Origin of the sequence: Pararhizobium antarcticum (genome assembly GCF_001885585.1) — a bacterium.
GTDB classification, from domain to species: domain Bacteria; phylum Pseudomonadota; class Alphaproteobacteria; order Rhizobiales; family Rhizobiaceae; genus Pararhizobium; species Pararhizobium antarcticum.
This window is the reverse complement of the sequence record NZ_LSRP01000079.1, coordinates 1-55,011: the sequence shown is the minus strand read 5'-3', so window position 1 is coordinate 55,011 and position 55,011 is coordinate 1. Positions and strand designations below refer to the sequence as shown.

Genomic DNA, 55,011 nt, shown 5'->3' with positions numbered 1-55,011 from the left:
GGCAGGCCGATGCGCCAGCCGATTGCCAGAATCACCAGCGTAACGACGAAGCTGCCGACCATCCGGCCGTTGCCGGAGCGGAATACCTGACGCAAAACCTGGCCACCGTCGAAGCGGTTCATCGGCAGCAGGTTCAAAAGGTTGAAGGCGCCGAGAATCAGCAGAAAGACGAGGATCGACGCCGCCGGGACAAATCCCAGCACCCCCTCACCTCCAGCGTCATGCAGCGCGATGGCGACAGGCACCAGGAAGGCCGACATGCCGGCGCCCATCAACGCACAGGTTGAAACTTCAAACAGCGAGTTGTAGGGCCTGCCACCGATGGCAACCCCGCCCAGCAGCGGCACGAAGATCATCCGGACCGTCTTGTGCCCGAAGGCACGATAGGCGGCCATATGGCCGAACTCGTGCAGGACGATGACGACGGTCAAAAGGACCGACATCATCAGACCCTGGCTGTTCAGCCCGAAGAACGGCCATAGGAGAAGCGTCGACAGGACGGCAAGCCCGACCTGGACCAGCGGATGTTCGAAGCCGGCGCGCACGGGCAGGCTTTCACCGGTCTCAACCCATTCATGAAGGGCCTTCATCTCGCGGCGCATGGCAAAGAAGCGGAACGCCAGGAAGGCAAGGCCGCGATAGCGATCGGTCTGCTCGATTGTCACGGAGACATCGCCATCTTGCGTGGCAACCAGGCGTCGTCGCTCGCGAAAATCCTTCCAGAAAGCGCCGTCCAGCGCGCTGTCATCGAGAACGCGCAACTCGCAGTGCCGTTCCCTGACATCGCCGGCCCGGTGTTCTGTCACCGAAAATCGACGCACAATCGGCAGACCATGTCTGTCGAGATGGCTAAATGTCTGTTCGACGCTGAGATCGCCACCGCTCAGCACACGGCTTGAGAGCACGGCATGGTGCCAGTCGGCAAATCGACCCGTCGGCGAAAGCGCCTGCCACATCTTTTCGAAATCGGCCTTATACGTCTGGCTGACGCGAAGGGTCCGGCGGCCGACGGGGGCGGCCATCAACAGCCAGAGAAGGCCCATATTGACGACAAGCAGGATGATCGCCGGCAGATGTTCAGTCATGGAAGGCTCCGGGTTCCGTTGCGTGAAGCCTAGAGGCAACGCATGAACAAACGGTATGCGGGAGCAGCCGACATGCGGCCATCTGCAGCTGCAGCATGGCCGCATGGTGCGTGTCAGGCAAAGGCGGCCATCCGAGGATGCAGCATGACCGCATGCGTCGGGTCAGGCGGCGGCAGCCCCGGGCAAAACGCCGATGGACACGAGAATCTCGTTTTCGCGCGGCGTCGGCTTGCCCCCCCGTGAGCGGGCGATCGCACTCATGACGCGGCAGGCCATGTGGACGTCATCTGGATCGAGGATCGGTCGCCGCGAATGGCGCATCGTACCCCACGCACCCACCCCGTCGCGGATCCCGGTTCGCAATTGCTGCAAAGCGAAGAACGTCAGACTGTCCGGAACGAAGGGCGAGACGTCGATGACATGGAACAAAAGCTCGAGTTCGATCGGGGAATTGACCGTCCCGCCGGTCGAAATCATTCCGATCAGCCAGTCCGCATTGCGTTCATCCAGCGATCCATGCGGCTCACAATGGTGAAGAACGAAGCCGCTGATCGAATCGAGGAAATAGTGATGCCATTCGGGACATTTTTCCGCGCAGGCGGTGTTGATTGCGAAAAGCGTCACAGCCTCCTGTGAGGAGGTTATGCCCTGCGAAAAGACATGTTCGCGCAGGATATCGATATCCGCCGGTGTGAGTCGTGATTTTCCTGCGATGCCGTATGCCGGATGAGAAAGACGAAGTTCACCCATCTTAACCTCCTGTTTCGTCGTGAAACCGAGATTCAGAATGAGCCCGAAGTCATTTCCAATCCGCAAAGATTCTGGATTAGCAAACACTTGCCGGATTCGCTCAATCTTTAACCTTCGCCTGGCTCTGGCCGTTCGGCTGCCTTTCGCTCCCGCCAGATGATGAACAGGCCGGACGAAACGATGATGGCGATGCCAAGCCATTTCGAAGGTGTCGGAAAATCGCCGAAGATGACAAAACCGAGCGCGGTGGCCGAGATGATCTCGAAATAATGAAAAGGCGCCAGGATCGACACAGGCGCCGCCTGGAACGCCTTGACCACCAGGAGATGCCCATAACCGGAAATCGTCCCGAGGAGGATGACCAGAAGCCAGCCGAGACCGCTGCCTGGCAGGGAGGGCTCGAAATCCGCCACGCCGAACCCGTCGCCGACGAGTATTGCGACGATCATGAAAAGCGACCCGCCGACACCGGCAGTCGTCTGCATGACCAGCGGTGTATCGGCGTTGCCGACGGCCCGGTTCATCAACAGGTAACATGCAAAGAAAAAGGCGCAAAAGATCGGCATCAGCGACTTCAGGCCGAAGAGCTCGAAGCTCGGCTGAATAACGATCATGGCGCCACCGAACCCGATGACGATCGCAAGCCAGCGGCGCCAACCGACCTTTTCACCGAGCACCAGAGCTGAAAGGCAGGTCAGGATGAAGGGCTCGACGAAGTAGATGGCGAACACGTCAGCCAGCGGCATGTATTTCACGGAAATGAAGAACAAGAGCGCGGCGGCGGCGAGAAGCACACCCCGCAAGAGGTTGAGCCAGAGCCGTTTTGGACGGAGCGCCCTGAGCCCGCCCATGGACAGCAGGAGAGGCAGTGTCGACACCAGCTGGAAGAAGAATCGGTAGAACGTCACCTGCCCCGGAGACATGCCCTGGTAAAGCGCCATGTACTTGGCGATGGCATCCATGCAGGGCAGGATGACCATGGCAACCAGCATGATCGCCAGTCCGTGCATGACGGCATCGGCGGGCGGCTGCACGGGCGGGCGGGTATTGTCCAAGGCACTGTATCCTGCTGGAAAAGCCGGACCTTATCGGCTTTTGCAACGGTTGCAACCGAAACGGCTGCGCCTTGAAAACTGGGTGATTCAGAGGGGCGAGAGGCAGGATATGCGGCGTTTCCTGAAGGTTATTTGACGTGACGGGTGGCCCCCGGCGTCCGTCCCCCCTATAAACTGCGTCCTCAAGGCCTAGTCCGGGCCGGATCCACATCGGAGGAACCGGCGCGAAATTCCAATGCTCGCATGCCAGCCAAAAAGGAGAAAACCATGCGTTTTTCCACCGAAGCCGCCATCACGAAGCTCCGCCCGACAACTGACAACGACACGCTGGGTGGCCGCATCTGGCGCGCACGAGACGCCCTCAACCTTTCCGCAAAAGATCTCGCCAACCAGCTCGGTGTCAAGGTCGATACCATTGCCGCCTGGGAACGCGACCGTTCCGAACCGCGCACCAATCGGCTTTTCATGCTGGCCGGAATTCTGGGCGTGCCGCCCGTCTGGCTGATTGCCGGCATCGGCGATGCACCGAAGGACGACCTTGCCGAACCGGCAACAATGCGCCTGCGTGATCAACTGGCTGCGGTCAGGAAAGCGCATGACGAGACCGGAAAGGCCATTTCCGCACTTGAGCTGGCGCTTACCCGTGTCCTACAGGACATAGAGTCATAATCACCAGGCGATTCCGCCTTGAGCACCGTCGAAAGCTCTGCAATTGTGGCGCCTGCAATTGATAATTCTGGGAGAAAGACACCATGGACGTTCGCGCCGCCGTTGCCGTTCAGGCTGGCAAGCCGCTGGAAATCATGACCGTGCAACTCGAGGGCCCGCGGGCCGGCGAAGTGCTGGTCGAGGTCAAGGCAACCGGCATCTGCCATACCGACGAGTTCACACTCTCGGGTGCCGATCCGGAGGGCCTGTTTCCGGCCATTCTCGGCCATGAGGGCGCCGGCATCGTCGTCGATGTCGGCCCTGGCGTCACCTCGCTGAAGAAGGGCGACCATGTCATTCCGCTCTACACGCCGGAATGCCGCGAATGTTATTCCTGCCTGTCGCGCAAGACCAATCTCTGCACCTCGATCCGCTCGACCCAGGGCCAGGGCCTGATGCCGGATGGCACCTCGCGCTTCTCGATCGGCAAGGACAAGATCTTCCACTATATGGGTTGCTCGACCTTCGCGAACTTCACGGTGCTGCCGGAGATCGCGCTGGCAAAGGTCAACCCGGACGCGCCCTTCGACAAGATCTGCTATATCGGCTGCGGCGTGACGACCGGCATCGGCGCGGTCATCAACACCGCCAAGGTCGAGATCGGCGCAACAGCCATTGTCTTCGGTCTCGGCGGCATCGGCCTCAACGTGCTGCAGGGACTGCGCCTTGCCGGGGCCGACATGATCATCGGCGTCGACATCAACAATGATCGCAAATCCTGGGGCGAAAAATTCGGCATGACGCATTTCGTCAATCCGAAAGAGGTCGGCGACGACATCGTGCCCCATCTCGTCAACATGACCAAGCGCAATGGCGACCTGATCGGCGGCGCCGACTATACGTTCGACTGCACCGGCAACACAAAGGTGATGCGTCAGGCGCTGGAAAGCTCGCATCGCGGCTGGGGCAAGTCGGTGATCATCGGCGTCGCCGGTGCCGGCCAGGAAATCTCGACCCGTCCGTTCCAGCTGGTCACCGGCCGCAACTGGATGGGCACGGCCTTTGGCGGCGCGCGTGGCCGCACAGACGTGCCGAAGATCGTCGACTGGTACATGCAGGGCAAGATCCAGATTGACCCGATGATCACCCACACCATGCCGCTCGAGGACATCAACAAGGGCTTCGACCTGATGAAGAAGGGTGAGAGCATCCGCGGCGTCGTGGTGTATTAGGTCACCCCGAATCGGATACGCCTTGCCGGACGCCGCATGGCATCCGGCAAGCGCCAAGCGGGAACCGTCGACGCCTCGGGCGGATTGACTATCGCGGGCGGGATGGCGCATTTGCAGCTCAATCCCGCCTCACAGGAACAGCACTCAGGAAGCGAGCGGACATGTCCGACACCGTCCCGCCACGCGGCACAATCATCTATGTCGATGCCGATGCCTGCCCAGTCAAAGCCGAGATCCTCAAGGTCGCGGAACGGCATGGTTTTCCGGTGACCTTCGTCGCCAATTCCGGATTGCGGCCGTCGCGCGATCCGATGATCACCAATGTCATCGTCTCCGCCGGTTTCGATGCTGCCGACGACTGGATTGCCGAGCGCGCCACGGATGGCGACATCGTGGTGACGGCGGACGTGCCGCTCGCAGGCCGTTGTGTTGCCGCCGGCGCGCAGGTCACAGGTCCGTCCGGCCGCGTGTTCGACAAGAGCAATATCGGCATGGCAACGGCGATGCGCGATCTCGGCGCGCATCTGCGCGAAACCGGCGAAAGCAAGGGCTATAATGCGGCTTTTTCGGCGCGGGATCGATCCGCCTTTCTGGAAACCCTCGACCGGCTTTGCCGCCGTGCCAAAAACGTGACGGCGACGGGCTGATCCAGCAGGGCATGGGACCGGCATCGGTGCTTGACGGCGCGGCGTGCCGCGTGGCACCAGCATTCCAGTGGAATGGCAGGGGGATCCGAAGGTGCGTGATTTCTATCCCCGCGGCGGAACGGAGACATCGAGGAAATGATCCGGCCATGAATGTGTCTCGACGCCGCCATGCCCCCTTCTACTGGGGCCTGCTCTGTGCCGCGCTTGCTTTCCCCGCCAGTGTGATGGTCAAGCCGTCGCTTGCTGTCGAACTGGCTGCGGTCGTGTTCTTTCTTGTCTATCTCGCGCTCGTCGCCTTGCGGATCCCTGTGTTGACCGGCGCCTATCTGAAAAACAATTCCGCCACCGACGACGCCCCCGCTGCCATCTTCTTTGCCGTCACCTTTGCTGCCGTCGTGATTTCCATTGTCTCGCTGTTTTCCGCGCTGAATGGCAGGCAGACGGCCTCATTTGCGGAGCTCGGACTGGCCTTTGCCTCGGTCGCGCTCGGCTGGTTTACCATCCACACCATGGCGGCGCTGCATTATGCGCATCTCTACTGGGCCGGACATCGGAAAGCGAAACCGGATGCTGCAGAACGCGGCCTCGCCTTTCCTGAAACGAAGGAACCCGGCGCCTTCGATTTTCTCTATTTTTCCTTCGTCATCGGCATGACGGCACAAACCTCCGATGTCACGATCACGACGACCCGCATGCGCAGGATCAATCTGCTGCACGCCGTCGTCTCGTTTTTCTTCAACACTGTCCTGGTGGCTGCTGCGGTCAATACCGCCGTGTCGCTGGCACAGTGACCCACACTTTTCAGAAGGAGCACACGCATGAAGGTCATTTCCCAGAACACCGCATTCGGCGGCATGCAGGGGGTGTACACGCATCCATCTCAGGCTTGCGCCGGCGAGATGACATTTGCCGTTTTCGTGCCGCCACAGGCAATCACGCGGCCCTGCCCCGTCGTCTGGTATCTCTCCGGCCTGACCTGCACCCATGCCAATGTCATGGACAAGGGCGAGTACCGCCGCATGGCCGCAGAGCTCGGCCTGATCATCATCTGCCCCGACACCAGCCCGCGCGGTGAAAACGTTGCGGACGAACTGACGAACTGGCAGATGGGCAAGGGTGCGGGCTTCTACCTGGATGCGACGCAGACGCCCTGGGCCGAGCACTACCAGATGTATACCTATGTGACCGAGGAACTGCCGGCCTTCATCAGCCAGCATTTCAAGGTCGACATGAACCGGCAGGCGATCTTCGGCCATTCGATGGGCGGACACGGGGCGATGACGATCGCGCTGAAAAACCCCGACCGGTTCAAGAGCTGCTCGGCCTTCGCACCGATCGTCGCGCCCTCGAGTGCCGACTGGTCGGTCGGCGCTTTCGAGAAATATCTGGGAACCGACACGGCAGCCTGGCGCCGGTACGATGCCTGCGCGCTGGTCGAAGACGGGGCGCGCTTCCCGGAATTCCTGATCGACCAGGGCGCTGCGGACGGTTTTCTCGAAAAGGGATTGCGGCCCTGGCTGTTCGAAGAGGCCATCCGGGATACGGGCATCGGCCTGACGCTGCGCATGCAGGAGCGCTACGATCATTCCTACTACTTCATCTCGACCTTCATGGACGATCATCTGCGCTGGCACGCCGAACGGCTGGCCTGAACGGGCTGCGCGTTGCCCATCGACAGGAAGAGACGCGGGTGCTGGCCGGCACCCGCCCTGTCGAGGGTTCAGCTACGAGATAAGGGCAGGACGGAAAAAAGGATATGGCTCAGGACGCGGACTGGAACCGTGGCGCGCCGACGGCTTCGACAAGCTTGATGCTGGACTGGGCAAGACCATTATGGCCCTCCATGTCGACAATCAGGTGCCAGTGGCCATTTTGCGGAACGGACAGGCGGATCGGTGATTTCTTGGCCACGCCGCCGACGAACTGGTGCTTCTGAACCTGTTTGTAGAGGCTGAAATTGCTGTCGGTCATCAGACGGACATTGGCCACGGCCGAAAGAGTGATCTCGATCGTGACGCCGGCGCGCTGCTGCTTCAGATCGTAATGGGTAAAATTGACTGCCTGTTTTGCCATACTCTTTCCGCCAGATCGACGCCGTTCTCCGGTCATTCAACATAGAGCGGATGCGTTAAGGAAAGGTTGTCCAAGCAGTGCCGGCGATCGGCAAATCGCGGTCGGACGCGCCTGTTTCGGCATCAGGATGAGACAGGTATCGCCTATCCGGGCTGGCCAATCGACTTTTCACGAACGGCTTTTTCCGCTATGCGATTGGCCATGAAACACCTTCTTCTCGTCGCCGCAGGCGGGGCTTTCGGCTCCGTCACCCGTTACCTGGTCGGGCTCTGGACGCTGCGGACATTTGGTCCCGCATTCCCCTGGGGCACGCTGACCGTCAACATCACCGGTTCATTCCTGATCGGGATGATGGCTGAACTCATCGCCCGGAAATTCGGGGCCTCGGCCGAGCTGCGGGTGCTGCTCGTAACGGGCGTGCTGGGCGGCTATACGACGTTTTCGGCGTTTTCGCTGGATGCCATATCGCTGTTCGAGCGCGGCGAACCGGTGACGGCGGCGCTTTATGTCGGCGCGAGCGTTGTTCTTTCGATCGTCGCGGTCTTTGCCGGGCTGGCCCTTATGCGCGCAATGGTCTAAAGGGTCCGCTTGAGGTAGAGTTGGACAGGATAAAATGGCGGGCATCGAACACAAGCAGGTTGAGAGCGACGAGGCGGGCATGCGGCTTGACCGGTGGTTCAAGGTGCATTTTCCAGGCCTCGGCTTCGGCCCGCTGCAGAAGCTTCTGCGCTCCGGCCAGATCCGCGTCGATGGCGGCCGCGTTAAGTCGGACGCGCGAGTCCAGCCGGGTCAGGTTGTTCGCATTCCGCCGATGGATGTCGACGCCAAGACGAAAACCGGCCCGATCCCCGGCCATGACCTGCGCCATGCCTCCGATCACGAGCTTCTGTCGCGCATGCTGCTGCACGAGGACGCCAAGGTGATCGTGCTCAACAAGCCGCCGGGCATCGCCGTTCAGGGCGGATCCGGCATCAACCGCCATATCGACCAGATGCTCGAGGCCTGGACCAGCCCGCGCGGCGAAAAGCCCCGGCTGGTGCACCGTCTTGACCGCGATACGTCGGGCGTGCTGGTCGTTGCCCGCACCCGCGGCGCCGCCCAGAAACTGACGGCGGCGTTTCGCGAGCGCGACACCAAGAAAACCTATTGGGCGCTGGTCAAGGGCATGCCGCGCAAGAAGGAAGACAAGATCTCCACCTGGCTGGTCAAGGAGCAGACGGAAGACGGCGACCGGATGCGCATTGCCCGGCACGGCGAGGACGGCGCGGACCACGCGATCTCCTACTACAAGATCCTCGAGACGGCTGGGCCGAACCTCAGCTGGCTCGAGATGGAACCCTATACCGGCCGCACCCACCAGTTGCGTGTCCATGCCGCCCATATCGGCCATCCAATCATCGGCGACCCGAAATATTTCGAAGCCGAGCACAACTGGGCTTTCCCGGGCGGCGTCCAGAACAAGCTGCACCTGCATGCGCGGCGCATCGACGTGCCACATCCGGACGGCGGACGCCTGCGGATCACCGCCCCCATGCCGCAGCACATGGTGCAAACGTGGAACCTGATTGGTTTCGACATGGAAAGCGCGCAGGAAGTCGACGACTGATGAAACTGGTCCTGTTTGACTGCGACGGCACACTGGTCGACAGCGCGGCACTCATTCATGAGGTGATGGCACGCACCTTCGTGGCCTTCGGGCTGGAGCGGCCGCTGCTGGCATCGACCAAGAGCATCATCGGCCTGACGCTCGATATCGCCATTGCCCGGATGATGGGCCAACCCCATGTCGACGACAGGGCGCTGGCCATGACGGCGCATTACAAGTCGATTTTCAGCGATGTGCGCGCCGAGGAGGGTTTCCAGGAGCCGCTTTTCCCCGGCATCGCGGATCTCGTGGCGACGCTTTCTGCCCGCGACGACCTGGTTCTGGGTGCCGTTACGGGAAAGTCACGCCGCGGACTGAAACTGATCTCTGCAACACACGGTTTCGACAGTGTTTTTTCGGTTTCTCGCACGGCGGACGACTGCCCGTCGAAGCCGCATCCGGCGATGGTCACGGAGTGCTGCTCAGAGGCCGGTATCACCGCGTCCCGGACGATCGTGATTGGCGATGCGATCTATGACATGCAGATGGCAAAGAGTGCCGGTGCCGCGGCCATCGGGGTTGCCTGGGGCTACGCCTCCGTGCCGGAGTTGGTCGAGGCCGGCGCCGACCACATCGCCCGCATTCCCGACGACATCATCGACTGGATGGAGAGAAACCATGGCTGACATGCGCGATGACCTCACCCAGGCACTGAGCGATCCAGATCCGGTGCGCCGGGCGCAGATCCAGATGCACAAGCCCCTGCCGAAACGCTTCTACAAGGATGTGACCGTGGGGGCCGCTGATGGCGAGCACTCCGTGCTCCTTGATGGCCGCCCGGTGCGCACACCCGCCAGAAACACACTCTCGGTTCCGACCGTTGCGCTAGCGCACCTCTTGAGCGCGGAGTGGACTGCACAGGTCGACGTCATCGATCCGGCGAAAATGCCCGTCACGCGGCTGGTCAACACCGCCATTGACGGCGTGAAGCCGGACATCCGCGCGGTGTTCGACGATATCCTGAATTTTTCCGGTACGGATCTTCTCTGCTATCGCGTCGAGCAGCCGGAAGGTCTGGTCGAACGGCAGAGCCTGCATTGGGACCCGATCCTGGCCTGGGCTGCGGATACGTTTGGGGCGCGCTTCATCCTCGCTGAAGGGATCATGCACCAGACGCAGCCGCGTGCCGCGCTGACAGCCTTTGCCGAAGCGCTGCGGCCCTATGCGACACCCTTTGGCCTTGCCAGCCTGCACACGGTCACGACGCTGACCGGCTCGGCGCTGCTCGCGCTTGCCTTTGCCGAACAGCACCTGAGTGCGGCGGAAACCTGGACGCTCGCCCATCTCGACGAAGACTGGCAGATCGAGCACTGGGGCACGGACGATGAAGCCTTCCAGCGGCGGGAAAACCGCTGGACCGAGATGCAGGCTGCGACCAACGCCTTCGACGCCTTGCGGTCTTGATCGGCGCGATCAGGGTTGTGAATTTCAGGCCGTCAGCTTCAGGCCGGCAATACCAGCGATAATCAGCAGGATACAGCCGATCCGGATCGCCGTTGCCGGCTCGGAAAACAGCACGATGCCGAGAATGACCGTGCCGACCGTGCCGATCCCGGTCCAGACGGCATAGGCGGTTCCGAGCGGCAATGTCCGCACGGCAAGCCCCAGAAGAACGACGCTCGCGACCATCGAACCGGCGGTGAGAACAGTCGGCACCAATTTGGTGAAGCCTTCGGTGTATTTGAGACCGATCGCCCAGCCGATTTCGAGAAGTCCGGCGATAAACAACAATATCCAGGCCATTTTATAACTCCGTCACAAGGAGCGAGGCCGTCCCCGCGGTTGTTTGGGCAAGAGCAATACGCCCCCGCCTGCAGCCGTCTGCTTGCCCCTCTATGCCATCTGCCGCGTTATCGGGCAAGCGCGCGCGCTCATGGCTGATAGAGCGACCTGTAGCAAACAGGGTGATTATCCGCGTTCCTTCCGAAGCTTCGACCACCAGTCGAGCCGCTTGCGGATATCGCGTTCAAAACCGCGTTCGGGCGGATCGTAAAAGGTCTTGCGGCCCATTTTTTCGGGAAAATAGTCCTGGCCGGAGAAGGCATCCGGTTCATCATGGTCGTAGCGATAGCCCTCGCCATACCCTTCGCCCTTCATCAGCTTGGTCGGTGCATTGAGGATATGCTTGGGCGGCAACAGTGAGCCATGCTCCTTTGCCGCCCGCATCGCAGCCTTGTAGGCGGTATAGACGGCATTCGACTTCGGCGCCGTCGCCAGATAGACGCAGGCCTGCGCCAGCGCCAGTTCGCCCTCCGGCGAACCGAGATAGTCATAGGCGTCCTTGGCGGCATTGCAGACGACAAGCGCCTGCGGATCGGCAAGGCCGATATCCTCGACCGCCATGCGCACCAGCCTGCGGCCAAGATAGAGCGGATCCTCGCCGGCATCGAACATCCGGCAGAGGTAATACAGGGCAGCATCTGGATCGGAACCGCGTACCGCCTTGTGCAGCGCCGAAATCAGATTGTAGTGTCCGTCCTGACCCTTGTCATAGACGGGCGCACGCCGCTGGACGATGTCCTGAACGGCCGTTGCATCGAACACTTCGCCCTTGCGAGCCGCACGCCAGACTTCCTCGGCCAAAGTCAGCACGGCCCGGCCATCGCCATCGGCCATGCGCAGCAGGCTCGCACGGGCATCCGCGTCAAGCGGCAGAGCCCTGCCCTCCGCCGCCTCCGCACGGACAAGAAGTTCGGCAAGGCTTGCCTCGTCATGCGGCTTGAAGGTCAATACGCGGGCCCGCGACAAAAGCGCGGCGTTAAGCTCGAAGGACGGGTTTTCGGTGGTCGCACCCACGAGAATGACAGTTCCGTCTTCCATGACGGGCAGGAAACTGTCCTGCTGGGCGCGGTTGAAGCGATGGATCTCGTCGACGAACAGAAGCGTCTGGCGGCCGGACATGCGCCGCGCCCGCGCGCCCTCAAAAACGCGTTTCAGATCGGCGACGCCGGAAAAGATCGCGGAGATCTGTTCAAAGGCGAGCCCCGCCTCCCCGGACAGCAAGCGCGCCACGGTGGTCTTTCCGGTTCCCGGCGGGCCCCAGAAGATCATCGACCCCAGAGAACCGGAAGCGATCATGCGCGCGAGAACACCGTCCTCGCCCGTCAGATGCGCCTGCCCCGACACCTGCGCCAGCGTCTGCGGTCGCAGCCGATCGGCCAGCGGACGCTTGGCGCCCATGCCCGGTGGCTCGCTGGCTGCGAAAAGATCGCTCATCGGAAGAATTGCCGGATGCGTTGTCCGTTGCGCTCGATTTCGACGCGCCACAGCGAGGGATCGGCGCCTGCGACCGTCTCCAGCGTCGCCGACGTGTCGATCGCGGTACCGTTGATGGCGATGATGATGTCCTTGGGCTGGAAGCCGACGCGCGCCGCCGGCGAACCACGATTGACCTCGGTAATAACCACGCCCTGCGAAGCCGTCGACATGCGCAACTCATCGGCCAGTCGTGGTGACAGATTGGCCACAACAGCACCCGCAAACGGCGTGCGTCCCTCGATCAGCCGTTCGTCGCGCGGCGATGTCTCGGGCGCCCGGGCGAGTGTCATCGTCACATCATGCTGCTTGCCGTTGTCGCTGACGCTCAGCTTTGCCTCCTGGCCAATGCCGACCGTCGTCAGGCGATAGCCCAGCGCATCCGGATGCTCGACAGAAATGCCGTTGACAGCCACGATCACCTGCCCCGGCTTGAGGCCGGCCTTGTCAGCTGGTCCATCCTCGACTACGGCACTCACCAGTGCGCCGCGGGCCCGATCCAGTCCCAGCGCTTCGGCGACTTCGGATGTGACTGGCTCGAAGCTGGCGCCGATATAGGGGCGCACGAAGCTGCCATTGCCGCCTTCCGCCGAAGCGACGAAAACCTTGACCAGATTGGCCGGAATGGCAAAGCCGACACCATTCGAGCCGCCACCACGCGAAAAGATCGCCGTGTTGATGCCGATCAATTCGCCGTTCATGTTAATCAATCCGCCACCGGAATTGCCGGGATTGATGGCCGCATCGGTCTGGATGAAGAAACCGAAATCGCCACTGCTCACCTGGTTGCGGGCCAGCGCCGAAACGATACCGCTGGTCACTGTCTGGCCGACCCCGAACGGATTGCCGATCGCCAAAACCAGATCACCGACCTCGACCGCATCCGAATCGCCGAGCGGAACGGTTTCGAAGGGCGCATCGGACTGGATTTTCAGTACGGCCAGATCGAGGCGCTCGTCCTTCAGGATAACCTTGCTCTCGAACTCGCGGCCATCCGCCAGAGCCACCTTGATATCGTCGGCGCCTTCAATGACGTGATTGTTGGTGACGACAATGCCGTTGCCGCCGACGATTACGCCGGAGCCGAGCGAGGACTGCTTTTCCGAGCGGTTCGGCATGCGCTGGCCAAAGAACTGCTGGAAGAACGGATCATCGGCAAACGGCGACCGGCTCTGCACCGTCTTTTCGGCATAGACGTTGACGACGGCATTGGCCGTCTGCTTGACCAGCGGCGAAAAGGACAGCTGCATTTCCGTGCGGCTCTGCGGCACGGTCTTGGCCGCAACCGGTGTCGTCACCGCGCCCGTGGTTATCGGCTCGATCTGATTTTCTGCGGCGTCAGCCGGGACGCCGAAGTGAACAATGCCGGCCGCAAGCCCGAGGGCGGCAAGGCTGGAGAGAACGAGAAGACGGGGTGAACGAAACAAGCGTGTCATACTGGTAAATCCTGCGGCGGAAGGAAACAGATAGGACGTCAGGCTTAAAAAGCAAAGACGGCGGAAGCGTGAAACTGCAAACGCGGCCCCCGACAGCCCTTCGCATTGCGATAAAGACCGACCATTGCCAAAACGCAAAACAGCCGGGCTTGCGGCCCGGCTGTTTTGTTGTCCCGGCAAACCGGAATGGCTTAAGCGGCTTCGGCAGCTTCTGCTTCGGCAGCAACGCGTGCGATGTCCTTCGAGCCCTTGGCCGAAGTGTCGCGGTCAACGAATTCGATGACAGCGAGTGCTGCGTTGTCGCCGTGACGGAAGCCGGCCTTCATGATGCGAAGGTAGCCGCCGTTGCGGGTTGCGTAGCGTGTCGCGATGGCATCGAACAGCTTGCCGACGACAGCAACGTCACGGATCTGCGAGATGGCCTGGCGGCGGGCATGAAGATCGCCCTTCTTGCCGAGCGTGACGAGCTTTTCGACGATCGGACGAATTTCCTTTGCCTTCGGCAAGGTCGTGACGATCTGCTCATGTTCGATGAGCGAAGCAGCCATGTTGGCAAACATTGCCTTACGGTGGCTGGCGGTCCGGTTCAGCTTGCGGCCGGCTTTCTTGTGGCGCATGGCTATTCTCCTTTAGTGCAGGTTCCCTTGATCTGTGGGCCTGCCGTTTCCTGGCACATACAGGCATCCCTATTTTCTAGGGGCCTGCTGTTTGACGGGGAAAGGCAGAGGGTTAACCTGCCTTTGCTGTTTTCAATACTGGTCTTCGTAGCGCTTTGCGAGATCTTCGATGTTCTCGGGCGGCCATGCGGGCACTTCCATGCCGAGGTGCAGGCCCATGGAAGCGAGAACTTCCTTGATTTCGTTCAGCGACTTGCGGCCAAAGTTCGGAGTGCGAAGCATTTCCGCTTCGGTCTTCTGAATGAGGTCGCCGATATAGACGATGTTGTCGTTCTTCAGGCAGTTCGCCGAACGGACAGACAGTTCCAGTTCGTCGACCTTCTTGAGAAGGGCCGGGTTGAACGCCAGTTCGGTAACGGCTTCTTCTTCGGCTTCCTTCTGCGGTTCGTCGAAGTTGACGAAAACGCCGAGCTGGTCCTGAAGGATGCGGGCCGCGAAAGCGACTGCATCTTCACCGGTGACCGAACCATCGGTCTCGATCTGCATCGACAGCTTGTCGTAGTCGAGAACCTGGCCTTCACGGGTGTTTTCCACCTTGTAGGACACTTTCTTGACCGGCGAATACAGGCTGTCGACCGGGATGAGGCCGATCGGTGCATCTTCCGAGCGGTTGCGATCGGCAGGAACATAGCCCTTGCCGTTGCTGACCGTGAATTCCATGCGGATCTCGGCGCCCTCGTCGAGGGTGCAGATCACATGGTTCGGATTGAGGATCTCGATGTCGCCAACCGTCTGGATGTCACCAGCCGTCACAACACCTGGGCCCTGCTTGCGAACGACCATGCGCTTGGAATCGTCGCCGTCCATCTTGATGGCGATTTCCTTGATGTTCAGCACGATGTCGGTGACATCTTCGCGAACACCCGGGATCGACGAGAACTCATGCAGAACGCCGTCGATCTGCACCGCCGTCACGGCAGCACCGCGCAGCGACGACAGAAGCACGCGACGCAGCGCGTTGCCCAGCGTCAGGCCGAAACCACGCTCGAGCGGCTCGGCAACAAGGCTGACCTTGGTGCGGCCGGTCGAGGTGAACTCGACCTTGTTCGGCTTGATCAGTTCCTGCCAGTTTTTCTGAATCATATGTTTTGCCTTCCGTTCGTTGCCACTATCCAATCGTGGCAACCGAGCCTTGAAGCGCCGGAGGAGGATGAGCCCCTGCCGGCTTGACGAATAAAGCGATTAAACGCGACGCTTCTTGCGCGGGCGGCAACCATTGTGCGGGATCGGGGTCACGTCACGGATCGAGGTGATCATGAAGCCGGCAGCCTGCAGGGCGCGCAGAGCCGATTCGCGACCGGAACCCGGGCCGCAGACTTCGACTTCAAGCGTCTTCATGCCGTGTTCCTGGGCCTTCTTGGCCGCATCTTCAGCAGCCATCTGGGCTGCGAACGGAGTCGACTTACGCGAGCCCTTGAAGCCCTTGGCGCCGGCCGACGACCAGGCAATCGCGTTGCCCTGTGCGTCCGTGATGGTGATCATCGTGTTGTTGAACGACGAATTGACGTGGGCAACGCCCGTAGAAATGTTTTTCCGCTCGCGACGGCGAACGCGTGTGGCTTCCTTGGCCATGGTATACCTTTCGTTGATCTCTGCACCGCCGTAGTTCCAGCGGCTCCACCGGGAAAGACTGACGCCCTTCCCTAGATGTCAAAAAGCGCAGCAGGCCAAAGGCCCGTTGCGCGGCGATATCGTCACTGCCGTTATTCCAGCAGCTCCACCGGACGGGCACGCATGGCGCCTGTCCGAAACTACAAAAGAGGCCGGCGACGGGCGCCAGCCTCGAGTACTTCCCTTGCAGGAAATTACTTCTTCTTGCCGGCGATCGCCTTTGCCGGACCCTTGCGGGTGCGGGCATTGGTGTGCGTGCGCTGGCCACGAACCGGAAGCGAACGACGGTGACGCAGACCGCGGTAGCAGCCCAGGTCCATCAGACGCTTGATGTTCATCGAGGTCTCGCGGCGAAGATCGCCTTCAACCTGGTAATCACGGTCGATTGCCTCGCGGATCTGAAGAACTTCAGCATCCGTCAGTTGGTGCACACGACGTTCAGCCGGGATACCGACCTTCTCGACGATTTCCTGTGCGAATTTCGCTCCAATCCCGTGAATGTAGCGAAGCGCAATTACTACGCGCTTGCTCGTCGGGATGTTGACGCCAGCGATACGTGCCACGCCTATTCTCCTTGCGTTCCAGTTGCCATCCGGCAATAGGTGCTTCGTTGTGCCGCTCCGAAAAGCGACCTGTGAAAGTAAAGTTCGGGACACGTCGAGAACGACCGCACCCGGACTTCGTTTTTTCGAAATCCGCGCCGATCGCTTGCATATCGCGAGTTAGCGCGGTCTTTAGCGGAATCGGAGGCCAAAAGTCAACCTTTGCCGCTGGTTTATTTTCCGGGCTCAGAGCCCGGAAAGAATAGCCTTGATATCGGCGGTCACCTTGTCGATGTCCGCCATCCCGTCAACCGTCTTCAACTTGCCCTTGGCATAGTAGTAGCCGATCAGCGGCGAGGTGTCCTTGTAGTAGGACTGGAGCCGCGTCCGCACCGTTTCCGGATTGTCATCGGCCCGACGCTTGAACTGCGTCGACCCGCATTTGTCACACACCCCTTCAACCTTCGGCTTCAGGTTCGTGTCATGATAGCCCGCACCACAGTTTGCGCAGGTATAGCGGCCGGCGACACGATCGACGAGAACGTCGTCGTTCACCCGCAGCTCGATCACCACGGACAGATCCATGCCCTTAGCAGAAAGAATCGATTCGGTCGCATCAGCCTGGATTAAAGTCCGGGGAAAACCATCAAGAATAAATCCCTCAGCACAATCCGGCTGATCGATCCGCTCCGAGACGATCGCATTGACGATCTCGTCGGACACGAGTTTGCCGGCATCCATCACAGCCTTCGCGCGCTTGCCGACTTCCGTCTGCTGGACGACCGCTGCACGCAGCATGTCGCCCGTGGAAAGCTGCGGAATACCATAGGTTTCCACGATCCGCTGGGCTTGGGTTCCCTTGCCCGCCCCCGGCGGCCCCAAAAGTATCAGTCTCATCGTCCCCTCTTCCCTCCACGCAGCTTTGATTTCTTGATCAACCCCTCATACTGCTGGGCAATCAGGTGACCCTGTATCTGTGCTACAGTATCAAGGGTGACGCTGACAACAATCAAAAGCGACGTACCACCAAGGTAGAACGGCACACCGGTCTGCGCGATCATCACTTCGGGAAGAATACAAACGAACATCAGGTAGATTGCGCCGACGACCGTGACGCGGGTCAGGACGTAATCGATATATTCAGCGGTGCGCTCACCTGGCCGGATGCCGAGGATGAAGCCGCCATGCTTCTTCAGATTGTCGGCCGTGTCCTTCGGGTTGAAGACGATGGCTGTGTAGAAGAAGGCAAAGAAGGCGATCATGGCGCCATAGAGGACCATGTAGAGAGGCTGGCCGTGGCCGAGGGCGGCGACGATGGTCGTTGCCCAGCCCGGCATGTTGCTCGTATTGGCAAAGCCAGCGATGGTTGCCGGCAGCAGCAGTAGCGACGAGGCAAAGATCGCCGGAATAACGCCGGCCGTGTTCAGCTTCAAAGGCAGGTGCGAGGTGTCGCCCTGGAACATCTTGTTGCCGACCTGGCGTTTTGGATACTGGATCAACAGGCGCCGCTGGGCGCGCTCCACGAAGACGATCAGCGCAATGACGCCGATGACCATGACGATGATCGCCAGGATGATCGGGGTGGACAGAGCGCCTGTGCGGCCGAGTTCGAGCGTGCTGGCCAGCGCTGTCGGCAGATGCGCGACGATACCGGCGAAAATGATCAGCGAAATGCCGTTGCCGATGCCGCGCGAGGTGATCTGCTCGCCAAGCCACATCAGGAACATCGTGCCGCCCAGAAGCGAGATCACCGTTGAAATGCGGAAGAACCAGCCCGGATCGACAACCAGGCCACTGCCGCTCTCAAGCCCTACGGCGATGCCATAGGCCTGCATCGTGCCAAGCAGCACCGTGCCGTAGCGCGTGTACTGGTTGATGACCTTGCGGCCCTGCTCGCCTTCCTTCTTCAGCTGCTCCAGCGAGGGAACAACGGACGTCATGAGCTGGACGATGATCGAGGCCGAGATATAGGGCATGATGCCGAGGGCGAAGATCGCCATGCGCTCGACGGCGCCGCCCGAAAACATGTTGAAAAGGCCGAGAATGCCGCCACTCTGGCCCTGGAAGGCCTGTGCAAAGGCTTCCGGGTTGAGACCGGGAAGCGGAATATAGGTGCCGAGACGGTAAACCAGAAGCGCGCCGAGGGTGAACCAGAGGCGCTTTTTCAGATCTTCCGCCTTGGCGAAAGTTGAAAAATTCAGGTTTGAGGCGAGCTGTTCCGCTGCAGAAGCCATGCAATTCTCCGCGTAACCCATGTTGGAACCCGCGGGAAAACCCGGTCAGTTCCGGTAGAGGTTATGTTCTTTGTGTGAAGACCGGCTCGGAAAAAGACTGCAGCAGCAATCATTGGCCTCACCCGGCTCCCGTTTAATGTCTGCGACCGGCTCTGGCCAGCCACGAATCCGTGAGGCTCTCATATGGGAGCAAAACCGCCCGGTGTGAAGCACTCCGGGCGGCCTATCCGTAAACTATTATTCAGCAGCGCCCGAAAGCAGCTTGATCGAGCTGCCGGACTTTTCGATCTTTTCGATCGCAGGCTTGGACGCGCCGGCAACTTCGATCGTTACCTTCGTCGTCAGTTCGCCGTCAGCGAGAACGCGGACGCCGTCCTTGGCACGACGGATGACGCCGGCAGCCTTGAGCGACGCGGCATCGACAGTCTTGGAAGCGTCAAGCTTCTTGGCGTCGATGGCAATCTGGATGCGGCCGAGCGACACGACAACAAAATCCGAACGGAAGATGTTGTTGAAGCCGCGCTTTGGCAGACGACGGTAGATGGGCATCTGGCCGCCTTCGAAGCCATTGATGGCGACGCCGGAACGGGCCTTCTGGCCCTTGACGCCGCGACCAGCAGTCTTGCCGGAGCCCGAGCCGATACCGCGACCGAGACGCTTGCGGTTCTTGGTAGAACCTTCATTGTCCTTGATTTCATTCAGTTTCATGACTGTATCCCCCTCACTTCTCGTCGACGACGCGGACGAGATGCTGGACGGCACGGATCATGCCACGGACGGAAGGTGTATCTTCCAGCGTGCGAACCCGGTGCATCTTGTTCAGTCCGAGACCGATCAGCGTTGCGCGCTGGACGGCCGGACGGCGGATGGGGCTACCGATCTGTTCGACGGTAACCGTTGCCTTTTCAGACACTGTGGTTGCTTTCTTGGCCATTGTTCAGGCTCCCTTATTCTTCGGAAGCAACGCCGGCGGACGTACGACGGGCCTGCAGAGTGGCGAACTTCATGCCACGCTGTGCCGCGATGTCCTTCGGGTGCATCTGGTTCTTGAGGGCGTCGAACGTGGCGCGAATCATGTTGTACGGGTTGGAAGAACCCGTCGACTTCGCAACAACGTCGTGCATGCCGAGCGTTTCGAAAACAGCGCGCATCGGACCACCGGCGATGATGCCGGTACCAGCCTTGGCAGCACGCAGCAAAACCTTGCCGGCGCCGTGACGGCCGTGGACGTCGTGATGAAGCGTGCGGCCCGAGCGCAGCGGAACGAAGATCAGTTCGCGCTTGGCAGCTTCGGTGGCCTTGCGGATGGCTTCCGGCACTTCACGTGCCTTGCCGTGACCGAAGCCAACGCGGCCCTTCTGGTCGCCGACGACGACGAGAGCAGCAAAGCCGAAACGACGGCCGCCCTTGACGACTTTTGCGACGCGGTTGATTGCGACGAGCTTATCGACGAATTCGCTGTCGCGCTCCTCGCGGTTCTGGCGATCGTCGCGAGAACCTCTTTTTTCTTGTGCCATTGTCCTTTTCCTTTTTCTTTTCCGGTGCAATCGGCAGATTGACAAAAAGTCGCCCCGCTCGTGCGAAGGAGCGGTAGCGACGCGCTTTTATGAAAAGCGGTTCGATGATCCGCCCAGGCAGGCCCGGACGGATATCATCTTGAAGACCAGTGCGGCCCGGACGCGTTCACGCGAACGCACGGCGCACTAGAAGTTCAGGCCACCCTCGCGGGCTGCCTCGGCGAGCGCCTTGACGCGGCCGTGATAGATGAAGGCGCCACGATCAAAGACAACGTCCTTGATGCCGGCCTTCGAAGCGCGCTCTGCGAGGAGCTTGCCAACGGCGGCAGCTGCCGCCGTGTCGGCGCCGGTCTTCAAAGACGGGCGCAGATCGGTGTCGAGTGTCGAGGCGGACGCGATGGTCTTGCCTGCAACATCGTCGATAACCTGTGCGTAGATGTTCTTCGACGAGCGATGAACCGACAGGCGAAGACGGCCATTGGCCACCTTCTTGATTTGACGGCGCACGCGGCTGGCGCGGCGCACAAGAGTCTCTTTCCTTGTAGCCATTTCGCGTGATCCTTACTTCTTCTTGCCTTCTTTGCGGATGATCCGCTCGCCGGCATACTTGACACCCTTGCCCTTGTAGGGCTCGGGGCCACGGTACTCGCGGATTTCCGCGGCGACCTGGCCGACCTGCTGCTTGTTGATGCCGGTGACGACGATTTCCGTCGGCTTCGGCACAGCAATGGAGATGCCTTCCGGCGGCTGGTAGACGACGTCATGGCTGAAGCCGAGCGCCAGCTGAAGGTTCTTGCCCTGCAGCGATGCACGATAGCCGACGCCGTTGATTTCGAGCTTGCGCTCGTAACCATCCTTGACGCCCTTGAAGATGTTTTCGATCATCGTGCGGGACATGCCCCACTTTGAGCGAGCATTCTTGGACTGGTCAACCGGGGTCACCGACACCGCATTGTTGTCTTCCAGCTTAACGAGCACTTCGTCATTTGCGACAAAGAAGAGTTCACCCTTCGGGCCCTTGGCAGTCACTTTTTGGCCATCAATCGTGGCCGTGACACCTGCAGGAACCGGAACGGGTTTTTTACCGATACGAGACATTGTTCAACCTGTCTGTCCGTTATGGAGATCACTGAACCGTATTAGAATACGGAGCAGAGAACCTCACCGCCAACGTTCTGTTCACGTGCCTGGTGATCAGCCATCACACCCTTCGGAGTCGAAAGGATAGTGATGCCGAGACCGTTCGCGACCTGCGGAATGGACTTCACCGAGACATAAACTCGGCGGCCCGGCTTCGATACGCGGCCGATCTCACGGATCACCGACGCACCTTCGTAGTATTTCAATTCGATGTTGATCTCGGCCTTGCCGTTACCAAATTCGACTTCGGAGTATCCACGGATGTAGCCTTCAGCCTGAAGGACATCCAGAACGCGGGCGCGCAGCTTGGAAGCCGGGGTCGAAACCACCGACTTGCGGCGTGCAGCACCGTTGCGGATACGTGTGAGCATATCGCCCAGCGGATCTGTCATTGCCATGTGCCCGTCTCCTTACCAGCTCGACTTGACAATACCCGGCACCTTGCCGAAATTGCCGAGTTCGCGAAGCGCAATACGCGACATCTTGAGTTTGCGATAATATGCGCGCGGGCGGCCGGTCACTTCGCAGCGATTGCGAACCCGGGTCTTGGATCCGTCACGCGGCAGGCTGGCCAGCTTCAGGGTTGCCTTGAACCGCTCTTCGATCGGAAGAGACTGGTTCATGATCGTTGCCTTGAGGGCTGCCCGTTTCGAGGCTTCCTGGGCAACCGACTTACGGCGGCGGTTGTTCTTTTCAACTGCGCTCGTTTTCGCCATTAAACTTTATCCTTCTGCTTGTCGTTACGGCTTACTGGCGGAACGGGAAGTTGAACTCTGTGAGCAGAGCGCGTGCTTCGTCGTCGTTCGTTGCCGTCGTGCAAACGATGATGTCCATGCCCCACATCTGATCAACCTTGTCGTAGTTGATCTCCGGGAACACAATGTGCTCCTTGATGCCCATGGCGAAGTTGCCACGGCCGTCAAAGCTTTTCGGATTCAGGCCGCGAAAGTCGCGAACGCGCGGAAGCGCGATGTTGATCAGACGGTCCAGGAATTCGTACATGCGAACGCCGCGAAGGGTTACCTTGGCGCCGATCGGCATTTCTTCGCGCAGCTTGAAGCCGGCGATCGATGTGCGTGCGCGTGTGATGACCGGCTTCTGGCCAGCGATCATCGCGAGGTCGGCAGCAGCGACCGTGGGCTTCTTGCTGTCGGCGGTCGATTCGCCAACACCCATGTTGATGACGATCTTGTCGAGACGCGGGATCTGCATGACGTTTGCATAGGAGAACTTCTCCTGCATCGCCTGCGAGATACGCTCGACATAGGCCGTTTTCAGACGGGGCTCATACTTCTTGGTGTCAGCCATCGATCACTTCTCCCGAACGCTTGGCCACGCGGACCTTCTTGCCGTCCTCAAGAACCTTGAAGCCGACGCGGGTCGGCTTGCCGTCCTTGTCTGCAACCCCGAGGTTGGACAGGTGAATGGAGGCTTCCTTGTTGATGATGCCAGCTTCCTGAGCCTGGGTCTGGCGCTGGTGACGCTTCACCATGTTCACGCCACGCACAACGGCACGGTCTTCTTTTGGCAACACTTGAATGACTTCACCGGAACGACCCTTGTCCTTGCCAGTGAGTACGACGACCTTGTCGCCCTTACGAATCTTTTGCATCTCTATCGCTCCTTACAGCACTTCTGGAGCCAGCGAGATGATCTTCATGTGGTTCTTGGCGCGAAGTTCGCGCGGAACCGGTCCGAAGATACGGGTGCCGATCGGCTCTTTCTTGTTGTCGATAAGAACAGCTGCGTTGTTATCGAAACGGATGACGCTGCCATCCGGACGACGGATGTCCTTGGCGGTGCGTACAACAACCGCCTTCATCACGTCACCCTTCTTGACGCGGCCCCGCGGGATCGCTTCCTTGATCGAAACGACGATAATGTCGCCGACCGAAGCGTACTTGCGCTTGGAGCCGCCCAGCACCTTGATGCACATGACACGACGTGCGCCGGAATTATCCGCCACGTCGAGGTTTGTTTGCATCTGAATCATGTCAGGTCGCCTTCTTGTTGTGACCGGACCGGTTGGGCCCACTCCTTCAGATGGAGGGCCCCCTGTTCCAGCTTCTGAAATTTCTGTCTTCGCGCGGGATCGATCGTGCCAGGGTGGTTTCCTGAAAACAGGACCTTCCGTGCGCTAAAGCAAAAGAACGCCCGAGGTGCGAGCGTTCTTGTGCTGCTTCATACAGAATTTCGCGCCTGGCGCAAGGGCCAGACGCGGTTCTTCCGTAAATTAAGCCTGGGCGACCACCACCGTCCAGGTCTTGTCCTTGGAAATCGGGGCGCATTCCTGAATGGAAACGGCGTCGCCGACCTTGTACTGATTGTTTTCGTCATGCGCCTTGTACTTCTTGGACCGACGAACGGTCTTCTGGAAGATCGGGTGCGCGAATCGACGCTCGACGAGAACCACTACGGTCTTGTCGTTCTTGTCGCTGACGACGGTGCCCTGCAGAATGCGTTTTGGCATATTCTTAGATCCTTAAGCCTTGGCTTCTGCCGCCTTCTGGCGGGCAATGGTTTTGACGCGCGCAATGTCCTTACGGACTTCATTGATGCGCGACGACTTTTCGAGCTGGCCGGTGGCCTTCTGGAAGCGCAGGTTGAACTGCTCCTTCTTCAGGCTGGCGAGCTGTTCGTTGAGCTGATCGGCGCTAAGCGCCCGAACGTCTGTGGCTTTCATGGGGCTTTACTCCTTACTCTGCAATGCGCTGAACGAAGCGCGTCTTGACAGAGAGTTTCGCAGCACCAAGGCGAAGAGCCTCACGGGCGAGTTCTTCGCTGACGCCGTCGATTTCGAACATCATTCGGCCGGGCTTGACCTTGCAAGCCCAATATTCAACCGAACCCTTACCTTTACCCATACGCACTTCGGTCGGCTTAGCCGTGACCGGAACGTCTGGGAATACGCGGATCCAAACACGGCCCGCGCGCTTCATGTGACGCGTGATCGCGCGGCGGGCCGCTTCGATCTCGCGTGCATTCACACGATTCGGTTCCTGAGACTTCAGGCCGAACTCGCCGAATGCGAGGTCGGAACCGCCCTTGGCGACGCCCTTGATGCGTCCCTTGAACTGCTTGCGGTATTTCGTACGCTTTGGCTGCAACATTTTTTTAATTCTCCGATATCGGCTGCCAGATGCGCCTGTTACGCGTTTTCACGACGGCGGTTGTTGGAAGCAGCACCCTGTGCATCGTTTTCGGACGCGCGGCGTTCGGAAGCCATCGGATCATGCTCAAGGATTTCGCCCTTGAAGATCCAGACCTTGATACCGCAGATGCCGAAAGCCGTCTTGGCTTCAGCAACACCGTAGTCGATGTCGGCGCGCAGCGTGTGCAACGGCACCCGACCTTCGCGGTACCATTCGGTACGGGCGATTTCAGCACCGCCGAGACGGCCGCCGCAGGTGATCTTGATGCCTTCTGCGCCGAGACGCATAGCTGACTGAACCGCACGCTTCATGGCACGACGGAAAGCCACGCGGCGTTCGAGCTGCTGGGCAATGCCCTGGGCAACGAGCGTCGAGTCGAGTTCCGGCTTGCGCACTTCAACGATGTTGAGGTGCGTTTCCGACTTGGTCATCTCGGCGATCTTCTTGCGCAGCTTTTCGATGTCTGCGCCCTTCTTGCCGATGATGAGACCCGGGCGAGCCGAGTGGATCGTGACGCGGCACTTCTTGTGCGGACGCTCGATAACCACCTTGGCGATGCCGGCCTGCTTCAGCTCTTCCATGATGAAAGCGCGGATCTTCAGGTCTTCGTGCAGCAGCTGACCGTATTCGGCATTGTCCGCGAACCAGCGGCTATCCCAGGTACGGTTGATGCCGAGGCGGAAACCGATTGGATTGATCTTCTGACCCATTATGCGGCCTCCCCTTTGGCTTCGACTTCACGAACAACGATCGTCAAGTGCGAGAACGGCTTTTCGATGCGCGATGCGCGACCGCGGCCACGGGCGTGGAAACGCTTCATGGTGATCGACTTGCCAACGTAGGCTTCGGCGACAATCAAGCTGTCGACGTCGAGATCGTGGTTGTTCTCGGCATTTGCAATGGCGGACTGAAGGGTCTTCTTGACCGTGTCCGAGATGCGCTTGCGGGAGAATTCCAGTTCGGCCAGAGCGCGTTCAACCTTCTTGCCGCGGATCATCGCAGCGACCAGGTTGAGCTTCTGGGGGCTGACACGGATCGTGCGCGCGATCGCCTGCGCTTCATTATCCTTCAGCCGGCGTTCGGCTTTTGCCTTACCCATGATTACTTCCTCTTTGCCTTCTTGTCCGCACCGTGACCGTAATAGGTCCGGGTCGGAGAGAATTCACCGAACTTGTGACCGACCATGTCTTCGTTGACACTGACCGGAATGTGCTTGCTGCCGTTGTAGACGCCGAACGTGAGACCGACGAACTGCGGCAGGATGGTGGAGCGACGGCTCCACATCTTGATCACTTCGTTACGACCGCCTTCACGAACCTTCTCAGCCTTCTTGAGAAGATAGCCGTCAACAAACGGACCTTTCCATACTGAACGAGCCATTGGAGACTTCCTCTCTTACTTCTTACGCTGATGACGCGAGCGCATGATGAACTTGTCTGTCGACTTGTTCGAACGCGTCCGCTTGCCCTTGGTGGGCTTGCCCCAAGGCGAAACCGGATGACGACCACCCGAGGTGCGGCCTTCACCACCGCCGTGCGGATGGTCAACAGGGTTCATGACGACACCGCGAACATGCGGCATCTTGCCGCGCCAACGTGAACGACCGGCCTTGCCGTCGTTGATGTTGCCGTGATCGGGGTTCGAGACAGCACCGATCGTTGCAAGGCAGGAGCCGTGCACCAGGCGCTGTTCGCCGGAGTTGAGACGAAGGATCGCCATGCCCTGGTCACGACCGACCAGCTGGACATAGGCGCCGGCCGAACGGGCGATCTGCCCACCCTTGCCCGGCTTCATCTCGACGTTGTGAACGATCGAACCAACCGGCATGAACTGCAGCGGCATGGTGTTGCCCGGCTTGACGTCGACGGCCTTGTCGGAAGCGATGACCTTGTCGCCGGCAGCAAGACGCTGCGGAGCGATGATGTAGGCCTGTTCGCCGTCGGCATAGGTGATCAGCGCAATGAAGGCTGTACGGTTCGGGTCGTATTCAAGGCGCTGGACTGTGCCTTCAATGTCGAACTTGCGACGCTTGAAGTCGACCAGACGGTAGGTCCGCTTGTGACCGCCGCCCTGGAAGCGCACCGTGATGCGACCCAGGTTGTTACGGCCGCCCTTGGAGGACAGGCCTTCCGTCAGCGACTTGACCGGCTTGCCCTTATGCAGGCCGGACCGATCGACGATAACCAGCTGACGCTGGCTTGGTGTCGTCGGATTGAAACTTTTCAATGCCATTTTCTTGTTCCCTTTTGGGTCTGTACCCGGGGTTTGTAACCGCGCTGGGTCTAACCTTTAGAGGCCGGTGGAGATGTCGATCGACTGACCGTCCGCGAGCGTGACGATTGCCTTCTTGACATCCTTCTGCTTGCCGACAAAGCCGCGGAAACGCTTGGTCTTGCCCTTGCGAAGCAGCGTGTTCACAGCCGTCACCTTGACGCCGAACAGAGCTTCGATGGCAGCCTTGATTTCCGGCTTCGAGGCGCCCTTGGCGACGTTGAAGACCATCTGGTTCTGCTCGGACAAGAGCGTCGACTTTTCGGTGATCGAAGGAGATACGATCACATCATAGTGGCGAAGATCCGTCATTTGAACCGCTCCTCGAGGGCTTCAACCGCTGCCTTGGAAAGCACGAGCTTGCCGCGACGCAGGATGTCGTAAACATTGATGCCCTGAACCGGCAGGACGTCCACATTCGGGATGTTCTGGGCTGCGAGCTTGAAATTGCTGTCCAGCTCGGCGCCGCCGATGAACAACACGTTGGTCAGGCCCATCGAGGCGAATGCACCGGTCAGCGCCTTTGTCTTGGCTTCCGCCGCAACCAGGTCGTCGATGATGATCAGCTCTTCGGCACGAAGCTTGGCCGACAGCGCATGGCGAAGGCCAAGCGCGCGAACCTTCTTCGGCAGGTCATGGGCATGGCTGCGAACAACCGGGCCGTGGGCCTTGCCGCCGCCGCGGAACTGCGGAGCGCGAGCGGAGTGGTGACGAGCGCGGCCCGTACCCTTCTGCTTGAACATCTTGGCACCGGTGCGAGCGATTTCCGCACGGGTCTTGGACTTGTGCGTGCCCTGCTGCTTCTTGGCGAGCTGCCAGCGAACAACACGAGCGATAATGTCCGAACGCGGCTCGAGGCCGAAGATTGCGTCAGAAAGGGAGACCTTTCCAGCGTCTTTACCCTCAAGGGTGGTGACGGTGAGATCCATTATTCGGCTCCCTCGGTTACTGCAGTGCGGAGTGCTGCCGGGCGCGGAGCGCTTTCCGGAATACCCGACTTGATGGCGTCGCGAACGACAATCCAGGAACCCTTGGAGCCGGGAACGGCACCCTTGACGAGGATCAGGCCGCGATCTTCATCGGTCGACACGACTTCGAGGTTCTGTGTGGTGATGCGGGTCTGGCCCATGTGGCCAGCCATGCGCTTGCCCTTCCAGACGCGGCCCGGATCCTGGTTCGAACCGGTCGAACCATGCGAGCGGTGCGAAACGGACACGCCGTGCGTTGCACGAAGACCGCCGAAGTTATGGCGCTTCATGGCACCGGCGAAACCCTTACCGACCGAGGTACCGGTCACGTCGACCAGCTGGCCGGCGATGAAGTGGCTTGCGGTGATTTCCGAGCCGACGTCGATCAGGTTGTCCGTGGACACACGAAATTCGACCAGCTTTGCCTTGGGCTCGACGCTTGCAGCAGCGAAATGGCCACGCATGGCCTTCGGGGTATTCTTGACCTTGGCCGTGCCAGCACCGAGCTGAACTGCCGTGTAGCCATTCTTGTCGTCTGTGCGCTGGGCTACCACCTGGCAGTTTTCCATCCGCAACACTGTTACCGGAATATGTTCACCAGCGTCGTTATAGACGCGGGTCATACCCACTTTCTGTGCAATCACACCTGAACGCATCGGTTCATTCCTCTTGAGAGTTAGTGTCCGGGCGAACCCTTCCACACCTCTTGTTTAAGGTTTCCCTCGCCTCCTTGCGGAAACTCGGGTCGCCCGTTTCTGGAAGCCGTTGGACCGAAATCCACGTACCTTCCTTGTTTTTAAAGCTTGATTTCCACATCAACGCCGGCAGCGAGGTCGAGCTTCATCAGCGCGTCAACGGTCTGCGGTGTCGGGTCGACGATGTCGAGCAGACGCTTGTGCGTGCGCATCTCGAACTGTTCGCGGCTCTTCTTGTCGACGTGGGGCGAGCGGTTCACAGTGAACTTCTCAATCCGTGTCGGCAGCGGAACCGGGCCGCGGACCGAAGCACCCGTGCGCTTGGCCGTCGAAACGATTTCCCGCGTGGAGGCATCAAGAATCCGGTGATCAAACGCCTTCAGGCGGATGCGGATGTTCTGGCCATTCATTCGAGTTATCCTTGTTCTTGTTAGGCGACAGCCTTTTGCAAGGCGGTTCGTCATTCGTTTCCGGGCGCTGATGCTTCAAAGAGCACAAAGGACAAATCGACCTCTGTCTTAAATCTGCAAAATCGACCCGCACATATACGGAATCGGCGCCGGACACAATGGCCGAACGCCTACGGCAGCGCGATTTTTTCGCGCTACCGCCAATTCGAGAGGCATACCGTCAAACAGCATGCTTCGACCAACTGATGATCCGGAATCGGCGCTTCTAAACGCCGATTCCAACCGAGTAAATCTACTCGACGATGGAGCCTACAATTCCGGCGCCGCGTGCAGATCGCGCTTGCGCGCCATCTGCACAGTCCTGGATGCGTCGGCAGCTTTCACCACCGTCGCCCGTCGATTACTCGACGATCGAGGCGACGATGCCGGCGCCGACGGTACGACCGCCTTCGCGGATCGCGAAGCGCAGCTTTTCTTCCATCGCGATCGGAACGATCAGCTCGACGGCAACCGTGACGTTATCGCCAGGCATGACCATTTCCGTGCCTTCCGGAAGCGACACGATGCCGGTCACGTCCGTCGTGCGGAAGTAGAACTGCGGACGATAGTTGGTGAAGAACGGTGTATGACGACCGCCCTCTTCCTTCGTCAGTATGTAGGCTTCAGCCATGAACTTCTTGTGCGGCTTGACCGAACCCGGCTTGCACAGGATCTGGCCACGCTCGACGCCGTCACGGGTGACGCCGCGGATCAGCGCGCCGATGTTGTCGCCGGCCTGGCCCTGGTCGAGCAGCTTGCGGAACATTTCAACGCCGGTCACCGTCGTCTTGGTGGTGGCGCGGATGCCGACGATTTCGACTTCTTCACCAACCTTGACGATGCCGCGCTCAACGCGACCGGTCACAACCGTACCACGACCCGAGATCGAGAACACGTCTTCGATCGGCAGCAGGAACGGCAGGTTGATCGGACGCTCAGGCGTCGGGATGTAGGCGTCGACAGCAGCCATCAGCTCGCGGATCGAGTCTTCACCGATCTTCTTGTCCGAATCTTCAAGCGCGGCCAGAGCCGACCCCTTGACGATCGGGATGTCGTCGCCCGGGAAATCGTACATCGACAGGAGTTCGCGCACTTCCAGCTCGACGAGCTCGAGAAGTTCGGCGTCGTCAACCTGGTCGACCTTGTTCAGGAACACGACGATCGCGGGAACGCCGACCTGACGGGCAAGCAGGATGTGCTCGCGGGTCTGCGGCATCGGGCCGTCGGCTGCCGAGCAAACCAGGATCGCGCCGTCCATCTGCGCTGCACCGGTGATCATGTTCTTGACGTAGTCGGCGTGGCCGGGGCAGTCAACGTGGGCATAGTGACGGGCAGTCGTCTCGTATTCGACGTGCGCCGTCGAGATGGTGATGCCGCGCGCCTTTTCTTCCGGGGCAGCGTCGATCTGGTCATACGCCTTGTATTCGCCGAAATACTTCGTGATCGCTGCCGTCAGTGACGTCTTGCCATGGTCGACGTGGCCAATCGTGCCAATGTTGACGTGCGGCTTGTTGCGCTCAAATTTGCTCTTTGCCATTTCCGGCTCTCCGTTTTGTGACCCCGCAAGGGGGTAATTCTATGTTTCTGTCAACTGGCTGAAGATAGTCCGATCACTTCTGACCGGAATACTTCGCCTGGATTTCCTGCGACACGTTCGACGGAACCGGCGCATAGTGATCGAAGGTCATGGTGTACTGTGCACGGCCCTGGCTCATCGAGCGAAGGTTATCCACGTACTTGAACATGTTCGCGAGCGGAACGTTGGCGTTGATCACAACGGCGATGCCGCGCGACTCCTGCCCCTGGATCTGACCGCGACGCGAGTTCAGATCGCCGATCACGTCACCGACGTAATCTTCCGGCGTTACCACTTCGACCTTCATCATCGGCTCAAGCAACTGAGCGCCAGCCTTCTTGGCCGCTTCACGGAAGCAGGCGCGGGAGGCGATTTCGAAGGCCAGAACCGAAGAGTCGACATCATGGAAGGCACCGTCGATGAGCGTCGCCTTGACGCCCAGCATCGGGAAGCCGGCCAGCGGACCCGAAGACAGAACGCTCTCGATGCCCTTCTGGACGCCGGGGATGTATTCCTTCGGGATCGTGCCGCCGACAATCTTCGACTCGAACTTGAAGTCGTCGCCATCGGGGTTTGGTTCGAAAATGATCTTGACGCGCGCGAACTGGCCGGTACCACCGGACTGCTTCTTGTGCGTGTAGTCTTCCTCGTGCTTCCTCGTGATCGATTCACGGTAGGCAACCTGCGGCGCGCCGACGGTCGCTTCAACCTTGAATTCGCGGCGCATGCGGTCGACGAGAATGTCGAGGTGAAGTTCACCCATGCCAGCAATGATCGTCTGGCCGGATTCTTCATCCGTCTTGACGCGGAACGAAGGATCTTCAGCAGCGAGGCGATTGAGCGCGAGGCCCATCTTTTCCTGGTCGCCCTTGGTCTTCGGCTCGATCGCGATCTGGATGACCGGCTCGGGGAATTCCATGCGCTCGAGGATAACCTGGTTCAGCGGATCGCAGAGCGTGTCGCCGGTGGTGGTTTCCTTGAGGCCTGCGAGGGCAACGATGTCGCCGGCAAAGGCTTCTTCGATGTCTTCACGGGAATTGGAATGCATCTGCAGCATGCGACCAACGCGCTCGCGCTTTTCCTTGACCGTGTTCATCACCGACGTGCCCTTTGTGAGCTTGCCGGAATAGATACGGGCGAAGGTGAGCGAACCGACGAAAGGGTCGTTCATGATCTTGAAGGCGAGCATCGACAATGGCTCTTCATCCGAAGGATGACGGGCAATTTCAGCTTCGGTCTTCACATCGATGCCCTTGATCGACGGAATGTCGAGCGGCGACGGCAGATATTCGACGACGGCGTCGAGCAAAGGCTGAACGCCCTTGTTCTTGAAGGCCGTACCGCAGAACATCGGGTGGAACTTGACGTCGATGGTGCCGCGGCGAACGAGCGCACGAATCTGCTCATTGTCAGGCATAATACCGTTCAGGTAGTTTTCGGTAGCGACTTCATCGATATCGACGACCTGCTCGATCATCTTCTCGCGATATTCCGCTGCCTTTTCCTTCATGTCATCAGGGATCTCGACAACATCCCACTGGGCGCCGAGCTGTTCATCGCGCCAGACGAGAGCATTCATCTCGATCAGATCGATAACACCCTTGAACTCTGTTTCCGCACCGATCGGCAACTGCATGACGACGGCGATGGCACCAAGACGGGTCTTGATCATCTCAACCGAGCGGTAGAAATCCGCGCCGGTCTTGTCCATCTTGTTGCAGAAGATCATCCGCGGGACGTTGTACTTCTCAGCCTGACGCCAGACGGTTTCCGTCTGCGGCTCTACACCGGCGTTGGCGTCGAGCAGCGCAATTGCGCCGTCGAGAACACGCAGCGAGCGCTCGACTTCAATGGTGAAGTCGACGTGGCCGGGGGTGTCGATGATGTTGAAGCGACGCATCTTGCCATCGCGACCCTTCCAGTAGGTCGTCGTGGCAGCGGACGTGATGGTGATACCACGTTCCTGCTCCTGCTCCATCCAGTCCATGGTGGCGGCGCCATCGTGAACTTCACCGATCTTGTGCGACTTGCCTGTGTAATACAGGATACGCTCGGTTGTCGTGGTCTTGCCGGCGTCGATATGCGCCATGATACCGAAATTGCGGTAGTCTTCGATTTTGTATTCGCGAGCCATACAGGACTCCTTTCGAGACGTTGGTTTCGGTTACCAGCGATAATGCGAGAATGCGCGGTTGGCGTCGGCCATCTTGTGCGTGTCTTCACGCTTCTTGACGGCGGAGCCACGATTGTTCGCAGCGTCCATGAGTTCGCCGCAGAGGCGATCGATCATGGTGGTTTCGTTGCGCTTGCGGGCAGCAATGATCAGCCAGCGAATGGCGAGAGCCTGACGGCGCTCGGGACGAACGTCGACCGGGACCTGGTAGGTTGCACCACCAACGCGGCGCGAACGCACTTCGACGTGCGGTGCGATGTTGTCGAGGGCCGAATGGAAGACCGTAACCGGCTCCTGCTTCAGCTTCGCCTGGACCGCATCGAAAGCACCGTAGACGATGGTTTCGGCAACCGACTTCTTACCATGAAGCATGATGGCGTTCATGAACTTGGTGACGACCAGATCGCCGAACTTCGGGTCCGGATTGATCTCGCGCTTTTCTGCACTATGACGACGGGACATACGTTTTGTCTCTCAATTGTTAGATGGCGCCTCAACACGCGGAGAACCTCGCGCAGCGCCTGATCGTGGAAACCGAATTGCTTCGGACGCCCTCTTACTTCGGACGCTTTGCGCCGTACTTCGAGCGGCGCTGCTTGCGGTTCTTGACACCCTGGGTATCGAGAACACCACGAATGATGTGGTAGCGAACGCCCGGCAAGTCCTTGACGCGGCCGCCGCGGATCATCACCACGGAGTGTTCCTGAAGGTTGTGGCCTTCACCTGGAATGTAGCCGATGACTTCGAAGCCGTTGGTCAGGCGAATCTTGGCAACCTTACGCAGAGCCGAGTTCGGCTTCTTCGGGGTCGTCGTGTAAACGCGCGTGCAAACGCCACGCTTCTGCGGGTTTTCCTGCAGAGCAGGAACCTTGTTGCGCTTTACCTGTGCCTGACGCGGCTTGCGGATCAGCTGGTTTACGGTAGGCATATAACCATCCCTTACAAATTCTGTCTCATTACCCTTGCGGGCGGATCGATGCCGTCTCCGGCGGTTTCGAACGCCTGATAAATGCGCAAACAAGGACCTATCCGCCTTTCAGCAGATGGCCCGCGAAAGCAGAGGACGCCCTGTCAGGCGTCGTGCGTGCAGCATTTTGGTCTTCAGCGTGCGTTTTGGAACCTTGTTTGAGGCGAACTTCAGAACGTGTCGTTCCGAACCAGCCAGCCTCACATGGGCTCCGATGCGGCGGGGTGTACTGATTTAAGGGCCTGTCGTCAAGGGCGATTCATAAATAATCTTGGCGTCGGGAGCCGCACATCCCTGCAAAACAAGGCTTTCCGAGGGGTATGCGTTCCAATTCGGGCGCGACGGCGACAGGAATGGAACGCCCTTGCCGTGGCGTTAAAGAATCATAAATCAATTTGCGTTCGATCGCAAAGAAACACGGCAAACTGGAAGAATCGGTGTGTTCGCGCAAAACGATTCTGTTGCAGCGCATTTTTTCTGGGCACCGCTGCATGTTTCGCGATAACGTCAAAGCCTGAAAATTTCGAAAGAGGACAGAGCCCATGCCTGCGACCCCGGACAATGACAACTCCTTTGACGGCCCGATGGTGTTCATCATCATCGGCAAGGCCTATGAGCAGGACGGCGACAAGGAAGGCGTGGACATCCATGTGATGCTGCGCGCACCGGACGACGACACGGCCGTCCGTGAGGCCCTGAACGCGCTTGCCGAGGAAGGCTTCCTGGAGGCTGATCTCGACCAGATCGGCACGATGGAGGACGTTCCGGATGAAGAACCGCATGCCTCCGCCTACAAGGGTGCACTCACCGGCGAAGTGGCGATCATCCGTTTCGGATAATTCCCGGATCCCTTGTCCGACGACCCATCACAGCCCTCGGACAGCCCTGATTTTTCCCAGAGCCTATCAACGTAAAAGCCGCCCGGATCGCTCCGGGCGGCTTTTTCAATTGTTGTATGGAGGGCGGCAGGACCGCCCTCGCCTTTTCAAGCCTTACTCGGCCGCTGCACCTTCGGATGCCATGTCGGTCAGCATCGGTGTTGCAACGTCGGCGCCCGTACCCTTGCGGCGCTCTTCGAGGATCATCTCGTCGCGCGCCGTCGCGATGCGACGGATCTGGGTCATGGTGCCGCCGGTACCGGCCGGGATGAGACGGCCGACGATGACGTTTTCCTTGAGGCCCTGCAGGCCATCGGTCTTGCCGGCAATCGCAGCTTCCGTGAGAACCTTTGTGGTTTCCTGGAAGGATGCGGCCGAGATGAACGACGGTGTCTGCAGCGACGCCTTGGTGATGCCGAGCAGGACCGGATCGCCGTAAGCCGGCTTCTTGCCCTGTTCGATCAGTTGGTCGTTGACATCATCGAGTTCGATGCGGTCGACGCTGTCGCCAACGATATAGGTCGAGTCACCGGCGTCGGTGATTTCAACCTTCTGCAGCATCTGGCGAACGATCACCTCGATGTGCTTGTCGTTGATGACAACGCCCTGCAGGCGGTAGACTTCCTGGATCTCGTTGACGAGGTAGGACGCAAGTGCCTCCACGCCCTTGATGGCCAGGATGTCGTGCGGTGCCGGGTTACCGTCGAGGATGTAGTCACCCTTTTCGATGTAGTCGCCATCCTGAAGATGGAAGGGCTTGCCCTTCGGGATCAGGTATTCGACCGGCTCGACACCGTCTTCCGCCGGCTCGATCAGCACGCGACGCTTGTTCTTGTAGTCGCGGCCAAAGCGGATCGTACCATCGATTTCGGCGATGATCGCGTGATCCTTCGGGCGGCGCGCTTCGAAGAGTTCGGCAACACGCGGCAGACCGCCGGTGATGTCCTTCGTCTTGGCGCTTTCCAGCGGCGAACGTGCGAGCACGTCACCCTGGGAGACCTTGGTACCCGGCTCGACCGAGAGAATGGCGTCAACCGACAGCAGGAAGCGGGCATCACCGCCACGCGACAGCTTCATCACTGCCCCGCTCTTGTCCTTGATGACGATCGCCGGCTTCAGATCGATACCGCGCGGCGTCGAACGCCAGTCGATAACCTGACGCTTGGTGATGCCGGTCGCTTCGTCGGTCGCTTCCAGAACGGAGATACCATCGACGATATCCTCGAAATGAACCGTGCCTTCGACTTCCGTCATCATCGGACGCGTATAGGGGTCCCACTCGGCGAAACGCTGACCGCGGCGAACCTTGTCTGCGTCGTCGACGAAGATCTTCGAACCATAGGCGACACGCTGCGAGGACCGTTCCACGCCGCGCTCGTCAAGGATCTGGATCGCCATGTTGCGGCCCATGGCAATGAGAATGCCTTCGGAGTTGCGCAGCATGTTGCGGTTCTTGATCTGGATCGTACCTTCATACGATGCTTCCAGGAACGACTGGTCGACCACGTTGGCCGTGCCACCAAGGTGGAACGTACGCATGGTCAGCTGTGTGCCCGGCTCGCCGATCGACTGCGCGGCAATAACGCCGACAGCCTCACCCATGTTGACGGGTGTTCCGCGTGCAAGGTCACGTCCGTAGCAGACGCCGCAGACGCCGGTCTGGATTTCGCAGGTCAGCGCCGAGCGAATACGGATCGACTGGATGCCGGCCTTCTCGATTTCGACGACATCGGCTTCAAGGATCATGCGACCGGCATCGACGATACGCTCGCCGGTGACCGGATGATCGATGTTGTCGAGGGCCGTACGACCAAGGACGCGGACACCGATGGAGGCAACAACCTGACCGGCATCGACGATGGCGGTCATGGTCAGGCCGGTTTCGGTCCCGCAATCGACGGAGTTGACGATGCAATCCTGCGCAACGTCAACGAGACGACGCGTCAGGTAACCGGAGTTTGCAGTCTTCAGGGCGGTGTCTGCGAGACCCTTACGGGCACCGTGGGTCGAGTTGAAGTACTCGTTAACGGTCAGGCCTTCCTTGAAGTTCGAGATGATCGGCGTCTCGATGATTTCACCCGACGGCTTGGCCATCAGGCCGCGCATGCCGCCCAGCTGACGCATCTGGTTCGGTGAACCACGGGCGCCGGAGTGCGACATCATGTAAATGGCGTTCATCGGCTTCTGACGACCGGTCTCCGGGTCGAACTCGACGGCCTTAATGCGGGCCATCATGTCTTCGGCAACCTTGTCGGTGGCCTTGCCCCAGGCGTCGACAACCTTGTTGTACTTTTCGCCCTGGGTGATGAGACCGTCATTGTACTGCTGTTCGTATTCCTTCACCAGGCTTTCGGTGTCACCGACGATCTTGGCCTTGGTTTCCGGAATGACCATGTCGTCCTTGCCGAAGGAAATGCCGGCGCGGCAGGCATGGGCAAAGCCGAGCTGCATGATGCGGTCGCAGAAAATGACCGTGTCCTTCTGGCCGCAGTGGCGGTAGACCGTGTCGATCATCTTGGAGATGTTCTTCTTGGTCAGTTCCTGGTTGCAGACGTCGAACGGCACGTTGACGTTCTTCGGCAGAAGTTCGCCGATGAGCATGCGGCCTGGCGTCGTTTCGAAGATCTTCGAAACGGGCTTGCCTTCTTCATCGACAGTCTTGAAGCGGCCACGGATCTTGGCATGCAGCGTCACCGACTTGGTTTCAAGCGCGTGATGCAGTTCGCCGAGATCGGAGAAGGCCATGCCTTCGCCCGGCTCGTTCTGGTTCATGATCGACAGATAGTAGAGACCGAGAACCATGTCCTGCGACGGAACGATGATCGGTGCACCGTTGGCCGGGTGCAGGATGTTGTTCGTCGACATCATGAGAACGCGGGCTTCAAGCTGGGCTTCCAGCGACAGCGGCACGTGAACGGCCATCTGGTCGCCGTCGAAGTCGGCGTTGAAGGCCGTGCAGACGAGCGGGTGCAACTGGATGGCCTTGCCTTCGACCAGTGTCGGTTCAAAGGCCTGGATGCCCAGGCGGTGCAGCGTCGGTGCGCGGTTCAGGAGAACCGGATGCTCGCGGATAACCTCGTCGAGGATATCCCAGACCTCAGGCTTTTCCTTCTCGACCAGCTTCTTGGCCTGCTTGACAGTCGAGGAGTACCCCTTGGCGTCGAGACGGGCATAGATGAACGGCTTGAAAAGCTCGAGCGCCATCTTCTTCGGCAGGCCGCACTGGTGCAGCTTCAGTTCCGGACCGGTCACGATGACCGAACGACCGGAATAGTCGACGCGCTTGCCGAGAAGGTTCTGGCGGAAGCGGCCCTGCTTGCCCTTGAGCATGTCGGACAGCGACTTCAGCGGACGCTTGTTGGCACCGGTGATGACACGACCACGACGGCCGTTGTCGAACAGCGCATCGACGGATTCCTGCAGCATGCGCTTTTCGTTGCGGATGATGATGCCAGGCGCACGAAGCTCGATCAGGCGCTTCAGGCGGTTGTTGCGGTTGATGACGCGACGATAGAGGTCGTTGAGGTCGGACGTCGCGAAACGGCCGCCGTCCAGCGGAACCAGCGGACGCAGGTCCGGCGGGATCACGGGAACGACCTTCATGATCATCCATTCGGGACGATTGCCCGATTCCATGAAGTTCTCGACGATCTTCAGGCGCTTCATCAGCTTCTTCTGCTTCAGTTCGGACGTGGTGTCAGCCATGTCCGAGCGCAGATCGCCGGCGATCTTCTCGAGATTCATCGAAGCGAGCATTTCATATATCGCTTCAGCACCAATCATCGCGGTGAACTGGTCTTCGCCGAACTCGTCGACGGCAAGCATGTACTCTTCTTCCGAGAGCAGCTGGCTTTCCTTGAGCGAAGTCAGGCCCGGCTCGGTGACGATGTAGTTCTCGAAGTATAGAACGCGCTCGACATCCTTCAGCGTCATGTCGAGCAGTGTCGAGATGCGCGAGGGAAGCGACTTCAGGAACCAGATATGGGCAACGGGCGCAGCAAGCTCGATATGGCCCATGCGCTCACGGCGAACGCGCGACAGTGTGACTTCCACACCGCACTTTTCGCAGATAATGCCCTTGTACTTCATGCGCTTGTACTTGCCGCACAAGCATTCGTAATCCTTGATCGGGCCGAAAATACGCGCGCAGAAAAGACCGTCGCGTTCCGGCTTGAAGGTACGGTAGTTGATCGTCTCCGGCTTTTTGATTTCACCGTAAGACCAGGAGAGAATCTTCTCCGGCGAGGCAATCGAAATCCGGATGGAATCGAATGTCTGTGCAGGCACCTGCGGATTGAAAAGATTCATGACCTCTTGGTTCATGCCTGTCTCCTTCGTGGGCGTGTCGCCCTCAGCTTTGGCAGGGATGCCGGCAAATCCCGGGCGCCGGCCCCTGCTTGAAACGGATATGACCGCATAAAATGCGGCCGCATTCCCTGCCCTGTCCCATTTACGCGGAACCGGGTGGAAAGGGTGCGCGCCACTTCACGAGCGGCACGCACCTTGATGTTTTTACTCGGCCGCGTCCGGCAGCTGCTGATTGGCAGCATTGAGTTCGTCGAGCTTGGAATTCTCCAGTTCGACGCTGAGACCCAGCGACCGCATTTCCTTGACGAGAACGTTGAAGCTCTCGGGAATGCCGGCCTCGAAGGTATCGTCGCCTCGGACGATCGCCTCGTAGACCTTGGTGCGGCCAGCCACGTCGTCGGACTTGACCGTCAGCATTTCCTGCAGGGTGTAGGCGGCGCCGTAGGCTTCGAGCGCCCAGACTTCCATTTCCCCGAAGCGCTGACCGCCGAACTGCGCCTTACCACCAAGCGGCTGCTGGGTGACGAGCGAGTAAGGACCGATCGAACGGGCGTGGATCTTGTCATCCACAAGGTGGTTCAGTTTCAGCATGTAGATGTAGCCGACGGTCACCTGGCGGTCGAACTGTTCACCGGTACGACCGTCGAACAGTGTCGACTGGCCGGTGACGTTGAGGCCAGCCTGCTCGAGCATGATGTTGACGTCGGCTTCGACTGCACCGTCGAAGACCGGCGTTGCGATCGACACGCCACGGCGTGTCTGCTCGGCCAGACGGACGATCGATTCATCGTCATACTGCTTGATCGGCTCGCCCTTCGGACCGGATCCGATGACGCTGTCGATGGTATCGCGCAGCGGCTGAATATCAGCGCCCGCCTTATACGCATCAAGCATGGCACCGATCTTCTTGCCCATACCGGCGCAAGCCCAGCCCAAGTGCGTCTCGAGGATCTGGCCGACGTTCATGCGCGATGGCACGCCCAGCGGGTTCAGAACCACGTCGACATGCGTACCGTCTTCCAGGAACGGCATGTCTTCGATCGGCACGATGCGCGAAACCACACCCTTGTTGCCATGACGGCCGGCCATCTTGTCGCCTGGCTGGATCTTGCGCTTCACAGCAACAAAAACCTTGACCATCTTCATGACGCCCGGAGGCATTTCGTCGCCGCGCTGGACCTTTTCGACCTTGTCCATGAAGCGGTGCTCGAGCAGCGACTTGGATTCGTCGTACTGACCACGCAGGGCTTCGATCTCGCCCTGAACTTTTTCGTCTTCCGTCGCAAACATCCACCACTGCGAGCGGGGATATTCGGAGATGATGGCGTTCGAAAGTTCAGTGCCCTTCTTGAAGCTCTTCGGGCCGGCAACGGCCACATGGCCGCGCAGCATGTCGAGCAGTCGCGAATAGACGTTGCGGTCGAGGATCGCCTGTTCGTCGTCGCGGTCCTTTGCGAGACGTTCGATCTCTTCCCGCTCGATCGCCATCGCACGTTCGTCCTTTTCAACGCCGTGGCGGTTGAAAACGCGGACTTCGACGATCGTTCCAAACGTGCCCGGAGGCATGCGCATGGACGTGTCGCGGACGTCGGAGGCCTTTTCGCCGAAGATGGCGCGCAGAAGCTTTTCTTCCGGCGTCATCGGGCTTTCGCCCTTCGGCGTGATCTTGCCAACCAGAATGTCGCCCGGCTGCACTTCTGCACCGATGTAGACGATACCGGCTTCATCGAGGTTCTTCAGCGCTTCTTCCGAAACGTTCGGAATATCACGCGTGATTTCTTCCGGACCCAGCTTGGTGTCGCGCGCCATCACTTCGAATTCCTCGATGTGGATGGAGGTGAACACGTCGTCGCGGACGATGCGCTCGGACAGCAGGATCGAGTCTTCGTAGTTGTAGCCGTTCCAGGGCATGAACGCGACGAGCGCGTTGCGGCCAAGTGCGAGATCGCCCAGATCGGTCGACGGACCGTCCGCGATGATGTCGCCCTTGTTCAGAATGTCACCGACGGTAACCAGCGGACGCTGGTTGACGCAGGTGTTCTGGTTGGAACGCTGGAACTTCTGCAGGCGGTAGATATCGACGCCGGACTTGCCGGCCTGGAGATCTTCCGTCGCACGGATAACGATACGCGTCGCGTCGACCTGGTCGACCACGCCGCCACGACGGGCAGCAATCGCGGCTCCGGAATCGCGGGCCACGATCGGCTCCATGCCGGTGCCGACGAACGGCGCTTCGGCACGCAGCAGAGGCACAGCCTGACGCTGCATGTTCGAACCCATGAGCGCGCGGTTGGCGTCATCGTTTTCAAGGAACGGAATGAGCGCGGCGGCGACAGACACGAGCTGGCGCGGCGATACGTCCATAAGGTTCACGACATCGCGCGGAGCGAGCATGACGTCGCCGGCATGACGGCAAACGACGAACTCTTCCGAGAACGAACCACTGTCGTCGAGGACCGAGTTGGCCTGGGCCACGTGGTACTTGGCTTCTTCCATCGCCGACAGATAGACGACATCGCTCGTTACCTTACCGTCAATGATCTTGCGGTAAGGGCTTTCGATGAAGCCGTACTTGTTGACGCGGGCAAAGGTTGCCAGCGAGTTGATCAGACCGATGTTCGGGCCTTCAGGCGTTTCGATCGGGCAGATACGGCCGTAATGGGTCGGGTGAACGTCGCGGACTTCAAAGCCTGCGCGTTCGCGCGTCAGACCACCCGGTCCAAGGGCCGAAAGACGGCGCTTGTGGGTGATTTCCGACAGCGGATTGACCTGGTCCATGAACTGCGACAGCTGCGAGGATCCGAAGAATTCGCGAACGGCAGCAGCAGCCGGCTTGGCGTTGATCAGGTCCTGCGGCATTACGGTGTCGATTTCGATCGACGACATGCGTTCCTTGATCGCGCGCTCCATGCGGAGCAGGCCAAGACGGTACTGGTTTTCCATCAATTCGCCGACGGAGCGAACGCGGCGGTTGCCGAGGTTGTCGATGTCGTCGATCTCGCCCTTGCCGTCACGCAGCTCAACGAGCATCCGGACCACGGCCAGGATGTCTTCCTTGCGCAGGATACGCACAGTATCGGCGGCGTCGAGGTCGAGGCGCATGTTCATCTTGACGCGGCCCACGGCGGAGAGATCGTAACGCTCCGAATCGAAGAACAGCGTGTTGAACATGGCTTCGGCCGAATCCATGGTCGGCGGCTCACCCGGACGCATGACGCGGTAGATGTCGAACAGCGCGTCCTGGCGGTTCTCGTTCTTGTCAGCGGTCAGCGTGTTGCGGATATAGGCACCGATATTGATGTGGTCGATGTCGAGAACCGGGATTTCTTCAAAGCCCGAGGCCATGATGACGCCGAGCGTCTTCTCGTCGATCTCGTCGCCGGCTTCGAGGAAGATTTCACCGGTCTGGACGTTGACCAGGTCTTCGGCAAGATAATTGCCATAGAGATCGTCGTCCATCGCCTTGATGGCCTTCAGGCCCTTTTCCGTCAGCTGCTTGAGCAGGCGCGGCGTCAGCTTCTTGCCCGATTCGACCACGACTTCGCCGGTATCGGCGTCGATCAGGTCGGAGAGAGCCTTCTGGCCGCGCAGCGCGTCGGGCTGGAACGGGATCCGCCAGCTCTTGCCGTCGCGCTGGTAGAGCGACTTGGTGTAGAAGGTGTCGAGGATTTCCTCGCCATCCATGCCGAGCGCCATCAAAAGCGACGTGACCGGAATCTTGCGGCGACGGTCGATACGGGCGTGCACGATGTCCTTGGCGTCGAATTCAATATCGAGCCAGGAACCGCGATAGGGAATGACGCGGGCCGCAAACAGAAGCTTGCCCGAGGAATGGCTCTTGCCCTTGTCGTGGTCGAAGAACACGCCCGGCGAACGGTGCATCTGGGAAACGATGACGCGTTCGGTGCCGTTGACGATGAACGTACCATTGTTGGTCATGAGCGGCATGTCGCCCATGTAGACGTTCTGTTCCTTGATGTCCTTGACGGACTTGGCGCCCGTATCCTCATCAATATCAAACACGATGAGGCGCAGCGTCACTTTCAGCGGCGCTGCGTAAGTCAGATCGCGCTGACGGCATTCCTCAACGTCGAACTTCGGCTGTTCGAACTCGTAGGATACGAATTCGAGCATCGATGCGCCGGAGAAATCGGTGATCGGGAAAACGGACTTGAAAACAGACTGGAGACCCTCATCCGGACGACCGCCCTGCGGTTCGTCCACCATGAGGAACTGGTCGTAGGACGCCTTCTGAACCTCGATGAGGTTCGGCATTTCTGCGACTTCGGGAATTTTACCAAAAACTTTGCGTACGCGCCTACGACCATTGAATGAAAGGGTCTGAGCCATCGTCGCTCCTTCAAATTTTGCATCCGGGCCTGCAACGGACGGGAACCGATGGCCAGTCGATCCCGTCAATCAATGAGTGGTTCAATCTCGTCCAACGTCCAAAAACACACAGCGCGGATTGCTGTCGTCTTCCTGGAACGGGACTATCCTCTTGAAGAACTCATTACCCAAAAGCCTTTTTACGGGCCTTTGGGTAATAGGTTCAGAAAGCGGTCAAAGAGAGGCGGCCCTTTCGGGCCACCTCCCCTTGCAGAAAGCAAGATTACTTGACGTCAACCTTGGCGCCGGCATCTTCGAGCTTCTTCTTGAGGTCGGCAGCTTCAGCCTTGGAAACGCCTTCCTTGACAGCCTTCGGAGCGGCTTCAACGAGGTCCTTGGCTTCCTTCAGGCCGAGGCCCGTGATTGCGCGGACTTCCTTGATGACGTTGATCTTGTTGGCGCCAGCTTCCATGAGCATGACGTCGAACTCGGTCTTTTCTTCTTCAACGACAGCAGCAACAGCAGCGCCGCCAGCAGCAGCAGCTACAGGAGCAGCAGCCGAAACGCCCCACTTTTCTTCGAGCATCTTGGAAAGCTCAGCAGCTTCCAGGACGGTCAGAGCGGACAGGTCTTCAACGATCTTTGAGAGATCAGCCATGTGATAGTTCCTTTGATACTTGGTTCGAACTTGGTTGAAAATTTACAGCGAAAAACCGCCTTATGCGGCTTCTTCGTCCTTCTTGGCGTAGGCTGCGAACACGCGGGCAAGCTGGCTTGCCGGTGCTGCAACAACCGATGCGATGCGCTGTGCCGGGGTCTGAATCATGCCCAGCAGCTTTGCACGCAGCTCGTCCAGCGAAGGCAGGGTCGCAAGCGACTTGACTGCTTCCGCATTGAGCGCGGTTGCTCCCATGGCGCCACCGAGAATAACGACCTTGTCGTTGGTCTTGGCGAATTCCATGGTAACCTTCGGAGCCGTGATGGGGTCAGAGCTGTATGCAATCAGCGTCTGTCCCTTGAAGAGATCAACGATCCCTTCCGACTCCGTACCCTGAAGGGCGATCTTGGCCAGACGGTTCTTCGCGACTTTGACGGTGCCGCCAGCAGCGCGCATCTTCGAACGGAAATCGTTCATCTGAGCGACTGTGACACCGGCATAGTGGGCCACGACAACCGAACCCGAAGCCTTGAAGACCTCGTTCAGTTCCGTGACGAATTCGCGTTTTTCCGCTCTTTCCACTGCCTATCTCCAGTTGACAGGACCGCAAAATCGCGGACCTGTCGGTTTGCCTTTGCCGCTCGAGGACCAAAGAATGATCCCAAGCGACGCTCGAGGATCCTGTCCCCTGCGCAGTTCCGTTGACCGGACCAGGCACAAGGCAAGCCGAGGTTCGAACCAAACTCCCACGCCTCAGCGTGTTTGCGAAATCTGGGTCTTAACCGTCTCATGCAGGCGAAGTGATTAAGGGAAAACCACCTGCAGTCTCGGACAGGAGTTCCGGGTTTGACGCCGGAAATTTCCGGCCCCGAAGGACCGGAAATCTTTGTCTGGACACGGTCGCTTGCGGCCATGTCCGTCACCGGGCGCAAAGCCCGGATGAAATATTAAGCGGCCGTGACGCTCGAAGGGTCGATCTTGACGCCCGGGCCCATGGTCGAGGAAATCGCTACGCGCTTGACGTAGTTGCCCTTGGCACCAGCCGGCTTTGCCTTGATGACCGCATCTGCGAAAGCGCGGATGTTTTCTTCAAGAGCAACAGCATCGAACGAAGCCTTGCCGATGCCGGCATGGACGATGCCAGCCTTCTCGACGCGGAACTCGACGGCGCCGCCCTTGGATGCCTTGACGGCTCCGGCAACGTCCATGGTGACCGTTCCGACCTTCGGGTTCGGCATCATGCCACGCGGGCCGAGGACCTTGCCGAGACGGCCGACGAGCGGCATCATGTCCGGGGTCGCGATGCAACGATCGAAATCGATCTTGCCGCCCTGGACGATTTCGACCAGATCTTCTGCACCAACGATGTCGGCGCCTGCAGCGCGGGCTTCATCAGCCTTGGCACCACGGGCGAAAACAGCGACGCGAACCGTACGGCCAGTGCCGTTCGGCAGATTGACAACACCACGGACCATCTGGTCGGCGTGGCGCGGATCAACGCCAAGGTTCATCGAGACTTCGATGGTTTCGTCGAACTTGGCGATTGCCCGTTCCTTGACCAGCGAAATCGCTTCTGTCAGGGCGACGAGCTTCGTCGGATCGATGCCCTCACGGGTCTTCTGTACGCGCTTTGCAATCTTTGCCATGGTCTCAGCCCACCACTTCCAGGCCCATGGAGCGGGCAGAGCCCTCAACCATCGCCATTGCGCCTTCAACGTTTGCCGCGTTGAGATCCTTCATCTTGGCTTCAGCGATCTTGCGGATCTGCTCCTGGGTCAGCGTACCGACCTTCGGGCCCTTGCCAGGCGTCTTGGAACCAGCCGTCAACTTCGCTTCCTTCTTCAGGAAGTAGCTGACTGGCGGCTGCTTCATGATGAAGGTGAAGGACTTGTCCTGGTAATAGGTGATGACGACCGGGATCGGCATGCCCTTTTCCATTTCCTGCGTGGCGGCATTGAACGCCTTGCAGAATTCCATGATGTTTACGCCACGCTGACCAAGCGCCGGGCCGATTGGCGGGGACGGGTTTGCCGATCCTGCCTTGACCTGGAGCTTGAGGTGGCCTGCAACTTTCTTAGCCATTTCTCTCTGCCTTTGTCTTTATCGCGAACCATCGCCTAAGCGACCTGTTCTCGACATCATGACCGGTTGCCCGGTCGTTCATGCCATTACCTCTCCGGAAATGGCGGCTGCGGTTGCGTGGTGCGGCCCGGCGTTCCGGCTAAGATCGCCAACCTCCCACGCGAATGGCGGATCACTCCGCCGCTTGCCGGCTTATAAAAACCGGCAAATTCTTCAAAAGCGCACGACCGGAGAAAACCCCGGCCCGCACGCAAATCTTGTCAGACCTTCTCGACCTGTGCGTATTCGAGCTCGACCGGCGTAGCGCGACCAAAGATCGAAACTTCGACCTTGAGGCGCGAACGCTCTTCGTCGACATCCTGGACGATCCCGTTGAACGAGGCAAACGGGCCATCGGAAACACGAACCTGCTCGCCAACCTCGAAGGAAATCGAGGGCTTCGGGCGATCCACGCCATCCTGAACCTGGCCGAGAATACGATCAGCCTCGGAATCGGGAATCGGAACAGGCCTGTTGTCGGAACCGAGGAAGCCGGTCACCTTCGGTGTGTTCTTGATCAGGTGGTAGGCTTCGTCCGTCAAGTTGGCCCGAACCATGACATAGCCGGGGAAAAACTTGCGCTCCGCATCGACCTTGCGGCCGCGGCGAACTTCGACAACCTTCTCGGTCGGAACCAGGATCTGTTCAAAAAGGTGGCTCAAACCCTTCTGCCGTGCCTTTTCCTCGATCGATTCAGCGACCTTCTTCTCGAAATTCGAGTAGGCGTGAACGATGTACCAACGCGCTGCCATATTCATCCCCAACCGTTCAAATGCCAACATTCAGGACGAGGCCAATCAGCCAGCCCAGAAGTTGGTCCGCAGCAAAAAAGAAAACGGCCGCGAAAAAGACCATGACGAAAACCATCAGGGTCGAGATCATCGTCTCGCGCCGCGACGGCCAGGTCACTTTCGCCGTTTCAGCCCGTACCTGCTGCAGAAACGTAAATGGATTTGTCTTGGATGCCATTGAATGCCCACGCCATTACGGCCCGTAAAGCTGACGTTTCAGCCCCACGCGCCGCGTGTCTGTTTGAACCCTTACATAACCACCGATTCTCAAAACCACAAGAGGTCATCGATGCTTTTGCAAAATTACACGGAAACGATCAGATGCATTTCCGTCCTTCATTTCCACAAGACATGATCACCATGCACTTCGAGAAAATGGCAGGGGCAGCCGGGCTCGAACCGACGACCTGCGGTTTTGGAGACCGCCGCTCTACCAACTGAGCTATGCCCCTTTACCGAAACACCGGCGCCTCTTTCAAGCCGCCGCGTTTCAAGTCAGCGGCTTAATAGGCAGTTTGCGGCGCGCTGACAAGCGTCTTCGGTGGAAAAGCGCACTTTCCTGCGCTCTTTTTTCTTGCCCCTCCGCTCGCCGCTCAGCGTGGCACGTATTTGCGCCAGTCATGCTGCTCGCGGAAACCGAGAACCTCCCGGATCTTGCGGTTCGACAGCAGCCCCTCGAATTCACCGATCTCGCGCGTGAACGGCACATTGGGGAAATAGCGGGCTGCCAGGGCACGGGTGGGCGTATCGGCGGAGACGGTATCATTCGTCGCATTGAAGACCTGATAGCCGAGACCATCCTTCTCGATGCAGAGCCCGACGATCTGGCCGAGATCGCGCGCATCAATATAGCTCCAGGCAATGCGCTTGCGGATCTCTGGATTGGCAAAATAATGCGGGAAACGCTCATATTCATGCGGCTCGATGACGTTGCCGATTCGCAGCGCATAAATGTCGAAACCGCTGCGCTCCGCAAAGGCGCGCGCCGTCTTCTCGTTCACGACCTTTGACAGGCCGTAGCTGTCCATAGGATGGACGTCATAATCCTCGTCGAGCGGGAACTGGTGAAAATCCCTGTGCCCTTCGGCGAAGCAGACGCCATAGGTCGTCTCGCTGGAGGCGACGACGATCTTGCGGATGCCGAGCTTCACCGCCGCCTCGATGACATTGTAAGTACCCATCGTGTTGATGCGGAAGGTCTCGTTGTCCGGCTTGATCAGGATGCGCGGAACGGCGGCAAAATGCACGACCGCGTCAAAAACCTTCGGCCCCTGCCCGTCTTCGAGATCCGGAAAATCGCGGTGCATCGACAGGGCGTTGAACACCTGACCACTATCGGTGATATCCGCGATCAGATTGGTGACACCAGGGCTCTCGAGCGGCACCAGATCGATGTTGTGCACCTCGTAACCAGCCTCGACGAGATAGGGCACAGCGTGGCGCCCGGCTTTGCCAGACCCGCCGGTGAACAATATCCGCTTCTTCATGCCGTTCTCTCCCACTTGTCATTCCCTTGTCGGTGTCTGCGACGATATGGGTCCGCCGGAGACCACGGCAAGGGCGGTTTCGCCTGTAAAGCGATCTTTTCACACAGCAATGTCGTTTGCGTCCGCGCCCGTCCCGTGTCGAGATCCGAGCACGCATAAAAAAGCCCCGCCGTTACCAGCGAGGCCTTGAACATTCAATCGTTTCCGACGACCACCGTCGCCCGTCGATTACTCGACGATCGAGGCGACGATGCCGGCGCCGACGGTACGGCCGCCTTCGCGGATCGCGAAGCGCAGCTTTTCTTCCATCGCGATCGGAACGATCAGCTCGACGGCGACCGTGACGTTATCGCCAGGCATGACCATTTCCGTGCCTTCCGGAAGCGACACGATGCCGGTCACGTCCGTCGTGCGGAAGTAGAACTGCGGACGATAGTTGGTGAAGAACGGTGTGTGACGACCGCCCTCTTCCTTCGTCAGGATGTAGGCTTCAGCCATGAACTTCTTGTGCGGCTTGACCGAACCCGGCTTGCACAGGATCTGGCCACGCTCGACGCCGTCACGGGTGACGCCGCGGATCAGCGCGCCGATGTTGTCGCCGGCCTGGCCCTGGTCGAGCAGCTTGCGGAACATTTCAACGCCGGTCACCGTCGTCTTGGTGGTGGCGCGGATGCCGACGATTTCGACTTCTTCACCAACCTTGACGATGCCGCGCTCAACGCGACCGGTCACAACCGTACCACGGCCCGAGATCGAGAACACGTCTTCGATCGGAAGCAGGAACGGCAGGTTGATCGGACGCTCAGGCGTCGGGATGTAGGCGTCGACAGCAGCCATCAGCTCGCGGATGGCGTCTTCGCCGATCTTCTTGTCCGAATCTTCAAGCGCGGCCAGAGCCGACCCCTTGACGATCGGGATGTCGTCGCCCGGGAAATCGTACATCGACAGGAGTTCGCGCACTTCCAGCTCGACGAGCTCGAGAAGTTCGGCGTCGTCAACCTGGTCAACCTTGTTCAGGAACACGACGATCGCGGGAACGCCGACCTGACGGGCGAGCAGGATGTGCTCGCGGGTCTGCGGCATCGGGCCGTCGGCTGCCGAGCAAACCAGGATCGCGCCGTCCATCTGCGCTGCACCGGTGATCATGTTCTTGACGTAGTCGGCGTGGCCGGGGCAGTCAACGTGGGCGTAGTGACGGGCAGCCGTCTCGTATTCGACGTGCGCCGTCGAGATGGTGATGCCGCGCGCCTTTTCTTCCGGGGCAGCGTCGATCTGGTCATACGCCTTGTATTCGCCGAAATACTTCGTGATCGCTGCCGTCAGCGACGTCTTGCCATGGTCGACGTGGCCAATCGTGCCAATGTTGACGTGCGGCTTGTTGCGCTCAAATTTGCTCTTTGCCATGGGGTGCGTATCCTGTGATCAATAGATGGGATCATCCGGCGTCGCCGGTTTGGGGAGGCGTTTAAGGGTTTCGGAGGAATTGCGCAAGACATAAATATCCTGTCCCGCGCGCGACGACCGGCCTTTTCATGTCCGCTATATGGGGTCTGTAAAATGCAAATCCACCCCCGAAATCCGCGAATCGAAAAAGCCCCGCAATTCAAAAGCTTGAAGCGGTTTCTTCAACGATGATTCGAAAATTTAAAAGTGATGTGCTGGAGCGGGTAGCGGGAATCGAACCCGCGTATTCAGCTTGGAAGGCTGCTGCTCTACCATTGAGCTATACCCGCGGTACGGTCATCGATCCTGTGACAGAATGGTGGAGGGAGTTGGATTTGAACCAACGTAGGCTGAGCCAACGGATTTACAGTCCGTCCCCTTTAACCACTCGGGCATCCCTCCATTATTCCGTCGGGATCAAGCGACCAAGCTTGTCAGATCAAAGCGGTTCCGGCCGGAGCAAGTCGCCCCTTCAATCTGCGCCGGGTATATGACCGGCCCGTTTCATCCTGTCAACACGATGGGTCAGAAAAAATTGATAAATCCGCCACAAACAACAGACGCCGCGGATTTCGCGAAAAACGGTTCCAAGGCGACACCTTCCTCAGTATAAGGCAGCTATGAGCAAAGATAATCCCGGCGACAAGAGCCCCAGAGACACCCATTACGCCACGCTGCGCCGCGCCCATCGCGATGCAAAGCGCGAGCGCGGCGAAATCCCGACGCCCGTGCAGGAGCGGCGCAAGAAGACTGCAGCCGGCGACTGGACGGCGCCGCAACTGGCGCCAGACCAGGTGCTGCTGTACGGCGTGCACACGGTGCGTGCGGCGCTCGACAACAAGGAGCGGCAGATCATCAAACTGTCGCTGACCCAGAATGCACTGGTGCGCCTGGAGATCGGTCCCGTCGAGGCACTGGAATTTCCGGTTGAGATCGTTTCCCCGCAGGATCTCGACAAGATTCTTGGCCCGGATGCCATCCACCAGGGCGTCATGCTGGAAACCCGGCCCCTGCCCGTCCGCCGGCTTTCGGCGCTGACGGACAGCCCGCTGATCCTGGTGCTCGACCAGATTACCGATCCACACAATGTCGGCGCGATCATGCGCTCGGCGGTCGCCTTCAATGCCGGCGCCCTGATCACCACCATGCGCCACAGCCCGACGGAATCCGGCGTTTTGGCGAAGTCCGCCTCCGGCGCGCTGGAAATGATCCCCTATATCCAGATCACCAATCTCGCCGATGCCCTCGAGGAACTGCACAAGCTCGGCTTCACCTCGATCGGCCTTGATTCGGAAGGCCCCGCACCGCTGGAAACGACACTGTCCGGCCAGAAGATCGCGCTCGTCCTCGGCGCCGAGGGCAAGGGCCTTCGCCAGAAAACCCGGTCGACGGTGATGGCGCTGGCGCGCCTCGACATGCCGGGCGCCATCAAGTCGCTGAATGTTTCGAACGCCGCAGCGATCGCCATGTATGCAGCGCGTGCGCATCTGGCCAAGGGCTGAGATCGATCCGTTCGGGACGGCTGTCCGGCTCCGGCTCAATGCCGCCGTCGGGCAGCCATCCTCCAGACGCAGCAGGGTCGTGACGTTCAGCGCCATCTCGCACCGGGCGAGAGAGGACATATCGCCGGCACGCATGCCGACTGTTTCCCCGAATTCATGATCCGATCCGTCACGCATGTTGCGGGTGCAACGCGCCTCTAGCGGCGACGCGTGACTGTTTGTCGGCGCGATGGTCGCCAGGCGGGACAGGCGCCGGAAAGAGGATGGCGGCCCCGTCTGCAGAGCGGACGTATGGTGCCAACGCGGACTTTGACGAAGCCCGCATCTCCGGTCCGACGCTTTATTCCATCAGGCCTTCTTGAGGAATTCTGTGCGCAGCACCAGGCCCTTGATCTTGGCGTGGCGGCATTCGACTTCGTCCGGTTCGTCCGTCAGGTGAATGCCCTTGATCACGGTTCCCCGCTTCAGGGTCTCGGACGTGCCCTTGACCTTGAGGTCCTTGATCAGCGTGACGTTGTCGCCTTCCTTCAGGATCGTGCCGTTGCTGTCCTTGACGTCCATTTTCAATCTCCCTTGCGGCCGGGCACATCGCTTGACGTGGACGCCTGTTTTATAGCCGCAGGCTTTAGCCGCTCGCACAGACTTCGTCTAGCGTCACCGAAACGGCAAAAGCCGGGCATCACGTAAACCGACCCCGAAAGCTGGAGATCAACCTTCTGGGGCGGTTCACAGAGAATGCCCGGCTTTTGGGAGGGTAGAACGAGATATCAGGCAGCCGTGGCGAACCCGTCATGGTCAGCAATGGCCTTTTCGGCGCCGGCGATCGCCGACTGCTTGGCCTCATCGCCCATGGCAAGCCCCTCGGCGCGGATGAATTCGATGTCGTTGATGCCGATAAAGCCGAAGACAGTCGAGAGATAGGCTTCCTGATGATCCATGGCACTCATTGGCGAGGCACCGGAATAATGGCCGCCGCGGGTCGATGCGACGATGACCTTCTTGCCCTTGGCAAGGCCCTCGACACCGGTCTCGGTGTAGCGGAACGTCGTTCCGGCCACCACGACGCGATCGATCCAGGTCTTCAGCTGCGTCGGGACGGCGAAATTATACATGGGCGCGCCAATGACGACGACGTCGGCCTTGAGAAACTCGTCAAGGGCAGCCTTTCCGGCATTGAGTTCCGACGCCAGCGAAGCCTCGATGCCTTCCGGGCCGGCCGAGGCAGCCATCAGATGGGCGCCGCTCAGATGGGCGAGCGGTGCGGCAACGAGGTCGCGATACGTCACGGTGGCGGATGCGGTATCGGCTGTCAGCCGGGCGACGATCGATGCCGTCAGGCGGCGCGAGACGGAGTGATCGCCAAGAATGCCGGAGTCGATGTGCAGGATGTTCATTGGGGAGCACCTTCGTGATTGATTGTCTTTGTTTGCAGTGCACACCATATGTTTCCAAAACAATCGACCGATAAGACAACAGTTTTTCGACAGGGCGTTTCCTGCTAGAAACAATCAACCCGAAAACAGACCATCATGGAGTGTGCCGTGCAGGACCTCAACGACCTCGCCCTCTTTGCCGCCGTGGTGAAGCACAAGGGCTTTTCCGCCGCGGCGCGCGCGCTCAACATCCCGAAATCCAAGCTCAGCAAACATGTCGCCCGGCTGGAGCAGCAGCTCGACGTCCGGCTTCTGGAACGCTCGACCCGGAAGCTGCGCGTCACCGATATCGGCCAGGCCTTCTACGAGCGCTGCGAGGTGATTCTCGCCGGCGTGGAAGCCGCTGAAGCGGTGGTGGCGACGGCCAAGAGCGAGCCGGCAGGCCTGGTGCGGCTCGCCTGCCCGAACGGCTTTTCGCCGATGATCGCCCATATCATGCCGGCCTTTCATCGCGCCTATCCCGGCATCCGCGTTTTAATCACGACCACGAATCGCCGGATTGATCTCGTCGAGGAACGATTCGACATCGCCCTGCGCGCCCGCGACGAACTCGATACCGACAACCAGATGATCGTGCGCAAGCTCGGTGCCGGGCGAAATCACCTGGCGGCCAGTCCAGAGCTCCTGTCGCGCCTTGGGCCGGTTACCATCGACACCCTCGGCAGACTGCCGACCCTGTCGATGAACGAACAGCATGCCACCGACACATGGTCGCTGTTTCACCAGGACGGCAGCAGCCGCGAGATTGTGCATATGCCTGTGATCGGCTGCAGCGATTTCGGCGTCATCGAACAGGCGGCGATCGACGGTATCGGCATTGCCATGCTGCCGCATCATATCGTTCAGCGCGGATTCCGGACCGGCGCGCTGGTGCCTGTGCTGCCCGAATGGATGTCGAAGGAGGTGATCGTCCACCTCGTCTTCACCTCCCGTCACGGCATCCTGCCGGCCGTGCGCGCCCTCATCGACCATCTTGCGCAAGCGCTTCCCGATGCTTTGGCGCGCTGCACGGAGGTCGAGCCGCGTCAGACGACATTGCTGCGCGCCGCCGAATAGGCTGTAATCACACGACCAAAGCCAGCGCGCCGCGGACAGGCAGCGGCCAAACGGGGACAGACAGCATGACACGGGAACGGCGGCGGGGTATCGTCAGGCGGCGCAGGACGGCCATAGGCGCAATTCTGGTGGCGGGCATCTCCTTTCTCGCGGGGATGACAGACGCGGTGGGTCTGCTGCATCTGGGCAGTTTCGTTTCCTTCATGAGCGGCAACACCACGCAGGCCGCCGTCGCCCTTGCACGCGGCAACCTGGGACACGCCGCGCTTCTTCTGGGTGGTCTTGCGGTCTTCGTGGCCGGCAATGCCCTTGGCATCATCATCGCCCATGGCGCGACGCGCCGAACATTCCGGGTCCTGACGGCGGTCACCGTGCTGCTCGCCGGCGCTGCGCTGTTGACAGCGCAGGACCATGCGATCGTGCAGTTCTATCTGATCATTCTTGCCATGGGTGTGATCAACACCGCGGTCGAGCATATCGAGGGTCTGCCGATCGGGCTCACCTATGTCACCGGTGGCCTGTCGCGATTCGGACGTGGGCTTGGCCGCATGCTGGTCGGCCAGCGCCATCCCGGCTGGCTGATCCAGAGCGTGCCCTGGCTCGGCATGGCCATAGGTGCCGTTTGCGGCGCCTTGCTCGAGATCCATTTCGCCGCCGCATCCCTGTGGATGACCTGCAGCCTTTCGGCCCTGCTCGCCGCCGCCGCCTTCTTCATCCCGCCCCGGCTGCAGCGGCGCATGGCCCATGCTCATGTTCATGTCCCGGCCCGAAAAATCGCCCAGCCGGGCATGTAGGCTCAGGCCGTTTCCTGGCCTGTGATCGCCGGAGAGAGGCTTGCGGAAGGCAGGCGGTCATCGGAAAAATGCAGCGACAGAGGATTTTTGCTTTACACGCCAACAGAATCTGGTAACTCCCTCCGCGTGCTGCCCTTATAGCTCAGTTGGTAGAGCACCTGATTTGTAATCAGGGGGTCTCGGGTTCGAATCCTGATGGGGGCACCATTAAATTCCAAGGCTTAGGCCTTAATTTTTCCCGAAAACAAGCTAAAATTACTCCCACGCACATCTCGTATAGTGTTTGGGGGCAAAATGACGTGTCATACCGTTCTTGGTGACAAGGTCAGCGCTGAGATTGAAGCCCCCACCCGAAGACGATTGCCAACGTTGAATCGACAGTGTTTTTTTTGCATCCCCGGCCAGTATTGTGA

General features: G+C 59.7%; 62 protein-coding genes, 4 tRNA genes and 1 pseudogene (1 of these 67 only partly in view). 14 read left to right on the top strand and 53 right to left on the bottom strand.

Annotated elements, in window-relative coordinates; genetic code table 11:
• The 3 genes from AX760_RS10350 to AX760_RS10340 form a co-directional block, all read right to left on the bottom strand.
• Positions 1–1,085, bottom strand: the 5' portion of a protein-coding gene (locus AX760_RS10350) for a hypothetical protein (RefSeq protein WP_071832800.1). 193 nt of this gene lie to the left of the window's left edge; only the first 1,085 of its 1,278 coding nucleotides appear in the window; its start codon is at positions 1,083–1,085; the stop codon falls past the left edge of the window.
• Positions 1,086–1,247: 162 nt separating this feature from the next.
• Positions 1,248–1,835, bottom strand: coding sequence for a hypothetical protein (locus tag AX760_RS10345; RefSeq protein WP_139276118.1), 588 nt, complete (start codon positions 1,833–1,835; stop codon positions 1,248–1,250).
• A 107-nt stretch (positions 1,836–1,942) separates the two neighbouring features.
• Complete coding sequence (locus AX760_RS10340; RefSeq protein WP_071832819.1) at positions 1,943–2,845, bottom strand: DMT family transporter; 903 nt, start codon at positions 2,843–2,845, stop codon at positions 1,943–1,945.
• Positions 2,846–3,157: 312 nt separating this feature from the next.
• Here AX760_RS10340 and AX760_RS10335 point away from each other — a divergent pair, with 312 nt between their 5' ends.
• The 5 genes from AX760_RS10335 to fghA all read left to right on the top strand — a co-directional run bounded on the left by AX760_RS10335 (position 3,158) and on the right by fghA (position 7,069).
• Positions 3,158–3,559, top strand: coding sequence for a helix-turn-helix domain-containing protein (locus AX760_RS10335; RefSeq protein ID WP_071832818.1), 402 nt, complete (start codon positions 3,158–3,160; stop codon positions 3,557–3,559).
• An 83-nt stretch (positions 3,560–3,642) separates the two neighbouring features.
• Positions 3,643–4,770, top strand: coding sequence for an S-(hydroxymethyl)glutathione dehydrogenase/class III alcohol dehydrogenase (locus AX760_RS10330; RefSeq protein ID WP_071832798.1), 1,128 nt, complete (start codon positions 3,643–3,645; stop codon positions 4,768–4,770).
• 191 nt (positions 4,771–4,961) lie between these two features.
• Positions 4,962–5,417 (top strand): YaiI/YqxD family protein, encoded by a 456-nt coding sequence (locus tag AX760_RS10325; protein WP_175552042.1) that lies wholly within the window; start codon positions 4,962–4,964, stop codon positions 5,415–5,417.
• Between the two features lie 146 nt (positions 5,418–5,563).
• Positions 5,564–6,208, top strand: a complete 645-nt coding sequence (locus AX760_RS10320) for a DUF1345 domain-containing protein (RefSeq protein WP_071832796.1) — start codon at positions 5,564–5,566, stop codon at positions 6,206–6,208.
• A gap of 27 nt (positions 6,209–6,235) precedes the next feature.
• Positions 6,236–7,069 (top strand): S-formylglutathione hydrolase, encoded by an 834-nt coding sequence (gene fghA, locus AX760_RS10315; RefSeq protein ID WP_071832795.1) that lies wholly within the window; start codon positions 6,236–6,238, stop codon positions 7,067–7,069.
• 109 nt (positions 7,070–7,178) lie between these two features.
• Here the strand turns inward: fghA and AX760_RS10310 are convergent, their stop codons facing one another.
• Positions 7,179–7,490 carry a DUF1883 domain-containing protein gene (locus tag AX760_RS10310; protein ID WP_071832794.1) on the bottom strand — a complete coding sequence of 104 codons (312 nt, stop codon included), beginning with the start codon at positions 7,488–7,490 and terminating at the stop codon, positions 7,179–7,181.
• 201 nt (positions 7,491–7,691) lie between these two features.
• On the opposite strand from AX760_RS10310, the gene crcB reads away from it, so the two are divergent.
• The 4 genes from crcB to AX760_RS10290 are packed head-to-tail and all read left to right on the top strand — an operon-like array spanning position 7,692 to position 10,539.
• Positions 7,692–8,069 (top strand): fluoride efflux transporter CrcB, encoded by a 378-nt coding sequence (gene crcB / locus AX760_RS10305; protein WP_071832817.1) that lies wholly within the window; start codon positions 7,692–7,694, stop codon positions 8,067–8,069.
• 34 nt (positions 8,070–8,103) lie between these two features.
• Complete coding sequence (locus AX760_RS10300; RefSeq protein WP_071832793.1) at positions 8,104–9,096, top strand: RluA family pseudouridine synthase; 993 nt, start codon at positions 8,104–8,106, stop codon at positions 9,094–9,096.
• On the top strand, positions 9,096–9,761 hold the full coding sequence (locus tag AX760_RS10295) for an HAD-IA family hydrolase (protein WP_071832792.1): 666 nt from the start codon (positions 9,096–9,098) through the stop codon (positions 9,759–9,761). The genes AX760_RS10300 and AX760_RS10295 overlap by 1 nt, the downstream gene beginning before the upstream one ends.
• Positions 9,754–10,539, top strand: coding sequence for an ATP12 family chaperone protein (locus AX760_RS10290; protein WP_071832791.1), 786 nt, complete (start codon positions 9,754–9,756; stop codon positions 10,537–10,539). Before AX760_RS10295 ends, AX760_RS10290 begins: the two co-directional genes overlap by 8 nt.
• A 24-nt stretch (positions 10,540–10,563) precedes the next feature.
• On the opposite strand, the gene sugE is transcribed toward AX760_RS10290, so the two are convergent.
• The 34 genes and pseudogenes from sugE to rpsL all read right to left on the bottom strand — a co-directional run bounded on the left by sugE (position 10,564) and on the right by rpsL (position 33,759).
• A complete protein-coding gene (gene sugE, locus AX760_RS10285; protein WP_071832790.1) occupies positions 10,564–10,878 on the bottom strand; it encodes a quaternary ammonium compound efflux SMR transporter SugE in 315 nt (104 codons plus the stop codon).
• A gap of 165 nt (positions 10,879–11,043) precedes the next feature.
• Complete coding sequence (locus AX760_RS10280) at positions 11,044–12,351, bottom strand: replication-associated recombination protein A (RefSeq protein ID WP_071832789.1); 1,308 nt, start codon at positions 12,349–12,351, stop codon at positions 11,044–11,046.
• Positions 12,348–13,670 (bottom strand): annotated as a pseudogene (locus AX760_RS10275) (DegQ family serine endoprotease); the annotation flags it as partial. The pseudogene AX760_RS10275 and the gene AX760_RS10280, both read right to left, overlap by 4 nt.
• A gap of 347 nt (positions 13,671–14,017) precedes the next feature.
• On the bottom strand, positions 14,018–14,443 hold the full coding sequence (gene rplQ, locus AX760_RS10270) for a 50S ribosomal protein L17 (RefSeq protein ID WP_071832788.1): 426 nt from the start codon (positions 14,441–14,443) through the stop codon (positions 14,018–14,020).
• A gap of 132 nt (positions 14,444–14,575) precedes the next feature.
• Positions 14,576–15,586 carry a DNA-directed RNA polymerase subunit alpha gene (locus AX760_RS10265; protein ID WP_071832787.1) on the bottom strand — a complete coding sequence of 337 codons (1,011 nt, stop codon included), beginning with the start codon at positions 15,584–15,586 and terminating at the stop codon, positions 14,576–14,578.
• Between the two features lie 99 nt (positions 15,587–15,685).
• Positions 15,686–16,075 (bottom strand): 30S ribosomal protein S11, encoded by a 390-nt coding sequence (gene rpsK, locus AX760_RS10260; RefSeq protein ID WP_071832786.1) that lies wholly within the window; start codon positions 16,073–16,075, stop codon positions 15,686–15,688.
• 233 nt (positions 16,076–16,308) lie between these two features.
• A complete protein-coding gene (gene rpsM, locus AX760_RS10255; protein WP_071832785.1) occupies positions 16,309–16,677 on the bottom strand; it encodes a 30S ribosomal protein S13 in 369 nt (122 codons plus the stop codon).
• Between the two features lie 225 nt (positions 16,678–16,902).
• Positions 16,903–17,553: an adenylate kinase gene (locus tag AX760_RS10250; protein WP_071832784.1), complete on the bottom strand. Its 651-nt coding sequence runs from the start codon at positions 17,551–17,553 to the stop codon at positions 16,903–16,905.
• Positions 17,550–18,890, bottom strand: coding sequence for a preprotein translocase subunit SecY (secY, locus tag AX760_RS10245; protein ID WP_071832783.1), 1,341 nt, complete (start codon positions 18,888–18,890; stop codon positions 17,550–17,552). The genes AX760_RS10250 and secY overlap by 4 nt, the downstream gene beginning before the upstream one ends.
• 237 nt (positions 18,891–19,127) lie before the next feature.
• Complete coding sequence (rplO, locus tag AX760_RS10240; protein WP_071832782.1) at positions 19,128–19,598, bottom strand: 50S ribosomal protein L15; 471 nt, start codon at positions 19,596–19,598, stop codon at positions 19,128–19,130.
• Positions 19,599–19,611: 13 nt separating this feature from the next.
• On the bottom strand, positions 19,612–19,824 hold the full coding sequence (gene rpmD / locus AX760_RS10235; protein WP_071832781.1) for a 50S ribosomal protein L30: 213 nt from the start codon (positions 19,822–19,824) through the stop codon (positions 19,612–19,614).
• Between the two features lie 13 nt (positions 19,825–19,837).
• Entirely contained in the window at positions 19,838–20,407 is a 570-nt protein-coding gene (rpsE, locus tag AX760_RS10230; protein WP_071832780.1) for a 30S ribosomal protein S5, read from the bottom strand.
• Between the two features lie 186 nt (positions 20,408–20,593).
• On the bottom strand, positions 20,594–20,956 hold the full coding sequence (gene rplR / locus AX760_RS10225) for a 50S ribosomal protein L18 (protein ID WP_071832779.1): 363 nt from the start codon (positions 20,954–20,956) through the stop codon (positions 20,594–20,596).
• A 12-nt stretch (positions 20,957–20,968) separates the two neighbouring features.
• Positions 20,969–21,505 (bottom strand): 50S ribosomal protein L6, encoded by a 537-nt coding sequence (gene rplF, locus AX760_RS10220; RefSeq protein ID WP_071832778.1) that lies wholly within the window; start codon positions 21,503–21,505, stop codon positions 20,969–20,971.
• Positions 21,506–21,546: 41 nt separating this feature from the next.
• Positions 21,547–21,945: a 30S ribosomal protein S8 gene (gene rpsH / locus AX760_RS10215; protein ID WP_071832777.1), complete on the bottom strand. Its 399-nt coding sequence runs from the start codon at positions 21,943–21,945 to the stop codon at positions 21,547–21,549.
• 12 nt (positions 21,946–21,957) lie between these two features.
• A complete protein-coding gene (gene rpsN, locus AX760_RS10210; protein WP_071832776.1) occupies positions 21,958–22,263 on the bottom strand; it encodes a 30S ribosomal protein S14 in 306 nt (101 codons plus the stop codon).
• A gap of 31 nt (positions 22,264–22,294) precedes the next feature.
• A complete protein-coding gene (gene rplE / locus AX760_RS10205; RefSeq protein ID WP_071832775.1) occupies positions 22,295–22,855 on the bottom strand; it encodes a 50S ribosomal protein L5 in 561 nt (186 codons plus the stop codon).
• Positions 22,848–23,159 carry a 50S ribosomal protein L24 gene (gene rplX, locus AX760_RS10200; protein ID WP_071832774.1) on the bottom strand — a complete coding sequence of 104 codons (312 nt, stop codon included), beginning with the start codon at positions 23,157–23,159 and terminating at the stop codon, positions 22,848–22,850. Before rplX ends, rplE begins: the two co-directional genes overlap by 8 nt.
• A 12-nt stretch (positions 23,160–23,171) precedes the next feature.
• Positions 23,172–23,540, bottom strand: a complete 369-nt coding sequence (gene rplN, locus AX760_RS10195) for a 50S ribosomal protein L14 (RefSeq protein WP_018328276.1) — start codon at positions 23,538–23,540, stop codon at positions 23,172–23,174.
• Positions 23,541–23,780: 240 nt separating this feature from the next.
• The gene (gene rpsQ, locus AX760_RS10190; protein ID WP_071832773.1) at positions 23,781–24,017 is read right to left on the bottom strand and encodes a 30S ribosomal protein S17; all 237 of its coding nucleotides are present in this window, start codon (positions 24,015–24,017) and stop codon (positions 23,781–23,783) included.
• A gap of 12 nt (positions 24,018–24,029) precedes the next feature.
• The gene (rpmC, locus tag AX760_RS10185; RefSeq protein ID WP_071832772.1) at positions 24,030–24,230 is read right to left on the bottom strand and encodes a 50S ribosomal protein L29; all 201 of its coding nucleotides are present in this window, start codon (positions 24,228–24,230) and stop codon (positions 24,030–24,032) included.
• Positions 24,231–24,243: 13 nt separating this feature from the next.
• On the bottom strand, positions 24,244–24,657 hold the full coding sequence (gene rplP / locus AX760_RS10180) for a 50S ribosomal protein L16 (RefSeq protein WP_018239489.1): 414 nt from the start codon (positions 24,655–24,657) through the stop codon (positions 24,244–24,246).
• A 38-nt stretch (positions 24,658–24,695) separates the two neighbouring features.
• Positions 24,696–25,409 (bottom strand): 30S ribosomal protein S3, encoded by a 714-nt coding sequence (rpsC, locus tag AX760_RS10175; RefSeq protein ID WP_071832771.1) that lies wholly within the window; start codon positions 25,407–25,409, stop codon positions 24,696–24,698.
• On the bottom strand, positions 25,409–25,798 hold the full coding sequence (rplV, locus tag AX760_RS10170; RefSeq protein WP_071832770.1) for a 50S ribosomal protein L22: 390 nt from the start codon (positions 25,796–25,798) through the stop codon (positions 25,409–25,411). The genes rpsC and rplV overlap by 1 nt, the downstream gene beginning before the upstream one ends.
• A 2-nt stretch (positions 25,799–25,800) precedes the next feature.
• Positions 25,801–26,079 carry a 30S ribosomal protein S19 gene (rpsS, locus tag AX760_RS10165; protein WP_071832769.1) on the bottom strand — a complete coding sequence of 93 codons (279 nt, stop codon included), beginning with the start codon at positions 26,077–26,079 and terminating at the stop codon, positions 25,801–25,803.
• 15 nt (positions 26,080–26,094) lie between these two features.
• Positions 26,095–26,931 carry a 50S ribosomal protein L2 gene (gene rplB, locus AX760_RS10160; RefSeq protein WP_071832768.1) on the bottom strand — a complete coding sequence of 279 codons (837 nt, stop codon included), beginning with the start codon at positions 26,929–26,931 and terminating at the stop codon, positions 26,095–26,097.
• Positions 26,932–26,988: 57 nt separating this feature from the next.
• Positions 26,989–27,282 carry a 50S ribosomal protein L23 gene (locus tag AX760_RS10155; RefSeq protein ID WP_071832767.1) on the bottom strand — a complete coding sequence of 98 codons (294 nt, stop codon included), beginning with the start codon at positions 27,280–27,282 and terminating at the stop codon, positions 26,989–26,991.
• Entirely contained in the window at positions 27,279–27,899 is a 621-nt protein-coding gene (rplD, locus tag AX760_RS10150; protein ID WP_071832766.1) for a 50S ribosomal protein L4, read from the bottom strand. The genes AX760_RS10155 and rplD overlap by 4 nt, the downstream gene beginning before the upstream one ends.
• Positions 27,899–28,594, bottom strand: a complete 696-nt coding sequence (gene rplC / locus AX760_RS10145; RefSeq protein WP_071832765.1) for a 50S ribosomal protein L3 — start codon at positions 28,592–28,594, stop codon at positions 27,899–27,901. The genes rplD and rplC overlap by 1 nt, the downstream gene beginning before the upstream one ends.
• Before the next feature lie 140 nt (positions 28,595–28,734).
• Entirely contained in the window at positions 28,735–29,043 is a 309-nt protein-coding gene (gene rpsJ, locus AX760_RS10140) for a 30S ribosomal protein S10 (RefSeq protein WP_003507767.1), read from the bottom strand.
• Positions 29,044–29,443: 400 nt separating this feature from the next.
• Positions 29,444–30,619, bottom strand: a complete 1,176-nt coding sequence (tuf, locus tag AX760_RS10135; protein WP_071832764.1) for an elongation factor Tu — start codon at positions 30,617–30,619, stop codon at positions 29,444–29,446.
• 73 nt (positions 30,620–30,692) lie between these two features.
• Positions 30,693–32,792, bottom strand: coding sequence for an elongation factor G (gene fusA, locus AX760_RS10130; protein ID WP_071832763.1), 2,100 nt, complete (start codon positions 32,790–32,792; stop codon positions 30,693–30,695).
• A 30-nt stretch (positions 32,793–32,822) separates the two neighbouring features.
• Complete coding sequence (gene rpsG, locus AX760_RS10125) at positions 32,823–33,293, bottom strand: 30S ribosomal protein S7 (RefSeq protein ID WP_071832762.1); 471 nt, start codon at positions 33,291–33,293, stop codon at positions 32,823–32,825.
• Positions 33,294–33,387: 94 nt separating this feature from the next.
• Positions 33,388–33,759: a 30S ribosomal protein S12 gene (rpsL, locus tag AX760_RS10120; RefSeq protein WP_003507760.1), complete on the bottom strand. Its 372-nt coding sequence runs from the start codon at positions 33,757–33,759 to the stop codon at positions 33,388–33,390.
• A 581-nt stretch (positions 33,760–34,340) separates the two neighbouring features.
• On the opposite strand from rpsL, the gene AX760_RS10115 reads away from it, so the two are divergent.
• Positions 34,341–34,637 carry a transcriptional regulator gene (locus tag AX760_RS10115; RefSeq protein ID WP_071832761.1) on the top strand — a complete coding sequence of 99 codons (297 nt, stop codon included), beginning with the start codon at positions 34,341–34,343 and terminating at the stop codon, positions 34,635–34,637.
• Between the two features lie 153 nt (positions 34,638–34,790).
• Here AX760_RS10115 and rpoC read toward each other — a convergent pair whose 3' ends face one another.
• The 13 genes from rpoC to AX760_RS10050 all read right to left on the bottom strand — a co-directional run bounded on the left by rpoC (position 34,791) and on the right by AX760_RS10050 (position 50,215).
• The gene (gene rpoC / locus AX760_RS10110) at positions 34,791–38,999 is read right to left on the bottom strand and encodes a DNA-directed RNA polymerase subunit beta' (RefSeq protein WP_071832760.1); all 4,209 of its coding nucleotides are present in this window, start codon (positions 38,997–38,999) and stop codon (positions 34,791–34,793) included.
• A gap of 189 nt (positions 39,000–39,188) precedes the next feature.
• Positions 39,189–43,334: a DNA-directed RNA polymerase subunit beta gene (gene rpoB, locus AX760_RS10105; protein WP_071832759.1), complete on the bottom strand. Its 4,146-nt coding sequence runs from the start codon at positions 43,332–43,334 to the stop codon at positions 39,189–39,191.
• Positions 43,335–43,596: 262 nt separating this feature from the next.
• Positions 43,597–43,971: a 50S ribosomal protein L7/L12 gene (rplL, locus tag AX760_RS10100; RefSeq protein WP_071832758.1), complete on the bottom strand. Its 375-nt coding sequence runs from the start codon at positions 43,969–43,971 to the stop codon at positions 43,597–43,599.
• 60 nt (positions 43,972–44,031) lie between these two features.
• Entirely contained in the window at positions 44,032–44,553 is a 522-nt protein-coding gene (gene rplJ / locus AX760_RS10095) for a 50S ribosomal protein L10 (protein ID WP_071832757.1), read from the bottom strand.
• 365 nt (positions 44,554–44,918) lie between these two features.
• Positions 44,919–45,617 (bottom strand): 50S ribosomal protein L1, encoded by a 699-nt coding sequence (gene rplA, locus AX760_RS10090; RefSeq protein WP_071832756.1) that lies wholly within the window; start codon positions 45,615–45,617, stop codon positions 44,919–44,921.
• Positions 45,618–45,621: 4 nt separating this feature from the next.
• On the bottom strand, positions 45,622–46,053 hold the full coding sequence (rplK, locus tag AX760_RS10085; RefSeq protein ID WP_071832755.1) for a 50S ribosomal protein L11: 432 nt from the start codon (positions 46,051–46,053) through the stop codon (positions 45,622–45,624).
• 260 nt (positions 46,054–46,313) lie between these two features.
• A complete protein-coding gene (gene nusG, locus AX760_RS10080) occupies positions 46,314–46,844 on the bottom strand; it encodes a transcription termination/antitermination protein NusG (protein ID WP_071832815.1) in 531 nt (176 codons plus the stop codon).
• A gap of 16 nt (positions 46,845–46,860) precedes the next feature.
• Positions 46,861–47,061 carry a preprotein translocase subunit SecE gene (secE, locus tag AX760_RS10075; protein WP_071832754.1) on the bottom strand — a complete coding sequence of 67 codons (201 nt, stop codon included), beginning with the start codon at positions 47,059–47,061 and terminating at the stop codon, positions 46,861–46,863.
• Positions 47,062–47,259: 198 nt separating this feature from the next.
• Positions 47,260–47,335 (bottom strand) — tRNA-Trp (locus tag AX760_RS10070).
• A gap of 141 nt (positions 47,336–47,476) precedes the next feature.
• Positions 47,477–48,370 (bottom strand): NAD-dependent epimerase/dehydratase family protein, encoded by an 894-nt coding sequence (locus tag AX760_RS10065; protein WP_071832753.1) that lies wholly within the window; start codon positions 48,368–48,370, stop codon positions 47,477–47,479.
• A 228-nt stretch (positions 48,371–48,598) separates the two neighbouring features.
• On the bottom strand, positions 48,599–49,774 hold the full coding sequence (gene tuf, locus AX760_RS10060) for an elongation factor Tu (RefSeq protein WP_071832752.1): 1,176 nt from the start codon (positions 49,772–49,774) through the stop codon (positions 48,599–48,601).
• 255 nt (positions 49,775–50,029) lie between these two features.
• Positions 50,030–50,103 (bottom strand) — tRNA-Gly (locus AX760_RS10055).
• 27 nt (positions 50,104–50,130) lie between these two features.
• Positions 50,131–50,215, bottom strand: a tRNA-Tyr gene (locus tag AX760_RS10050).
• Between the two features lie 218 nt (positions 50,216–50,433).
• Between AX760_RS10050 and rlmB the strand changes: the two genes are divergently transcribed.
• Positions 50,434–51,315 carry a 23S rRNA (guanosine(2251)-2'-O)-methyltransferase RlmB gene (gene rlmB / locus AX760_RS10045; RefSeq protein WP_071832751.1) on the top strand — a complete coding sequence of 294 codons (882 nt, stop codon included), beginning with the start codon at positions 50,434–50,436 and terminating at the stop codon, positions 51,313–51,315.
• A gap of 348 nt (positions 51,316–51,663) precedes the next feature.
• Here the strand turns inward: rlmB and AX760_RS10040 are convergent, their stop codons facing one another.
• Positions 51,664–51,876, bottom strand: a complete 213-nt coding sequence (locus AX760_RS10040; RefSeq protein WP_071832750.1) for an alkylphosphonate utilization protein — start codon at positions 51,874–51,876, stop codon at positions 51,664–51,666.
• Positions 51,877–52,082: 206 nt separating this feature from the next.
• Complete coding sequence (locus tag AX760_RS10035; RefSeq protein ID WP_071832749.1) at positions 52,083–52,709, bottom strand: FMN-dependent NADH-azoreductase; 627 nt, start codon at positions 52,707–52,709, stop codon at positions 52,083–52,085.
• Positions 52,710–52,856: 147 nt separating this feature from the next.
• On the opposite strand from AX760_RS10035, the gene AX760_RS10030 reads away from it, so the two are divergent.
• The 3 genes from AX760_RS10030 (at position 52,857) to AX760_RS10020 (ending at position 54,805) form a co-directional block, all read left to right on the top strand.
• Positions 52,857–53,804: a LysR family transcriptional regulator gene (locus AX760_RS10030; RefSeq protein ID WP_071832814.1), complete on the top strand. Its 948-nt coding sequence runs from the start codon at positions 52,857–52,859 to the stop codon at positions 53,802–53,804.
• A 65-nt stretch (positions 53,805–53,869) separates the two neighbouring features.
• Entirely contained in the window at positions 53,870–54,598 is a 729-nt protein-coding gene (locus AX760_RS10025; protein WP_071832748.1) for a YoaK family protein, read from the top strand.
• Positions 54,599–54,729: 131 nt separating this feature from the next.
• Positions 54,730–54,805 (top strand) — tRNA-Thr (locus AX760_RS10020).
• Positions 54,806–55,011: the final 206 nt, after the last annotated feature.

Coding starts and splice junctions, on each gene's coding strand:
- AX760_RS10345 (WP_139276118.1), bottom strand. CDS start 1,835: ATGGGTGAACTTCGTCTTTCTCATCCGGCATACGGCATCGCAGGAAAA.
- AX760_RS10340 (WP_071832819.1), bottom strand. CDS start 2,845: ATGCACGGACTGGCGATCATGCTGGTTGCCATGGTCATCCTGCCCTGC.
- AX760_RS10335 (WP_071832818.1), top strand. CDS start 3,158: ATGCGTTTTTCCACCGAAGCCGCCATCACGAAGCTCCGCCCGACAACT.
- AX760_RS10330 (WP_071832798.1), top strand. CDS start 3,643: ATGGACGTTCGCGCCGCCGTTGCCGTTCAGGCTGGCAAGCCGCTGGAA.
- AX760_RS10320 (WP_071832796.1), top strand. CDS start 5,564: ATGAATGTGTCTCGACGCCGCCATGCCCCCTTCTACTGGGGCCTGCTC.
- fghA (WP_071832795.1), top strand. CDS start 6,236: ATGAAGGTCATTTCCCAGAACACCGCATTCGGCGGCATGCAGGGGGTG.
- AX760_RS10310 (WP_071832794.1), bottom strand. CDS start 7,490: ATGGCAAAACAGGCAGTCAATTTTACCCATTACGATCTGAAGCAGCAG.
- crcB (WP_071832817.1), top strand. CDS start 7,692: ATGAAACACCTTCTTCTCGTCGCCGCAGGCGGGGCTTTCGGCTCCGTC.
- AX760_RS10300 (WP_071832793.1), top strand. CDS start 8,104: ATGGCGGGCATCGAACACAAGCAGGTTGAGAGCGACGAGGCGGGCATG.
- AX760_RS10295 (WP_071832792.1), top strand. CDS start 9,096: ATGAAACTGGTCCTGTTTGACTGCGACGGCACACTGGTCGACAGCGCG.
- AX760_RS10290 (WP_071832791.1), top strand. CDS start 9,754: ATGGCTGACATGCGCGATGACCTCACCCAGGCACTGAGCGATCCAGAT.
- sugE (WP_071832790.1), bottom strand. CDS start 10,878: ATGGCCTGGATATTGTTGTTTATCGCCGGACTTCTCGAAATCGGCTGG.
- AX760_RS10280 (WP_071832789.1), bottom strand. CDS start 12,351: ATGAGCGATCTTTTCGCAGCCAGCGAGCCACCGGGCATGGGCGCCAAG.
- rplQ (WP_071832788.1), bottom strand. CDS start 14,443: ATGCGCCACAAGAAAGCCGGCCGCAAGCTGAACCGGACCGCCAGCCAC.
- AX760_RS10265 (WP_071832787.1), bottom strand. CDS start 15,586: ATGATTCAGAAAAACTGGCAGGAACTGATCAAGCCGAACAAGGTCGAG.
- rpsK (WP_071832786.1), bottom strand. CDS start 16,075: ATGGCCAAGGAAGCCACACGCGTTCGCCGTCGCGAGCGGAAAAACATT.
- AX760_RS10250 (WP_071832784.1), bottom strand. CDS start 17,553: ATGAGACTGATACTTTTGGGGCCGCCGGGGGCGGGCAAGGGAACCCAA.
- secY (WP_071832783.1), bottom strand. CDS start 18,890: ATGGCTTCTGCAGCGGAACAGCTCGCCTCAAACCTGAATTTTTCAACT.
- rplO (WP_071832782.1), bottom strand. CDS start 19,598: ATGAAACTGAATGAAATCAAGGACAATGAAGGTTCTACCAAGAACCGC.
- rpmD (WP_071832781.1), bottom strand. CDS start 19,824: ATGGCCAAGAAAGCAACCACAGTGTCTGAAAAGGCAACGGTTACCGTC.
- rpsE (WP_071832780.1), bottom strand. CDS start 20,407: ATGGCACAAGAAAAAAGAGGTTCTCGCGACGATCGCCAGAACCGCGAG.
- rplR (WP_071832779.1), bottom strand. CDS start 20,956: ATGGCTACAAGGAAAGAGACTCTTGTGCGCCGCGCCAGCCGCGTGCGC.
- rplF (WP_071832778.1), bottom strand. CDS start 21,505: ATGTCTCGTATCGGTAAAAAACCCGTTCCGGTTCCTGCAGGTGTCACG.
- rpsH (WP_071832777.1), bottom strand. CDS start 21,945: ATGGCAATGACAGATCCGCTGGGCGATATGCTCACACGTATCCGCAAC.
- rpsN (WP_071832776.1), bottom strand. CDS start 22,263: ATGGCGAAAACGAGCGCAGTTGAAAAGAACAACCGCCGCCGTAAGTCG.
- rplE (WP_071832775.1), bottom strand. CDS start 22,855: ATGGCTGACACCAAGAAGTATGAGCCCCGTCTGAAAACGGCCTATGTC.
- rplX (WP_071832774.1), bottom strand. CDS start 23,159: ATGCAAAAGATTCGTAAGGGCGACAAGGTCGTCGTACTCACTGGCAAG.
- rplN (WP_018328276.1), bottom strand. CDS start 23,540: ATGATTCAGATGCAAACAAACCTCGACGTGGCGGATAATTCCGGCGCA.
- rpsQ (WP_071832773.1), bottom strand. CDS start 24,017: ATGCCAAAACGCATTCTGCAGGGCACCGTCGTCAGCGACAAGAACGAC.
- rpmC (WP_071832772.1), bottom strand. CDS start 24,230: ATGAAAGCCACAGACGTTCGGGCGCTTAGCGCCGATCAGCTCAACGAA.
- rplP (WP_018239489.1), bottom strand. CDS start 24,657: ATGTTGCAGCCAAAGCGTACGAAATACCGCAAGCAGTTCAAGGGACGC.
- rpsC (WP_071832771.1), bottom strand. CDS start 25,409: ATGGGTCAGAAGATCAATCCAATCGGTTTCCGCCTCGGCATCAACCGT.
- rplV (WP_071832770.1), bottom strand. CDS start 25,798: ATGGGTAAGGCAAAAGCCGAACGCCGGCTGAAGGATAATGAAGCGCAG.
- rpsS (WP_071832769.1), bottom strand. CDS start 26,079: ATGGCTCGTTCAGTATGGAAAGGTCCGTTTGTTGACGGCTATCTTCTC.
- rplB (WP_071832768.1), bottom strand. CDS start 26,931: ATGGCATTGAAAAGTTTCAATCCGACGACACCAAGCCAGCGTCAGCTG.
- AX760_RS10155 (WP_071832767.1), bottom strand. CDS start 27,282: ATGACGGATCTTCGCCACTATGATGTGATCGTATCTCCTTCGATCACC.
- rplD (WP_071832766.1), bottom strand. CDS start 27,899: ATGGATCTCACCGTCACCACCCTTGAGGGTAAAGACGCTGGAAAGGTC.
- rplC (WP_071832765.1), bottom strand. CDS start 28,594: ATGCGTTCAGGTGTGATTGCACAGAAAGTGGGTATGACCCGCGTCTAT.
- rpsJ (WP_003507767.1), bottom strand. CDS start 29,043: ATGAATGGCCAGAACATCCGCATCCGCCTGAAGGCGTTTGATCACCGG.
- tuf (WP_071832764.1), bottom strand. CDS start 30,619: ATGGCAAAGAGCAAATTTGAGCGCAACAAGCCGCACGTCAACATTGGC.
- fusA (WP_071832763.1), bottom strand. CDS start 32,792: ATGGCTCGCGAATACAAAATCGAAGACTACCGCAATTTCGGTATCATG.
- rpsG (WP_071832762.1), bottom strand. CDS start 33,293: ATGTCCCGTCGTCATAGTGCAGAAAAGCGCGAGATCAATCCGGACCCG.
- rpsL (WP_003507760.1), bottom strand. CDS start 33,759: ATGCCTACCGTAAACCAGCTGATCCGCAAGCCGCGTCAGGCACAGGTA.
- AX760_RS10115 (WP_071832761.1), top strand. CDS start 34,341: ATGCCTGCGACCCCGGACAATGACAACTCCTTTGACGGCCCGATGGTG.
- rpoC (WP_071832760.1), bottom strand. CDS start 38,999: ATGAACCAAGAGGTCATGAATCTTTTCAATCCGCAGGTGCCTGCACAG.
- rpoB (WP_071832759.1), bottom strand. CDS start 43,334: ATGGCTCAGACCCTTTCATTCAATGGTCGTAGGCGCGTACGCAAAGTT.
- rplL (WP_071832758.1), bottom strand. CDS start 43,971: ATGGCTGATCTCTCAAAGATCGTTGAAGACCTGTCCGCTCTGACCGTC.
- rplA (WP_071832756.1), bottom strand. CDS start 45,617: ATGGCAAAGATTGCAAAGCGCGTACAGAAGACCCGTGAGGGCATCGAT.
- rplK (WP_071832755.1), bottom strand. CDS start 46,053: ATGGCTAAGAAAGTTGCAGGCCACCTCAAGCTCCAGGTCAAGGCAGGA.
- nusG (WP_071832815.1), bottom strand. CDS start 46,844: ATGGCAGCGCGTTGGTACATCGTTCACGCCTACTCGAATTTCGAGAAG.
- secE (WP_071832754.1), bottom strand. CDS start 47,061: ATGGCATCCAAGACAAATCCATTTACGTTTCTGCAGCAGGTACGGGCT.
- AX760_RS10065 (WP_071832753.1), bottom strand. CDS start 48,370: ATGAAGAAGCGGATATTGTTCACCGGCGGGTCTGGCAAAGCCGGGCGC.
- tuf (WP_071832752.1), bottom strand. CDS start 49,774: ATGGCAAAGAGCAAATTTGAGCGCAACAAGCCGCACGTCAACATTGGC.
- rlmB (WP_071832751.1), top strand. CDS start 50,434: ATGAGCAAAGATAATCCCGGCGACAAGAGCCCCAGAGACACCCATTAC.
- AX760_RS10040 (WP_071832750.1), bottom strand. CDS start 51,876: ATGGACGTCAAGGACAGCAACGGCACGATCCTGAAGGAAGGCGACAAC.
- AX760_RS10035 (WP_071832749.1), bottom strand. CDS start 52,709: ATGAACATCCTGCACATCGACTCCGGCATTCTTGGCGATCACTCCGTC.
- AX760_RS10025 (WP_071832748.1), top strand. CDS start 53,870: ATGACACGGGAACGGCGGCGGGGTATCGTCAGGCGGCGCAGGACGGCC.